At 70.7% G+C, this 57,105-nt stretch carries 49 protein-coding genes and 1 pseudogene (1 of these 50 only partly in view); 21 read left to right on the forward strand and 29 right to left on the reverse strand.

Going from position 1 to position 57,105, the window contains the following annotated elements; all coding sequences use genetic code 11:
• Nucleotides 1-512: 512 nt before the first annotated feature.
• Nucleotides 513-1,523: a tryptophan--tRNA ligase gene (trpS, locus tag AC5P1C_RS02765; protein ID WP_493864036.1), complete on the forward strand. Its 1,011-nt coding sequence runs from the start codon at nt 513-515 to the stop codon at nt 1,521-1,523.
• Nucleotides 1,524-1,661: 138 nt separating this feature from the next.
• On the opposite strand, the gene proC is transcribed toward trpS, so the two are convergent.
• From proC to AC5P1C_RS02790, 5 genes and pseudogenes are all read right to left on the reverse strand, one after another.
• A complete protein-coding gene (gene proC / locus AC5P1C_RS02770; protein WP_493864037.1) occupies nt 1,662-2,474 on the reverse strand; it encodes a pyrroline-5-carboxylate reductase in 813 nt (270 codons plus the stop codon).
• Between the two features lie 89 nt (nt 2,475-2,563).
• Nucleotides 2,564-3,301, reverse strand: a complete 738-nt coding sequence (locus AC5P1C_RS02775; protein WP_493864038.1) for an ABC transporter permease — start codon at nt 3,299-3,301, stop codon at nt 2,564-2,566.
• Nucleotides 3,298-4,146, reverse strand: a complete 849-nt coding sequence (locus tag AC5P1C_RS02780) for an ABC transporter ATP-binding protein (RefSeq protein ID WP_493864039.1) — start codon at nt 4,144-4,146, stop codon at nt 3,298-3,300. The genes AC5P1C_RS02775 and AC5P1C_RS02780 overlap by 4 nt, the downstream gene beginning before the upstream one ends.
• Before the next feature lie 114 nt (nt 4,147-4,260).
• Nucleotides 4,261-4,898 (reverse strand): annotated as a pseudogene (locus AC5P1C_RS02785) (class I SAM-dependent methyltransferase); the annotation flags it as partial.
• Nucleotides 4,899-4,999: 101 nt separating this feature from the next.
• The gene (locus AC5P1C_RS02790) at nt 5,000-5,530 is read right to left on the reverse strand and encodes an EamA/RhaT family transporter (protein WP_493864040.1); all 531 of its coding nucleotides are present in this window, start codon (nt 5,528-5,530) and stop codon (nt 5,000-5,002) included.
• A 199-nt stretch (nt 5,531-5,729) separates the two neighbouring features.
• Between AC5P1C_RS02790 and AC5P1C_RS02795 the strand changes: the two genes are divergently transcribed.
• Entirely contained in the window at nt 5,730-7,976 is a 2,247-nt protein-coding gene (locus tag AC5P1C_RS02795) for a protein kinase domain-containing protein (RefSeq protein ID WP_493864041.1), read from the forward strand.
• A gap of 106 nt (nt 7,977-8,082) precedes the next feature.
• Here AC5P1C_RS02795 and AC5P1C_RS02800 read toward each other — a convergent pair whose 3' ends face one another.
• The 5 genes from AC5P1C_RS02800 to AC5P1C_RS02820 form a co-directional block, all read right to left on the reverse strand.
• Complete coding sequence (locus AC5P1C_RS02800; protein ID WP_493864042.1) at nt 8,083-8,376, reverse strand: SH3 domain-containing protein; 294 nt, start codon at nt 8,374-8,376, stop codon at nt 8,083-8,085.
• Nucleotides 8,377-8,638: 262 nt separating this feature from the next.
• Entirely contained in the window at nt 8,639-10,492 is a 1,854-nt protein-coding gene (gene ilvD / locus AC5P1C_RS02805) for a dihydroxy-acid dehydratase (protein WP_493864043.1), read from the reverse strand.
• Between the two features lie 143 nt (nt 10,493-10,635).
• Complete coding sequence (locus AC5P1C_RS02810; RefSeq protein WP_493864044.1) at nt 10,636-11,265, reverse strand: TetR/AcrR family transcriptional regulator; 630 nt, start codon at nt 11,263-11,265, stop codon at nt 10,636-10,638.
• A complete protein-coding gene (locus AC5P1C_RS02815) occupies nt 11,262-12,086 on the reverse strand; it encodes a sugar phosphate isomerase/epimerase family protein (protein ID WP_493864045.1) in 825 nt (274 codons plus the stop codon). Before AC5P1C_RS02815 ends, AC5P1C_RS02810 begins: the two co-directional genes overlap by 4 nt.
• Before the next feature lie 85 nt (nt 12,087-12,171).
• Nucleotides 12,172-13,131, reverse strand: coding sequence for a Ppx/GppA family phosphatase (locus AC5P1C_RS02820; RefSeq protein ID WP_493864046.1), 960 nt, complete (start codon nt 13,129-13,131; stop codon nt 12,172-12,174).
• Between the two features lie 71 nt (nt 13,132-13,202).
• Between AC5P1C_RS02820 and AC5P1C_RS02825 the strand changes: the two genes are divergently transcribed.
• On the forward strand, nt 13,203-14,063 hold the full coding sequence (locus AC5P1C_RS02825) for a DUF3109 family protein (RefSeq protein ID WP_493864047.1): 861 nt from the start codon (nt 13,203-13,205) through the stop codon (nt 14,061-14,063).
• Nucleotides 14,064-14,204: 141 nt separating this feature from the next.
• On the opposite strand, the gene AC5P1C_RS02830 is transcribed toward AC5P1C_RS02825, so the two are convergent.
• Nucleotides 14,205-15,929, reverse strand: coding sequence for a BACON domain-containing protein (locus tag AC5P1C_RS02830; RefSeq protein ID WP_493864048.1), 1,725 nt, complete (start codon nt 15,927-15,929; stop codon nt 14,205-14,207).
• Nucleotides 15,930-16,128: 199 nt separating this feature from the next.
• Between AC5P1C_RS02830 and radA the strand changes: the two genes are divergently transcribed.
• Together radA and disA are read left to right on the forward strand one after the other, a co-directional pair.
• Complete coding sequence (gene radA, locus AC5P1C_RS02835) at nt 16,129-17,538, forward strand: DNA repair protein RadA (RefSeq protein ID WP_493864049.1); 1,410 nt, start codon at nt 16,129-16,131, stop codon at nt 17,536-17,538.
• Between the two features lie 79 nt (nt 17,539-17,617).
• Nucleotides 17,618-18,742 (forward strand): DNA integrity scanning diadenylate cyclase DisA, encoded by a 1,125-nt coding sequence (gene disA / locus AC5P1C_RS02840; protein ID WP_493864050.1) that lies wholly within the window; start codon nt 17,618-17,620, stop codon nt 18,740-18,742.
• A 67-nt stretch (nt 18,743-18,809) separates the two neighbouring features.
• On the opposite strand, the gene AC5P1C_RS02845 is transcribed toward disA, so the two are convergent.
• Entirely contained in the window at nt 18,810-19,622 is an 813-nt protein-coding gene (locus tag AC5P1C_RS02845) for a hypothetical protein (protein WP_493864051.1), read from the reverse strand.
• 195 nt (nt 19,623-19,817) lie between these two features.
• Here AC5P1C_RS02845 and AC5P1C_RS02850 point away from each other — a divergent pair, with 195 nt between their 5' ends.
• Nucleotides 19,818-20,471 carry a phosphatase PAP2 family protein gene (locus AC5P1C_RS02850; RefSeq protein WP_493864052.1) on the forward strand — a complete coding sequence of 218 codons (654 nt, stop codon included), beginning with the start codon at nt 19,818-19,820 and terminating at the stop codon, nt 20,469-20,471.
• A 64-nt stretch (nt 20,472-20,535) separates the two neighbouring features.
• Here the strand turns inward: AC5P1C_RS02850 and AC5P1C_RS02855 are convergent, their stop codons facing one another.
• The gene (locus AC5P1C_RS02855; RefSeq protein ID WP_493864053.1) at nt 20,536-21,189 is read right to left on the reverse strand and encodes a response regulator transcription factor; all 654 of its coding nucleotides are present in this window, start codon (nt 21,187-21,189) and stop codon (nt 20,536-20,538) included.
• Entirely contained in the window at nt 21,186-22,769 is a 1,584-nt protein-coding gene (locus AC5P1C_RS02860) for a sensor histidine kinase (RefSeq protein WP_493864054.1), read from the reverse strand. The genes AC5P1C_RS02855 and AC5P1C_RS02860 overlap by 4 nt, the downstream gene beginning before the upstream one ends.
• A gap of 315 nt (nt 22,770-23,084) precedes the next feature.
• On the opposite strand from AC5P1C_RS02860, the gene AC5P1C_RS02865 reads away from it, so the two are divergent.
• The 5 genes from AC5P1C_RS02865 (at nt 23,085) to cseC (ending at nt 27,564) form a co-directional block, all read left to right on the forward strand.
• Nucleotides 23,085-24,017 carry an HhH-GPD family protein gene (locus tag AC5P1C_RS02865; RefSeq protein ID WP_493864055.1) on the forward strand — a complete coding sequence of 311 codons (933 nt, stop codon included), beginning with the start codon at nt 23,085-23,087 and terminating at the stop codon, nt 24,015-24,017.
• Between the two features lie 204 nt (nt 24,018-24,221).
• The gene (locus tag AC5P1C_RS02870; RefSeq protein WP_190083940.1) at nt 24,222-24,770 is read left to right on the forward strand and encodes a SigE family RNA polymerase sigma factor; all 549 of its coding nucleotides are present in this window, start codon (nt 24,222-24,224) and stop codon (nt 24,768-24,770) included.
• Nucleotides 24,771-24,811: 41 nt separating this feature from the next.
• Nucleotides 24,812-25,411: a hypothetical protein gene (locus AC5P1C_RS02875; protein WP_493864056.1), complete on the forward strand. Its 600-nt coding sequence runs from the start codon at nt 24,812-24,814 to the stop codon at nt 25,409-25,411.
• A 9-nt stretch (nt 25,412-25,420) separates the two neighbouring features.
• On the forward strand, nt 25,421-26,134 hold the full coding sequence (gene cseB / locus AC5P1C_RS02880; protein ID WP_493864057.1) for a two-component system response regulator CseB: 714 nt from the start codon (nt 25,421-25,423) through the stop codon (nt 26,132-26,134).
• A 104-nt stretch (nt 26,135-26,238) separates the two neighbouring features.
• On the forward strand, nt 26,239-27,564 hold the full coding sequence (cseC, locus tag AC5P1C_RS02885; protein ID WP_493864509.1) for a two-component system sensor histidine kinase CseC: 1,326 nt from the start codon (nt 26,239-26,241) through the stop codon (nt 27,562-27,564).
• A gap of 93 nt (nt 27,565-27,657) precedes the next feature.
• On the opposite strand, the gene AC5P1C_RS02890 is transcribed toward cseC, so the two are convergent.
• Nucleotides 27,658-29,277: an MDR family MFS transporter gene (locus tag AC5P1C_RS02890; RefSeq protein WP_493864058.1), complete on the reverse strand. Its 1,620-nt coding sequence runs from the start codon at nt 29,275-29,277 to the stop codon at nt 27,658-27,660.
• A 206-nt stretch (nt 29,278-29,483) separates the two neighbouring features.
• On the opposite strand from AC5P1C_RS02890, the gene AC5P1C_RS02895 reads away from it, so the two are divergent.
• Entirely contained in the window at nt 29,484-30,101 is a 618-nt protein-coding gene (locus AC5P1C_RS02895) for a TetR/AcrR family transcriptional regulator (RefSeq protein ID WP_493864059.1), read from the forward strand.
• A gap of 19 nt (nt 30,102-30,120) precedes the next feature.
• On the opposite strand, the gene AC5P1C_RS02900 is transcribed toward AC5P1C_RS02895, so the two are convergent.
• Entirely contained in the window at nt 30,121-30,819 is a 699-nt protein-coding gene (locus AC5P1C_RS02900) for a M23 family metallopeptidase (RefSeq protein WP_493864060.1), read from the reverse strand.
• Nucleotides 30,820-31,352: 533 nt separating this feature from the next.
• Here AC5P1C_RS02900 and AC5P1C_RS02905 point away from each other — a divergent pair.
• The 6 genes from AC5P1C_RS02905 to AC5P1C_RS02930 all read left to right on the forward strand — a co-directional run bounded on the left by AC5P1C_RS02905 (nt 31,353) and on the right by AC5P1C_RS02930 (nt 42,204).
• Nucleotides 31,353-34,439, forward strand: coding sequence for an NACHT domain-containing protein (locus AC5P1C_RS02905; RefSeq protein ID WP_493864061.1), 3,087 nt, complete (start codon nt 31,353-31,355; stop codon nt 34,437-34,439).
• Nucleotides 34,440-34,578: 139 nt separating this feature from the next.
• Nucleotides 34,579-35,358: a VOC family protein gene (locus AC5P1C_RS02910; RefSeq protein ID WP_493864062.1), complete on the forward strand. Its 780-nt coding sequence runs from the start codon at nt 34,579-34,581 to the stop codon at nt 35,356-35,358.
• Nucleotides 35,359-35,515: 157 nt separating this feature from the next.
• The gene (locus AC5P1C_RS02915) at nt 35,516-35,953 is read left to right on the forward strand and encodes a PPOX class F420-dependent oxidoreductase (RefSeq protein WP_493864063.1); all 438 of its coding nucleotides are present in this window, start codon (nt 35,516-35,518) and stop codon (nt 35,951-35,953) included.
• Between the two features lie 395 nt (nt 35,954-36,348).
• Complete coding sequence (locus AC5P1C_RS02920; RefSeq protein WP_493864510.1) at nt 36,349-36,879, forward strand: NUDIX hydrolase; 531 nt, start codon at nt 36,349-36,351, stop codon at nt 36,877-36,879.
• 102 nt (nt 36,880-36,981) lie between these two features.
• Nucleotides 36,982-39,579 (forward strand): NACHT domain-containing protein, encoded by a 2,598-nt coding sequence (locus tag AC5P1C_RS02925; protein ID WP_493864064.1) that lies wholly within the window; start codon nt 36,982-36,984, stop codon nt 39,577-39,579.
• Between the two features lie 60 nt (nt 39,580-39,639).
• A complete protein-coding gene (locus tag AC5P1C_RS02930; protein ID WP_493864065.1) occupies nt 39,640-42,204 on the forward strand; it encodes an NACHT domain-containing protein in 2,565 nt (854 codons plus the stop codon).
• A 165-nt stretch (nt 42,205-42,369) separates the two neighbouring features.
• Here AC5P1C_RS02930 and AC5P1C_RS02935 read toward each other — a convergent pair whose 3' ends face one another.
• Entirely contained in the window at nt 42,370-44,895 is a 2,526-nt protein-coding gene (locus AC5P1C_RS02935) for an ATP-dependent Clp protease ATP-binding subunit (RefSeq protein WP_493864066.1), read from the reverse strand.
• Nucleotides 44,896-45,336: 441 nt separating this feature from the next.
• Here AC5P1C_RS02935 and AC5P1C_RS02940 point away from each other — a divergent pair, with 441 nt between their 5' ends.
• The gene (locus tag AC5P1C_RS02940) at nt 45,337-45,930 is read left to right on the forward strand and encodes an SCO3374 family protein (RefSeq protein WP_493864067.1); all 594 of its coding nucleotides are present in this window, start codon (nt 45,337-45,339) and stop codon (nt 45,928-45,930) included.
• Here the strand turns inward: AC5P1C_RS02940 and AC5P1C_RS02945 are convergent.
• From AC5P1C_RS02945 to AC5P1C_RS02995, 11 genes are all read right to left on the reverse strand, one after another.
• Complete coding sequence (locus tag AC5P1C_RS02945; RefSeq protein ID WP_493864068.1) at nt 45,909-46,247, reverse strand: histone-like nucleoid-structuring protein Lsr2; 339 nt, start codon at nt 46,245-46,247, stop codon at nt 45,909-45,911. The genes AC5P1C_RS02940 and AC5P1C_RS02945 overlap by 22 nt on opposite strands.
• Before the next feature lie 223 nt (nt 46,248-46,470).
• Complete coding sequence (locus tag AC5P1C_RS02950) at nt 46,471-47,004, reverse strand: amino-acid N-acetyltransferase (protein ID WP_493864069.1); 534 nt, start codon at nt 47,002-47,004, stop codon at nt 46,471-46,473.
• A 9-nt stretch (nt 47,005-47,013) separates the two neighbouring features.
• Nucleotides 47,014-47,430 (reverse strand): BlaI/MecI/CopY family transcriptional regulator, encoded by a 417-nt coding sequence (locus tag AC5P1C_RS02955; protein WP_344524731.1) that lies wholly within the window; start codon nt 47,428-47,430, stop codon nt 47,014-47,016.
• Nucleotides 47,431-47,596: 166 nt separating this feature from the next.
• Complete coding sequence (locus AC5P1C_RS02960; protein WP_367044051.1) at nt 47,597-47,767, reverse strand: hypothetical protein; 171 nt, start codon at nt 47,765-47,767, stop codon at nt 47,597-47,599.
• 14 nt (nt 47,768-47,781) lie between these two features.
• Nucleotides 47,782-48,393 carry a hypothetical protein gene (locus AC5P1C_RS02965; protein WP_493864511.1) on the reverse strand — a complete coding sequence of 204 codons (612 nt, stop codon included), beginning with the start codon at nt 48,391-48,393 and terminating at the stop codon, nt 47,782-47,784.
• A gap of 148 nt (nt 48,394-48,541) precedes the next feature.
• Complete coding sequence (locus tag AC5P1C_RS02970) at nt 48,542-48,964, reverse strand: hypothetical protein (protein WP_493864070.1); 423 nt, start codon at nt 48,962-48,964, stop codon at nt 48,542-48,544.
• Nucleotides 48,965-49,102: 138 nt separating this feature from the next.
• The gene (locus tag AC5P1C_RS02975) at nt 49,103-49,909 is read right to left on the reverse strand and encodes a type III pantothenate kinase (RefSeq protein WP_266863724.1); all 807 of its coding nucleotides are present in this window, start codon (nt 49,907-49,909) and stop codon (nt 49,103-49,105) included.
• Nucleotides 49,910-49,916: 7 nt separating this feature from the next.
• Entirely contained in the window at nt 49,917-50,954 is a 1,038-nt protein-coding gene (gene nadC, locus AC5P1C_RS02980; RefSeq protein WP_493864071.1) for a carboxylating nicotinate-nucleotide diphosphorylase, read from the reverse strand.
• Between the two features lie 2 nt (nt 50,955-50,956).
• Nucleotides 50,957-52,738: an L-aspartate oxidase gene (locus AC5P1C_RS02985; RefSeq protein WP_493864072.1), complete on the reverse strand. Its 1,782-nt coding sequence runs from the start codon at nt 52,736-52,738 to the stop codon at nt 50,957-50,959.
• Nucleotides 52,735-53,736 carry a pantoate--beta-alanine ligase gene (gene panC / locus AC5P1C_RS02990; protein WP_493864073.1) on the reverse strand — a complete coding sequence of 334 codons (1,002 nt, stop codon included), beginning with the start codon at nt 53,734-53,736 and terminating at the stop codon, nt 52,735-52,737. The genes AC5P1C_RS02985 and panC overlap by 4 nt, the downstream gene beginning before the upstream one ends.
• Complete coding sequence (locus AC5P1C_RS02995) at nt 53,733-54,671, reverse strand: Rossmann-like and DUF2520 domain-containing protein (RefSeq protein ID WP_493864074.1); 939 nt, start codon at nt 54,669-54,671, stop codon at nt 53,733-53,735. The genes panC and AC5P1C_RS02995 overlap by 4 nt, the downstream gene beginning before the upstream one ends.
• A gap of 147 nt (nt 54,672-54,818) precedes the next feature.
• Here AC5P1C_RS02995 and AC5P1C_RS03000 point away from each other — a divergent pair, with 147 nt between their 5' ends.
• Entirely contained in the window at nt 54,819-56,003 is a 1,185-nt protein-coding gene (locus AC5P1C_RS03000) for a threonine aldolase family protein (protein WP_493864075.1), read from the forward strand.
• Here AC5P1C_RS03000 and AC5P1C_RS03005 read toward each other — a convergent pair.
• The gene (locus AC5P1C_RS03005) at nt 55,960-56,241 is read right to left on the reverse strand and encodes a hypothetical protein (protein ID WP_493864076.1); all 282 of its coding nucleotides are present in this window, start codon (nt 56,239-56,241) and stop codon (nt 55,960-55,962) included. The genes AC5P1C_RS03000 and AC5P1C_RS03005 overlap by 44 nt on opposite strands.
• A gap of 243 nt (nt 56,242-56,484) precedes the next feature.
• Between AC5P1C_RS03005 and AC5P1C_RS03010 the strand changes: the two genes are divergently transcribed.
• Nucleotides 56,485-57,105, forward strand: partial view of a DUF5937 family protein gene (locus tag AC5P1C_RS03010; protein ID WP_493864077.1) — the 5' portion only. It continues 498 nt past the right edge of the window; 621 of the gene's 1,119 nt are visible here — the first part of the coding sequence; the start codon lies at nt 56,485-56,487; its stop codon lies beyond the right edge, outside the window.

The raw sequence follows: 57,105 nt of genomic DNA on the forward strand, positions 1-57,105 counted from the left end.
CCGACTCTACCAGATCCTTTCGGGCCTGATTCCCAGTCAGCGGGCTTTGTCTTCCCGGCTGTTGGGCCGTTCCGACGAGTGAGACATTAGCGGAATCCTGGCTCCCGACCTAATCGGGGGCGTCCTTTCGAACGCGGATTCCTCATTTCGCAAACACGCATGAAAACGAGCAGACGACGCGTCATCGAAGAGACACGACATCGATCGCTTGAATGGTCTTGCGGAATGGCTGCCCGGGGACCGACCAAGGGTCGACGCTCACGTCGGGCAACTCGGAGAACACTACGTACGCGGTCTGAGCGTGTCAACCCAGGTACACAGCGGCCTCTGAGGGCTACTGTAGGAGGCGTGACCAAGCATGCGCACACCCAGCTGTGGTGGGCCGCCTGACGGGCGGCCGTACACACGCATGTACTCAACGGCTGCCGACTCGGCGGCCGTTTCTCGTTTCTCCCCCTGGAGGATCCGGAGCCCGGTCGGCGGGCCGGCGGTCCTGATCAAGAGGCGGAGAGATGACGAGGATCTTCAGCGGGATCAAGCCGACGGGGCATCTGACCCTGGGGAACTACCTGGGCGCCGTGCGTCAGTGGGCAGAGGTTGATCAGCACCGCGCCGAGTCGTTGTTCAGCATCGTCGACCTGCACGCCCTGACCGTGGACCACGATCCAGGCCGGGTGCGCAGGCTCAGTCGGCAGGCGGCGACGCTGCTGCTCGCGTCGGGGATCGATCCCGAGCGGGCCACCGTGTTCGTACAGAGTCATGTGGACGAGCACGCCCGGCTCTCGTACCTGCTCGAGTGCGTCGCGACGGACGGCGAGATGCGGCGGATGATCCAGTACAAGGAGAAGTCCGCGCTGGAGCGGGCCCACGGCGGGAGCGTGCGGCTGTCGCTGCTCACCTATCCCGTGCTGATGGCCGCGGACATCCTGGCGTACGGGGCGGACGAGGTGCCGGTCGGTGACGACCAGGTGCAGCACGTCGAGCTCACCCGTGATCTGGCGGTGCGGTTCAACCAGCGGTACGGACATACGTTCGTGGTGCCACGGGCCACGTATCCCAAGGTGGCCGCCAGGGTCATGGATCTGCAGGACCCGACGTCGAAGATGGGGAAGTCCGGCGATGCCGGGGCCGGGATCGTCTATCTGCTCGACGAGCCGGACGTCGTGCGGAAGAAGATCCTGCGCGCCGTCACGGACAGCGGGAGCGAGGTCGAGTACGACCGTGAGGCCAAGCCGGGGATCGCCAACCTGCTGGAGATCCTGGCGTCCTGTACGGGTGGGAACCCCGAGGACTTGAGCGGTGTATATGAGTCGTACGGGTCTTTGAAGAAGGACACCGCCGACGCCGTGGTGGAGATGCTGAGGCCCGTGCAGGAGAAGCACAAGGAGCTGGTCGCTGATCCCGCGTATGTAGAGGAGGTGTTGCGGCGGGGGGCTGAGCGGGCCAGGGCGATGTCCAGGCCGACGGTGGACACCGCCTATCGCGCGATCGGCCTGCTGCCGCCGGTAAAGAACGAGGTGTAGTAGCGGCGTGCCGCTCTCCGGGGCGTGCGGGGGCCGCATTGGGGTGCGGCCCGTGCGCGCCCCGGCGCCCCTGCCCCGGTCCCCGGTCGGGCGGGCGGTCGGGCGGTCGGGCGGGCGGTCGGGCGGGCGGTCGGGCAGTCAGTTGTTGTTGCCGGAGGCCAGTTCGCGGCTGCGGTCGCGGGCGGCTTCGAGGGCGGCGATGAGGGCTGCTCGTACGCCGTGGTTCTCGAGCTCGCGGATGGCGTTGATGGTGGTGCCGGCAGGGGAGGTGACGTTCTCGCGGAGCTTGACCGGGTGTTCGCCGCTGTCGCGGAGCATCACGGCGGCGCCGATCGCGGCCTGGACGATGAGGTCGTGGGCCTTGTCCCGGGGCAGGCCCAGGAGGATGCCCGCGTCGGTCATGGCCTCGACCAGATAGTAGAAGTACGCCGGGCCCGAGCCGGAGAGGGCGGTGCAGGCGTCCTGCTGGGTCTCGGGGACGCGGAGGGTCTTGCCGACGGCGCCGAAGATCTCCTCGGTGTGGGCGAGGTGCGCGGCGGTGGCGTGGCTGCCGGCGGAGATGACGGACATGCCTTCGTCCACGAGGACGGGGGTGTTGGGCATGACACGGACGACGGGGGTGCTGTCGGCGAGGCGCTCTTCGATGAAGGAGGTGGTGATACCGGCGGCGGCGCTGATGACCAGGCGGTCGGGGGCGACGTGCGGGGCGAGTTCGTCGAGGAGGCGGCCCATGTCCTGCGGCTTGACGGCGAGGATGAGGGTGTCTGCCTGCTTGGCTGCCTCGGCGTTGCTGACGGGGTCGACGCCGTAGCGGGTGCGGAGCTCCGCGGCGCGCTCGGACCGTCGGGTGGTGACCAGGAGATCGGCGGGGGCCCAGCCGGCCCGGATCATTCCGCTGAGGAGGGCTTCGCCGATCTTGCCGGTGCCGAGGACTGCGACGGGCTGGGGCATGTGTGGGTCACCCTCCAGGTGCGGGTCAGCGCTTCGGCTCGGAGCGGGTCAGCGCTTCAGCTTGGTGGGGTCATCCTCGCATTGGTGGGTCAGGCCGTGCGGCGGCGGAGGGTGGCGGCGCCCAGGGCGAGGACGATTACGGCGCAGCCCGCGACGACGACGGCGTCGCGGACGAAGTCGCCGGTGACGGAGGGGTGGCGCAGGACTTCGTTCATGCCGTCCACGGCATACGACATAGGGAGGACGTTGGAGATCACTTCGAGGACGGGCTGCATCTTGTCGCGCGGGGTGAACAGGCCGCAGAGGAGGAGCTGGGGGAAGATCACGGCCGGCATGAACTGGACGGCCTGGAATTCGGAGGCGGCGAAGGCGGAGACGAAGAGGCCGAGGGCCGTGCCGAGCAGGGCGTCGAGGAGGGCGACCATGAGCAGCAGCCAGGCGGAGCCGGTGACGTCGAGGCCGAGGGCCCACAGGGCGAGGCCGGTGGCGAGGACCGACTGGATGACGGCGAGGAATCCGAAGGCGAGGGCGTAGCCCGCGATGAGGTCGCCCTTGGCCAGGGGCATCGAGAGGAGGCGTTCGAGGGTGCCCGAAGTGCGTTCACGGAGGGTGGCGATGGAGGTCACCAGGAACATCGTGATGAGGGGGAAGATGCCGAGGAGAGAGGCACCGATGGAGTCGAAGGTCGCCGGGCTGCCGTCGAACACGTAGCGCAGGAGCAACAGCATCACGCAGGGGACGAGCAGCATCAGCGCGATGGAGCGGGGGTCGTGGCGGAGCTGCCGCAGGACACGGGCCGCGGTGGCGAGGGTGCGGTAGGTGTTCATCGGGGGCTCCTGGTGGAGGCGTTGCTGCTGGTGGAAGTAGTGCTGCCGGTGGGGGTGGTGCTGCCGGTGGGGGTGGTGGGGTCGTGCTGGGCGGCGACTGCCTCGTCGACCAGGTGGAGGAAGGCCGCTTCGACGGTTTCGGAGGCTGTGCGGGTGCGGAGGGCCTCCGGGGTGTCGTCGGCGAGGAGCTCGCCTTCGCGCATGAGGAGGAGGCGGTGGCAGCGTTCGGCCTCGTCCATGACGTGCGAGGAGACGAGGATCGTGGTGGCGCGGTCGGCGGCGATGGAGTGGAAGAGGTTCCACAGGTCGCGGCGGAGTACGGGGTCGAGGCCGACGGTGGGTTCGTCGAGCACGAGGAGTTCCGGGGCGCCCAGGAGGGCCACGGCGAGGGAGACGCGGCTGCGCTGGCCTCCGGAGAGGTTGCCCGCGAGGGCGTCGGCGTGGGTCGTCAGGTCGACGTCGTCGATGGCACGGGTGACGTGGTCGCGGCGGCGCTGGGCGGCGGGGCCGCGGCCGGGGTCCAGGACTGCGGCGAAGTAGTCCAGGTTCTGGCGGACGGTCAGGTCGTCGTAGACGGATGGGTCCTGGGTGACGTAGCCGATGCGGGAGCGGAGGCTGGGCGCGCCGGCCGGCTGGTCGAGGACCTTCAGGGCGCCGGTGACCTTGGCCTGGGTGCCGACCACTGCGCGCATGAGGGTGGATTTGCCGCAGCCCGAAGGGCCCAGGAGGCCGGTGATCTGGCCCTTCGGGACGGTGAAGTCCAGGCCGCGGAGGACTGTGCGGGGGCCTCGGACGACGGTCAGGGACCTCGCCTCGATGGCGGGCCGTTCCTCGATATTCATCATGTGATGATTATGGCGCTCCGGACGCCGGGAGCGTCAAGTCATGGCCCAGTGACGGCCCAGTGATGGCCCCCGTTTTCGGTGCCGTGACTGGGCCATGACTGGGCCATGAATGAGCTATGACAGGGCCAGGAGGAGGTCGACGACGTAGCTCTCCTCGACTATTCCGTCCGGGAAGGTCTTCAGGAGTTCCTCGCGCTCCTCCGCTTGGAAGGCGGCCGTGCGGTCCTCGCCGAGGACCAGGAAGGCGGAGTGGCTGCCGACGTTGGCGAGCCGGTCGGAGTCGAGGGGGATCCGGCGGCTCCAGCGGACCCGGTCCCTGCGGAAGTCCAGGGCCTTGGTCAGCTCGCTCGCGCGGTCCGCGGTGTGCCGCGCCTTGTCGTCGTACCCCAGGCAGCGGGCGATGCGCGCGCCCTGCGCGGCGAGCCACGGGACGGCGTGGTCCGCGCTGTTCCACCACAGGGCCAGTGCGCCGCCGGGGCGCAGTATGCGGATGGCCTCCGGGACGGAGCGTTCCTGGTCGGTCCAGTGCCAGGTCTGGGCGTACGTGATGAAGTCGGCCGAGCCGTCCGCAAAGGGCAGGTGGTCGCCGTCGGCCCGCACGAGGGGCACGTCCGGCAGCCCGCGGCGGAACTCGCGCCCCACGCCGTCGCCCGGCTCCACCGCGACGACGTCGGCACCGCGGGCGGCGAGGAGCGCGGTCGCGAGCCCGTGCCCGCCCCGACGTCGAGCACGCGGGCCCCGGCGAGGGGCCGGGTGCCAGGGCACGTCCCCCCCGTCGGCCACCCCCGTCGGCCACCTTGTTCGGCCACCTCACCGGTCGCCTCACCGGTCGCCTCGTCGGTCGCCTCGTCTGTCAGGCCTTCCTCTTCTTCTTGCGGGACGGGTTGCCCGTGCGCCGTGACGTTCGCTTCGCGTACTGCTCGCGGGCCGCCTCGTACTCCTCGCGGTGGAGGTTCTCGCCGGGGGCCTCGGTGAGGGAGCGGAAGAAATGGGCGAGCAGGACGCCGACGAAGCCGATCGTCATGAGGCCGCGCATCGACGACTGGGACGCGGGGTCGTGGCGGCGGGTGAACCCCTCCCACGTACGGCGGAAGGCGATCGCGCTGCAGATCGAGAACATGATGAGGACAAGGAAGTTCACGAAAGTCCCCACCTCCGCGATCGCCATGCCCTCGTACGCGAACCGCAGTACGAAGCAGCCTGCCGCCGCCGCGAGCAGCGAGCCCGCGGCGACGCCCACGCGGCGCGCGCCGTAGCCGTTGTCGTGGGCGACCCAGGTCGTGCCGAAGAAGCGGATGGGCTCGGGCTGCGGACCGGGGGCTGTCACGGGGGCTGTCACGGGGGCCGTGTCCGTGCCGTCGGGGGTGCTGGAATCTGCGCTCACCTATCGAGTATCGCCCGCGGTCCCCGCCGTCCGGGCGCAGGGCGGACCGGGGCGGTGCGGGCGCGCCCTATTCGTCCCCCGCCTTGCCCTGCCCTACCACCCGGCGGCTAGTTTGTGCGGCAGGACAGATAAATGGGCCCATGCGAAAACTGGTGCACGCGGGACTGCTGGTGCACGCGCGACTGGAGGTCGGAGAAGAGTGTCGCTCCGCGGAGGTGACCCAGCTGAGATCGGCGGCTACCCGCTGGAGGCGCGGCTCGGCTCCGGCGGCATGGGCACGGTCTTTCTGGCGCGTACGGCCTCGGGGCGTCCCGTGGCGATCAAGCTGATCCACCAACAGTTCGCGGGGGACGAGGAGTTCCGCATCCGCTTCCGGCAGGAGGTGGTGGCGGCGCGGCGGGTGAGCGGCGCGTTCACCGCCGCCGTGGTCGACGCCGACCCGGAGGCCGAGCACCCGTGGATGGCGACGGCCTACATAGAGGGCCACACGCTCGCCCAGCGCATCGCCAAGCAGGGCCCGCTGGCCGGCGCGGAGCTGCGCACGCTCGCCATCGGTCTGACGGAGGCGCTGCGCGACATCCACCGCGCGGGCGTCGTGCACCGCGACCTGAAGCCCTCGAACGTCGTACTCTCGCCCGAGGGCCCGCGCGTCATCGACTTCGGCATCTCGCGCGCCGCGGACCAGCAGACGCTGACGATGACGGGGCGCGTCATCGGTACGCCGCCCTTCATGTCGCCGGAGCAGTTGCAGGCGCCGCGCGGGGTCGGGCCGCGGTCCGACGTCTTCTCGCTGGGTACGTTGCTGGTGTACGCGGCGACCGGGCAGGGGCCCTTCGACGCGGACAGCCCGTACATGACGGCGTATCAAGTGGTGCACGAGGCCCCGGAGTTGGCTGCCGTCCCGGCCGCCCTGCGCGCGGTGGTCGAGCCGTGCCTCGCCAAGGACCCGGACGCGCGGCCCTCGGCGGACCAGCTGCTGGAGCAGCTGCGGGACCTGCCGGGCGAGTTGGGGCAGGCCGCGGGAGTGCCGGGCAGTCGTACGCGGGACACGGATACGCAGCATCACCGGTCCTCGGAGGCAGCCACCAAGAGCAGCGTCAGTACCAGTACCAGTGCCGGTATCGCAGGGGGCGGGGAAGCGCCCACCGGCCGTCGCCCGCGTCGCCGTTGGCGCCCCGTGCTCGCCGCTGCCGTCGCAGTGGCCGCGCTCGGCGGCGGGATCGCGGCGCTCCAGCTCGGCTCGTCCGGCGGCTCGTCCCCCGACGGCGGGGACGGTGACGGCAAGGACCGCACGGTCGCGGCCGCCGAAGCACCCCTGCCCAGCGGCTACCGGCCGTGGCGCACCACCGTGCCGAACGACAAGGGCATCCCGGACGAGGTGCGCTGCGTGCCACGCGGGGACGCGTTGTTCTGCGGTGGCGGCGGGGTCCTCGCGACGCGGCTGCGGATCTCCGACGGCAAGGAGATCTGGAAGGTGAAGAGCCCCGGCGTGCCGATGCAGGGCATGCACATCGTGGGTGCCACGGACGACACCGTCCTCGGCTACCGCATCCCGCCGGAGGCCGCTTCGTCCGACGAGCCCGTCAAGCTGGTGGCGTTGGACGCCAGGACCAGCAAGGAGCTGTGGTCCCGGCCGATCAGCGGCCAGTCCCAGATCTTCACCGGGCGGTCGCAGGACGCGGTCATCTCCGGCTCGACCGTCCTGTCGGTCGACCCGGGCCGTACGCGGGTCGAGGCCAGGGACGTACACAGCGGACGCACGCTGTGGACGACGCCGTTCCCCGCGGGCTCGGAGTGCACGCCGGTCCCGGCGGGGCAGCGTATGTACGCGATGTGCGCGCCGACCGCCCAGGTCGCGAACATCGAGGTGCGGAATCCCGTCCTGCGCACGGTCGACCTCGCGTCGGGGACGTTCGGCAAGGGGATCGCGGTCGCGGGGCCCGTGCACCCGGTGGGTGGCGCAGACGGCAGGCTCGTACTCCTTCACCAGCGCATGAACGGGCCCGAGTTCCTCGGGTACGACAAGGTGCTGCGGGTCGAGCCGGGCAGCGGTCGCGTCTCGTCCCGACCGCTCGAGAAGGTGTACGGCGCGACGCCGGGCTTGGCGAACGGCACCGTCTACTTCGCCGAGCAGACCGGGCGGATCAGTGCCGTGGATCCCGGGAGCGGTCGGCAGAAGTGGTCCCGGCAGACGGGCGTGGAAGGGGCCTCCGGGCCGACGGCGAGCGGCGGCGGCACGCTGTACTTCAGCTCGGCCAGTGGGCGCGTGGTCGCGCTTTCGCCTCAGGGCAAGACGCTGTGGACCACCGATCCGCGGGCCGATGGTCTGGCCGGTGAGGTGAACGCGAGTCCGCGGGTCGCCGTTTCGGGGCGTGTGGTGGTCGTGGCGGCGGCCAAGAACACCGTGTTCTCGTTCGACGCGACGAAGCCGCCCAAGTCCGGGTGACCGGGCGATCCTGGGCGGCTTTCCCTGCCTTTGGCCTGCCTCTTGCCTGCCTCGTGCGTTCGGTGGATCAGCGGCGGATCAGCGGCAGCCGTGGTTCGGCAGCGATTCAGCAGCGGGGTGCCACGTACCCGTCGCTGCCCGTGCGGACGTACGTGTCCGACACATAGCGCCCGCTGCCGATGCGGTCCCAGAGCTTGGATGTGCCCGTCGGGCCCGTGATCTTCTCGCCCGGCTTCTGGCAGTGGATCGTCACTCGGGTTCCTGCCGAGAGGCGGCCCACCTTGCCGTACGACGTACCCGGGCCGGAGCGGACGTTGACGTCCGCGACGATCGGGTACGTCTTTGCCGCCGCGGCTTCGATCTCCTCCGCGGATTCTGGCGCTATGACGTTCTCGCTCATGCTTCTCTCCCCCGTGAAGCGGCGGCTCGTGGCCGTGGCCCGGTGGCCGCCGTCGGCATGTTCGTCACTGGGTGGACGCGTGGGCGGGGTGGTGTGGTTGCGAGGGATGGGGTTCTTTCCCGACTTCCCCCGACTTTCTCCGACCCCCTTGAGAACACGTCAGCCCGGCCTGGAGTCATCCAGGCCGGGCTGACGGTGGAAAGCAGGTCGTGGAAAGCAGGTCGTGGAAAGCAGGCCGCGGAAAGCAGGCCGCGGCAGGCGGCTAGCCCAGCTTCGACACATCCCGCACCGCGCCGCGGTCCGCGCTCGTGGCCATCGCCGCATAGGCCCGCAGTGCCGCCGAGACCTTGCGTTCCCGGGACTTGGGGGCGTAGACGCCGCCGAGTGCCTCGCGGCGGGCAGCCAGTTCCGCTTCCGGGACCAGAAGTTCGATGCCGCGGTTGGGGATGTCGATGCGGATGCGGTCGCCGTCCTCGACCAGGGCGATCGTGCCGCCGGACGCCGCCTCGGGCGACGCGTGGCCGATCGAGAGGCCCGACGTGCCGCCGGAGAAGCGGCCGTCCGTGACCAGGGCGCAGGTCTTGCCGAGGCCGCGGCCCTTGAGGAAGGAGGTCGGGTGGAGCATCTCCTGCATACCGGGGCCGCCCTTGGGGCCCTCGTAGCGGATGACGACCACATCACCCGGCCGCACCTGCTTGTTGAGGATCTTCTCGACGGCCTCTTCCTGCGATTCGCAGACCACGGCCGGACCCTCGAACGTCCAGATCGACTCGTCGACGCCCGCCGTCTTCACGACGCATCCGTCCACCGCCAGGTTGCCCTTCAGGACCGCGAGGCCGCCGTCCTTCGAGTACGCGTGGGCCACGTCCCTGATGCAGCCGCCCGCGGCGTCCGTGTCCAGGGTGTCCCAACGCTCCGACTGGGAGAAGGCCTTGGCGGAGGGCTTGCAGCCCGGAGCCGCGTGCCACATCTCCACGGCCTCGGCGGAGGGCGAACCGCCGCGCACGTCCCAGGTGTCCAGCCAGTCCTTGATGGACTTGGAGTGGACCGAGCCCACGTCCTCGTGGAGCAGGCCCCCGCGGTACAGCTCACCGAGGATCGCGGGGATGCCGCCCGCGCGGTGCACGTCCTCCATGTAGTACGTGCCGCCGGGCGCCACGTTCGGGGCGACCTTGGACAGGCAGGGGACGCGGCGCGAGACGGCGTCCATGTCGGCCAGGCCGTAGTCGAGCTCGGCCTCCTGCGCCGCGGCGAGCAGGTGCAGGATCGTGTTCGTGGAGCCGCCCATGGAGATGTCGAGCGCCATGGCGTTGTCGAAGGCGGCGCGGGTGGCGATGGAGCGCGGCAGGACCGACGCGTCGTCGTCCCCGTAGTAGCGCTTGGTGATCTCGACGACCGTCTCGCCCGCCTTCTCGTACAGGGCCTTGCGGCCCGTGTGCGTGGCGAGCATCGAGCCGTTGCCGGGGAGCGAGAGGCCGAGGGCTTCGGTCAGGCAGTTCATGGAGTTGGCCGTGAACATGCCGGAGCAGGAGCCGCAGGTCGGACAGGCGTTCTCCTCGATACGGAGCATGTCCGCGTCCGAGATGTTCTCGTCGACCGCGTCGCTGATCGCGTTGACCAGGTCGAGTTTCCGGACCGTGCCGTCGACCAGCGTGGTCTTGCCGGCCTCCATCGGGCCGCCGGAGACGAAGACCGTCGGGATGTTGAGGCGCAGGGCCGCGTTCAGCATGCCGGGGGTGATCTTGTCGCAGTTGGAGATGCAGATCAGGGCGTCGGCGCAGTGCGCCTCCACCATGTACTCCACCGAGTCCGCGATCAGGTCGCGGGACGGCAGCGAGTACAGCATGCCGCCGTGGCCCATCGCGATGCCGTCGTCCACCGCGATCGTGTTGAACTCGCGCGGGATGCCGCCCGCCGCCGTGACCGCCTCGGAGACGATCCGGCCGACCGGCTGCAGGTGGGTGTGGCCCGGCACGAACTCGGTGAACGAGTTGGCGACGGCGATGATCGGCTTACGCCCGATGTCCGCGCCGGGTACACCGGAGGCACGCATAAGGGCGCGTGCGCCGGCCATGTTTCGGCCGTGGGTGACTGTGCGGGACCTGAGCTCGGGCATCGTCGCTCGCTCCTTCAGGGATCTCAGAGGACGTAGAGACATAAGACTCGACTGTTCTCGAGCGTACGCCGCCGCTCCACGATCTGGACAGGGTGTCCGAATGGCGGACCAGCCGTCTCGGTGAGCGACCGCCCGCCCCACCGTCACGGCCCCGTCAGATGCCCCTGCACCACCGGCGCGATCCGCGCGATGATCGCCTCCGGATCCGCGGAAGCCAGCGGCTCCACCTGGATCACGTACCGCAGCATCGCCGTCCCCACCAGCTGCGCGGCCGCGAGCTCCGCCCGCAGCTCCGCGTCCGGCTGGTCGATCCGGCTCGCCATCCTGCCGAGCAGCTGCGTCGCGATGAGGCGGCGGAAGACGGCCGCCGCCGTTTCGTTGTTCACCGCCGAGCGCACGATGGCGAGCAGCGGTACGCGCGTCGCGGGGTTCTCCCAGACGCCGAAGATGAAGCGGGTCAGCCGCTCGCCGACCCCGTCGAGCGGGCCGTCCTCGATGGCCGCCGGCGCGTCGAGGGCGGGCGCGAAGGCCACCTCGATCGCCGAGGCGAAGACCTGGTCCTTCGTGCCGAAGTAGTGGTGCACGAGCGCCGAGTCCACCCCGGCGGCCTTGGCGATCCCGCGCACGGACGTCTTCTCGTACCCACGGGCGGAGAACTCGGCGCGGGCCGCCTCCAGGATGCGGTCCCGCAGCGCCGGGCCCTCGGCCGACTGCGTACGAGACGGGCGCCCCCTGCGGCGCGGAGCCGCGCCGCCCGCTGCCGGAGCCGTCACGAGCGGGGCACCTTCACCGCGGACGCCAGATGCAGTCGCGTATAGGCGAGGGCCTCGGCGAGGTCGGCCTCGCGTTCGGCGCTGGACATCGCGCGGCGCGTATTGACCTCGATGACGACGTGCCCGTCGAAGCCGTTCGTCGCGAGGCGCTCAAGGAGCTCGGCGCACGGCTGTGTGCCGCGGCCCGGCACCAGGTGCTCGTCCTTGGCGGAGCCGTTGCCGTCGGCGAGGTGGACGTGGCCGAGGCGGTCGCCCATGCGGTCGATCATCTGCATCGCGTCCGTGCGGGCGGTCGCGGTGTGGCTGAGGTCGACCGTGAAGTGGCGGTAGTCGTCCTTGGTGACGTCCCAGTCGGGGGCGTAGGCGAGCATCTCGCGGTCGCGGTAGCGCCACGGGTACATGTTCTCGACGGCGAATCGGACGTCCGTCTCGTCCGCCATCCGCCAGATGCCCTCCACGAAGGCGTTCGCGTATCCCCGCTGCCAGCGGAAGGGCGGATGCACGACGACGGTCGACGCGCCCAGCTTCTCGGCGGCGGCCTGCGCGCGCTGGAGCTTCACCCAGGGGTCCGTGGACCACACGCGCTGCGTGATCAGGAGACACGGCGCGTGGACGGCGAGTACGGGGATCTGGTGGTAGTCGCTGAGCCTGCGCAGGGCCTCGATGTCCTGGCTGACGGGGTCGGTCCACACCATGACCTCGACGCCGTCGTAGCCCAGGCGCGCGGCGATCTCGAAGGCCGTCGCCGTCGACTCCGGATAGACCGAGGCCGTCGACAGGGCGACCTTCGCATCCGGGATGCGCACCACTGGTTCTGCCACGAGGGACAGCGTACGGGCCCCGGCTGGGCGCGGGGGAGGTGGTCCAGGTGGTCTCCCGCACACCCGAGTCGTAGGTGACGTACGTCTACGCACCGTCGTCGGTGGTGGTGACCTGGGTCGCCGGAAGGTGGTCGAGCCTGCGCAGGATCACGCCCTCGCGCAGCGCCCATGGACAGATCTCAAGCGTCTCGACCCCGAAGAGATCCATCGCACCCTCGGCGACGAGAGCCCCCGCGAGCAGCTGCCCGGCCCGCCCCTCGGAGACCCCCGGCAGCTCCGCGCGCTCCATGGCCGTCATCGCGGCCAGCTGCGGGACCCAGTCCTCCAGGGACTTCCGCTTCAGCTCACGCTGTACGTAGAGGCCCTCGGCGGAGCGCGCGGCGCCCGCGAGCCTGGCCAGCTGCTTGAACGTCTTCGACGTTGCCACGACGTGGTCCGGGGCGCCGAAGCGGCTGAACTCACCCACCGTGCGGGCGATCTGGGCGCGCGCGTGCCGCCGCAGCGCCTTCACGTCGGCGGGGTCCGGCGGGTCGCCGGTCAGCCAGGCCGAGGTGAGACGTCCTGCGCCGAGGGGCAGGCTGACCGCGGCGTCCGGTTCCTCGTCGATGCCGTACGCGATCTCGAGCGAGCCCCCGCCGATGTCGATGACCAGGAGCTTTCCCGCCGACCAGCCGAACCAGCGGCGGGCCGCGAGGAAGGTGAGGCGGGCCTCCTCGGCGCCGGTGAGGACCTGGAGGTCGACGCCGGTCTCCTCCTTGACCCGGGCGAGGACCTGATCGGCGTTGCTCGCCTCGCGGACCGCGGAGGTCGCGAACGGCAGCAGATCCTCCACGCCCTTGTCCTCGGCGGCCTCCATCGCGTCGCGGACCGTGCCGACCAGGCGGTCGACGCCTTCGGGGCCGATCGCCCCGGCCTCGTCGAGGAGTTGAGCAAGGCGCAGGTCGGCCTTGTGCGAATACGCGGGCAGCGGGCGCGCGCCGGGGTGGGCGTCCACCACCAGCAGATGCACCGTGTTCGAACCTACGTCGAGGACACCGAGTCTCATATACGGAACGCTACTGCGCGTATGACGGTCACTGGTCCTCGGACCGGGCACAGCGCGCATACCCTGGAGACGTGCCAAAGACGAAAAAGGCGAAGACCGACAAAACGAACTCAAAGAAGAAGTCGGGGAAGCCGGAGAAGCCGGAGAAGGTGCGCCCGGGGAAGGTCCCGGGGAAGGCGCAGCCGGACGAGAAGGGCCTCGACTTCGCCCGTGCCTGGGTGGAGTTCCCGGACCCCGCGGACGACGAGCAGGTCTTCCGCTGCGATCTGACATGGCTGACCTCTCGGTGGAGCTGCATCTTCGGCAGTGGCTGCCAGGGCATCGCGGCGGGCCGGGCGGACGACGGCTGTTGCACGCTCGGCGCGCACTTCTCCGACGAGGACGACGAGAAGCGGGTCGCCGAGTCCGTGGCGCGGCTCACGCCGGACATCTGGCAGCACCACGACATCGGCACGGAGACGGGCTGGGTCTCGACGGACGACGACGGCGAACGCCAGACGCGTCCGTACAACGGCTCCTGCATCTTCCAGAACCGCCCCGGTTTCGCCGGGGGCGCCGGGTGCTCGCTGCACATCCTGGCGCTGAAGGAGGGGCGTGAGCCGCTGGAGACGAAGCCGGACGTGTGCTGGCAGCTGCCGGTCCGGCGGACGTACGAGTGGATCGAGCGGCCCGACGACACGCGGATCCTCCAGGTGTCCATCGGCGAGTACGACCGGCGGGGCTGGGGCCCCGGGGGTCACGATCTGCACTGGTGGTGCACGTCGGCGACGTCGGCGCACGGTGCGGGTGACCCTGTCTACGTCTCCTACCGTCCCGAGCTGACGGAGCTGATGGGCAAGGAGGGGTACGACCGGCTTGCGGAGCTGTGCGAGGAGCGACTGGCGTCGCAGCTGCCCTTGCTTGCACCGCATCCGGCGGATCCTTCTCGGTAGACAGGTTCTGTCCCCGACCCCGCCCCTTCCCGGCTGCATCTATTGGCGGCTCCGCCGCGCAGGGGGCTCGGCCCCCAGGCCGAGCGGCCCGCGGCGGAGCCGCACATGTCACAGCCGGGAAGGGGCGGGGTCGGGGAAGAACTAGCCCTCGCTCGGGCTCGGGTTGCCGGTGTCGCTCGGCGGGGGCGTCGAGTTCCCCGGGTCCGACGGAGTGGGCGTCGGGTCCGGTGAGGTCGGCGTCGGGTCCGGTTCCGATGGCGTCGGCGTCGGCGTCGGCGTCGGATCCGGAGTCGTAGGCGTCGGCCTCGGCTTCGGGGGTGTCGGCGTGGGCCTCGGGCCAGGATGCGTCGGGCGCCCCGCCCCGCTCCCGTACCCGTCGATCGAGACGATCGCCCCCGCGGGTGCGATGGAGACCCGTGCGCTCCAGTGGCCCGCCGGCTCCCGCTCACGGTCGACGTACACCCGGATCGTGGACGTCTCCCCCGGCGCGAGCGTCCCGGAGGATCGGCTCAGGTAGAGCCAGGACGCCCCCGTGCTCGCCGACCAGTGGACCGGCTCGCCCCCCGACGCGGCGAGCGTGATCAGCGTCGTCCCCCCGCTCGGCCGCGCCTCGACGGTGAGGCGACCGGCGCCGGTCCCCGAGCGTGACGGCGGCGATCCGGCGCTGATGACCTCCACGGAGACGTCCGGCGAGCGGCTGCCCGCCGTGAAGCGGGGATCGGGCGGTGTGTGGGCGTTGCCCGCGTTCTCGTAGTCCTCGCGCCTGCGGTCGCCGTTGGCCCCGTCGGGCTCGGCCTCGCTCGCGCTGACCGAGCGGCCGTCCTGGCCCTCACCGGTCAGCGGGGCCCCTCGATACGCCGCCCAGAGGGCGAGGACCGGCGCGGCCACCACGGTGGCGACGACCGTCGTCGTCACGGCACGCGCGCGCATGCGGTCGCGGCGGGCCGCGTGGTCCTTGGGGTCCATCGGGAATCCGCGCCGGTCGAAGCGCGGGCCGCCGCCCCGCGCGCGCGGGACGTGCGCCATCGCCACGTGCACGGCGGCCCGCGGGGCCTCGATGACGGGCAGCGCGGCCGAGGAGGCCGCAGTGCCGGGCCAGGCGCCGGATCCGGCGCGCTCGGCGGTGCGGCGGCAGCGCGGGCAGTCGTCCACGTGCCGGACGAGCTCGCGGCGCAGGGCCGTGCCCAGGAGGAGCTGGTTGTCGCCGGTGAGGCGGGCGACGATCGGGCAGGTGCCGGTCTCCACGACGGCGAGCGCGGCCCGCGTGCGCTCCACCTCGCACGCGGCGGACGCCAGGAGGTCGCGGGTCTTCACGATGTCCATGCCGATGACCGCGGCGACTTCCTTGGGGGCGAGCTGGTGGCGTACGGCGAGCTCCAGGGCCTCACGCTGCTCGGGCGTGGTTCCCGCGGCCTCCGGCCAGGCCAGCTGGGCGAGTTCACGGCGCCGCTGCCGGTCGGCCGCGTCCGGCACAGGGGCGGGCCCGGTGGACTCCGCCTCCTTCGGGACGCGGGAGGCCGATCCGGAGGCGTGCGCGCCCTGCCGCTTGCGCTTGGCGTCTGCGAGGGCGCGCAGGCAGACCCAGCGGGCGAGGGCGTATAGCCAGGGCTTCAGTTCGGCGTCGCCTGCTGCCGGGCCGCGGGAACCTCGGCGCTCGGCGATGGCGAGCACGTCGCCCAGGGCGGCGGTCGCGGCGTCGTGATCGCAGAGCACGGACAGGCAGTACGTGAACAGGCCGTCCAGACAAGGCTCATAGCGTGCGGGCGGCGCCTGCGGCACCGAGCGGGGCACAACGCGCTGGCGCGCGTCACGATGCGCCCGGTGTGCGCCGGTTGCTTGCGTGGGGGATTCCGGCCTGCTGCTCATCACCCGTGCGAAGTTAGGCGGATGATGCCGGGTCTCTCCTCCCCCTTGAGCACATTTAATCCTTACGGGTGAACAGATCCCTCAAAAGGGGACAGGAACCCATGATTCCGTGACCCGCGCCCGCGCCCGAAACGGTTCGCCTCGCGCTCGCCTCATGCGCCGTCGGTCGTTGTCAGTGCCGCCCGCTACGGTTCGGTCCATGGCCACCCGTACGAAGTCCGGTAAAGACCGGCCGTCCTACCGCTGCACCGAGTGCGGCTGGCAGACGGCCAAGTGGCTCGGCCGCTGCCCCGAGTGCCAGGCCTGGGGGACGGTCGAGGAGTACGGCGCACCCGCTGTCCGCACCACCGCCCCCGGCCGTGTCACCTCCTCCGCCCTGCCCATCGGCGAGGTCGACGGCCGCCAGGCCACCGCACGCTCCACGGGAGTGCCCGAGTTCGACCGCGTCCTGGGCGGCGGTCTGGTCCCCGGCGCCGTGGCGCTGCTCGCGGGCGAGCCGGGCGTCGGCAAGTCGACGCTGCTCCTGGACGTCGCGGCGAAGTCGGCGAGCGACGAGCACCGCACCCTCTATGTCACCGGCGAGGAGTCGGCGAGCCAGGTCCGCCTGCGCGCCGACCGCATCAAGGCGATCGACGACCACCTCTATCTCGCGGCGGAGACCGATCTCGCCGCCGTGCTGGGCCACTTGGACGCGGTGAAGCCGTCCCTCCTGATCCTCGACTCGGTCCAGACGATCGCGTCCCCGGAGATCGACGGGGCGCCGGGCGGCATGGCCCAGGTCCGCGAGGTGGCGGGCGCCCTGATCCGCGCCTCCAAGGAGCGCGCCATGTCCACGCTCCTGGTCGGCCACGTCACCAAGGACGGCGCGATCGCGGGCCCCCGCCTCCTGGAGCACCTCGTGGACGTCGTCCTGTCCTTCGAGGGCGACCGCCACGCCCGCCTCCGTCTCGTCCGGGGCGTCAAGAACCGTTACGGGACGACGGACGAGGTCGGCTGCTTCGAGCTGCACGACGAGGGCATCACCGGCCTCGCCGACCCCAGCGGCCTCTTCCTCACCCGCCGCACGGAGGCCGTCCCCGGCACCTGCCTGACGGTCACGCTCGAGGGCCGCCGCCCCCTGGTGGCCGAGGTCCAGGCGCTCACCGTCGACTCCCAGATCCCCTCCCCCCGGCGCACCACGTCCGGCCTGGAGACCTCCCGCGTCTCGATGATGCTGGCCGTCCTGGAGCAGCGGGGCCGCATCACGGCGCTCGGCAAGCGCGACATCTACAGCGCGACGGTCGGCGGCGTGAAGCTCTCCGAGCCGGCCGCCGACCTCGCGATCGCCCTCGCCCTGGCCAGCGCGGCGAGCGACACCCCGCTGCCGAAAAATCTCGTCGCGATCGGCGAAGTCGGCCTTGCGGGCGAGGTCAGACGGGTCACGGGAGTCCAGCGCAGGCTGGCCGAAGCGCACCGTCTGGGCTTCACTCACGCCCTCGTCCCGTCCGACCCGGGCAAGGTCCCTCCCGGTATGAAGGTCACCGAAGTCGCCGACATGGGCGACGCGCTGCGAGTCCTTCCGAGGTCGCGTCGCAGAGAGGCCCCACGGGAGGACGAAGAGCGCCGGTAGACTTTGCCCTGGTCTCGCCCATCCGTACGAAGCAGTCGTACGGACCGGGGCTTGGACAACCCGCGACCCGAGGAGTGCAGTGGCAGCCAACGACCGGGCGTCAGCTCCCGGCAAGCCCGGCGGAAGCTCCGGTGCCGAAGGGCTGATGCGCGCCTCCCTGAGCGCGGTCGCGCCCGGCACGGGCCTGCGCGACGGACTCGAGCGCATCCTCCGCGGCAACACCGGAGGGCTCATCGTCCTCGGCTGGGACAAGACCGTCGAATCGATGTGTACGGGCGGATTCATCCTGGACGTCGAGTTCACGGCGACCCGGCTGCGCGAGCTCTGCAAGCTCGACGGCGGCATCGTCGTCGACAAGGACATCACCAAGATCCTGCGGGCGGGCGTGCAGCTCGTCCCCGACCCGACGATCCCCACCGAGGAGACGGGCACCCGGCACCGCACCGCGGACCGCGTGTCCAAGCAGGTGGCCTTCCCCATCGTCTCCGTCTCCCAGTCCATGCGCCTCATCGCGCTCTACGTGGACGGGCAGCGCAAGGTCCTCGAGGACTCGGCGGCGATCCTGTCCCGCGCGAACCAGGCCCTGGCCACCCTTGAGCGGTACAAGCTGCGCCTCGACGAGGTGGCGGGCACCCTGTCCGCCCTGGAGATCGAGGACCTGGTGACGGTCCGGGACGTGACGGCGGTCGCCCAGCGCCTCGAGATGGTGCGCCGCATCGCCACGGAGATCGCCGAGTACGTGGTGGAACTGGGCACGGACGGCCGCCTTCTCGCCCTCCAGCTGGACGAGTTGATCGCGGGCGTCGAGCCCGAGCGCGAGCTGGTCGTCCGGGACTACGTGCCCGAGCCGACCGCCAAGCGCTCCCGCACGGTCGAAGAGGCGCTCTTCGAGCTGGACGCCCTGAGCCATGCGGAGCTGCTCGAACTGCCCATTGTGGCACGGGCGTTGGGTTACACCGGCTCCCCCGAGGCGCTGGACTCCGCGGTCTCCCCGCGGGGCTTCCGCCTCCTGGCGAAGGTGCCGCGACTGCCCGGCGCGATCATCGACCGGCTCGTCGAGCACTTCGGGGGGCTGCAGAAGCTTCTCGCCGCGAGCGTCGATGATTTGCAGACTGTGGATGGAGTGGGTGAAGCGCGCGCCCGCAGCGTCCGCGAGGGACTCTCTCGGCTCGCCGAGTCGTCGATTCTGGAGCGGTACGTCTAGAGGGTGCGGGTGAGTGGGTGGTTGGTCTCCCGCCCACCCAGCGGCACTCGCTGCCCCGAAGCCCCGATCAGCCCTCTTCGAGCACGAACGACGTCTTCACCGAACCCAGCCCGGACGACTTGGCCTCGACGAGATACGTACCGGGCTCCGCACTCCCCGCCGAAGGCGACGCGCACTTCGGCTCGCTCTCCCTGCGGTCCCACTCGACGGTGTGCGTGACCCGTCCCTCGCCCGGCACCCGGAGCAACAGGCTCCCGCTGCCCGCGGGGCAGTCCGCCGAGGACCAGATCTCCTTGTCGCCGTCGGCCCGAGTGATCGTCAGGACCGTTTTCTTGCCGCCGAGATCCACCTTGCAGGCCTTGCCCGCGCTGTTCTGGGCGACGAGTTCGAATTTCGGCTTCTCGTCGATGTCGTACCGGTTGTGGATGCTCCGCAGCTTCAACTTCACGTCGCCGCTCACGCAGTTGGGCAGGCTCGACCCCGCGGGCAGCTGCCCGCCCGCACCGCCGCCGCCCTTGGCGCCGTCGTCCGAACCGCTGCCGTCACCGCCGCCGGAGTCACCCGAGCCGTCGGACCCCCCGGAGTCACCGGAGCCGCCGCCCGAGCCGCCGGAGCCGGAGTCGCCCTCGTCGCCCGACTCGTCGCGCCCGCCCGGCTTTTCACTGATGGCGGGCCCGGACCCGGAGGGTCCTGGCGTGATGGACGTGGCGGGGCCGGAGCCCGAAGGCCCGTCGGCACCGTTCTTCTGGCCTCCACCCCCGAGGGTGAGCACCCACACGACAAGGAGCGCCATCAGTCCGATCAAGGACAGCAGAATGGCCCTCCGACGCCAGTAGATGGTGGAGGGAAGCGGCCCGACCGGATTGCGCAGAGATCCCACGGCCCAAACCTTACGAGAGATCCGCGCCTTGTCCTGCCCCACCCGCCGCCCTGAGCAACAAAGTTTGCGGATCATCATCTCGGAACGACAGGCTCCGCTTCCAGCATCCGTCCTTACCCCTGTCTTTCGTCAGGGGTTGTGACGGGTCGATCGCCGGATGTGACGATTCGGCCCCACTCCGTACCGTCCGTAATCATGGACACCATGGACGACGATCTCTATCGCGATGTCACCGACTTCGCCCACGACACCCCTACCTGGTTCCAGCACCTCGCCGAGGTGTGGACGGAGCTCGGCCTGCTGCTCTTCGGCGTGCTCTTCGTAGTCGCCTGGTGGAAGGCGCGGCACGGCGACCCCCGCGCCCTCGCGATAGCCGTTCTCGCGCCCCTCGTCACGGCGGTGGCGTATGTGTGCAGCGAGGCGCTCAAGTCCGCGGTCGACGAGGAGCGTCCGTGCCGGGCGGTCGCCGGTGCGGTCACCTCCATCGTCGAGTGCCCGGCGTACGGCGACTGGTCCTTCCCCAGCAACCACTCGACGATCGCGGGCGCCGCGGCCGTCGGCCTCGCGCTCGCCTGGCCCCGGATCGCCGCGCTGACGCTGCCGATGGCCGTGCTCATGGCGTTCTCGCGGGTCTTCGTGGGCGTGCACTATCCGCATGACGTGCTGGTGGGCCTGCTCCTCGGCGCCGCGCTCGCCTTCCTCCTCGTACGTCTGGCAACTCGCCCCGTGGCGCGGGTCGGCGAGGCGATGCGGGGTTCGTCGACGGGGGTCGTCAGGTGGTTCGCGGGTCCGGGCGCCCCGACCGGGCACGAGACATCGCACCGACGGCCCGCGACGCACCGCCGCTGATACGCACCGCCGCTGATACGCAGTGCCGCTGACTCATTGCCGCTGACGAGTCGCCCCTGAGGCGTCAGAGCCGCACGAGTCCCGCCTCATGGGCGACGATCGCCGCCTGAACGCGGTTCTTGACCCCGAGCCGGTCGAGGACCGCGCTCACGTACGCCTTGACCGTGCCTTCGACCAGATGGAGCCGGGCCGCGATCTCCGGGTTGGAGAGCCCCTCCCCGACGAGCCCGAGCACTTCGCGCTCGCGCGGGGTGAGGGCCGCGGTCCTGGCGCTGGCCTCTGCGCCGCGGACCGTGCGCTGTGCGCCGTATCCCTCGATGACGTGGCGGGCCACCTTGGGCGAGAGGAAGGCGGCGCCCGCGGCCACCGCGCGTACGCCCGCGATGAGTTCGTGCGGGTCGCCGGACTTCAGGAGGAAGCCGGTGGCCCCGCCGCCCAGCGCCCGCGCGACGTACGCGTCCTCCGAGAAGGTCGTCAGCATCGCGACCGCGGTGCCGGGCATCGTCCGTACGATCTCCTCGCCCGCGGCCAGGCCGTCGAGCCCCGGCATGCGGATGTCGAGGAGCGCGACGTCGGGCCGGTGCGCCTGGGCGAGCGCGACGGCCTCCCGGCCGTCACCCGCCTCCGCGACGACCTCGATGTCCTCGCCCGCGCCGAGGATCGCGCGGACGCCCGCGCGGATCATCGCCTCGTCGTCCGCCAGCAGTACCCGGATCACCGCACACCCTCCTCATCGCGCTCCCGCACTTCGTCACCGCTCCCCGCCTTGGGGATCACACTCTTCTCCACGACGATCCCGCCCTTGAAACAGACCCTGAAGTGCTCGACGGTGACGAAGAGTTCACCGCTGGCGCGGTAGTAGCGGCAGTCCGCGCCTTCGGGGGCCGGGGTCGGGGCGCGCTCCTCGGGTGGGTCGGAAGCGGTCAGGCCGGGCAGTGACCGCTCGGCGTCCGCCTGGGCCTGACCGACCGCCAGCCGGTCGAAGTCGGCGGGCTTCAGGACGGCGTGCGACCTGGAGTACGCGTACCAGGCGAAGGCGCCGCCCACCAGGAGCACCCCGGTGGCCACGGCGGCTCCGAAGGCCAGGGCCGTCCGCCGTCGCGCGTACGCGATGCCGGGTACGGGGGGCTCCGGGCGTGGCTCCGGGGCGCCGTCCGCGGGGAGCCGCGCGACGACCCGGAAGCCGTCGCCGTGCGGCCCGGCTTCGAAGGTGCCGCCGAGGTCCTCGACCCTGGCCCGCAGTGCGAGGAGGCCGGATCCCGCGCCGGAACCCGCGCCGGATCCCGAACCGGAACCCGAACCGGGCTCCGCGGGGGCCCCGTTGGTGACGACGACAGCCGCCGCGCTCCGTTCGACGGTGACGGGGGCGCCGGGGGCGTGCTTGGCGGCGTTGGTCAGGGCTTCCTGGACGACCCGGTACAGGACGCTCGCGTCCGCCTCCCTCGTCCCGATCAATTCCGTACGCTCCCCCTCACCCCCCACGACGTACCGGACCGCGAGCCCGGACCGGGCGGCCCGCTCGACCAGGGCGCGCACGCCTTCGCCCGCGGGAGCAAGGGGCGCGACCTCATCCCCGTCTTCCCTCAGCAGCCCGATGATCTCGTGCAGCCGATCCGTGGCATCCGATGCGGCGATGCGCAGGTCGGCGACGGCGCCGCGGTGCCGTGCCGGCAGATCGGCGGCGACCTGGAGGGCGCCGGCGCGCACCGCGATGAGGCTCAGTTCATGCCCGAGCGAGTCGTGCATGTCCTGGGCGATGCGGGCCCGCTCCCGCAGCCGGGCCCGGTCGGCGACGATGCGCTGCTCGCGCTCCAGTTGGGCCACGCGGGTCCAGCCGGCGGCGGTGAGTTCGCGGCCCTGGCGGAGGTAGCGGCCGGCGAGCCACGGGAAGACGGCGCCGAAGAGCAGCGTGCCCATGAGCACGAGCCACTCCACGACGGGGTCGACGCCGCGTACGAGGATCTTGGCGGTGCCTGCCAGGGCGACACCGGCGAAGACGATCAGCGCGGGCCGGGTACGAGGGGCCCTGCGCCCCATGAGCAGCGCGAAGACGGCGAGGGCGGGCCCGTAGGAGAGCGTGAACAGGGAGGGCGCGGTGGCGAGCCCCAGCGCGGCCGCCACGGCGAAGCCCGCCGGGGGCCACCGCCGCCAGATCACGGCGGCGCCGCCCAACACCCCGACCCCGGCCGCCTGCAGCCACACCGGGCGCGACTCCCCCACCCCGACCTGGCCCACGGCCAACGCGGCCAGACCCAACGCACCCCAGAGGAGGGCATCGCCCCAACATCCGCTTCTCACCCCCCGAAGCTACTTCCTGGCCCCTGGGCCCCACCCCTGCCGATCGTCAGGTCCTCGCCCCCACCCGACCACCCCGCATCCCCGTGCCGAACAAGCCTTTCCCACCCTCCCCCAAGCTCTTAAGGAGCAGGGGGGACCCCCATCCCGATTGCCCCGCGGTGACAGGGGGCGGATGAGCGGGCGGACGGGTGGCCTCACGGCCCCGCCCCCAAGACGCACCAGCACCGGGCCCGCACCCCCCGGAGCGAAAACGCGCCCCTCGTGAAGCCCCGCCTGGCCCGCCCCCCGGCGCCCCCATGGCAGGATCGTCCTGCCATGACTGCGCCCACGAAGCCCATGCCAATGTCAGACACCCCCGACAGCCCCTCCCCCGCCGGTGAGACCCTGCACGGTCCCGTCATCGCCTGGTTCGACGCGAACGCGCGTGACCTGCCGTGGCGGCGGGCCGACGCCGGGCCCTGGGGCGTGATGGTCAGCGAGTTCATGCTGCAGCAGACGCCGGTCAACCGCGTCCTGCCCGTGTACGAGCAGTGGATCGCCCGCTGGCCCCGCCCCGCCGACCTCGCCAAGGAAGCCCCGGGTGAGGCCGTCCGCGCCTGGGGACGCCTCGGCTACCCCCGCCGCGCGCTCCGGCTGCACGGCGCCGCCGTCGCCATAACGGAACGGCACGGTGGCGACGTACCCACCAAGCACGCGCAGCTGCTCGCGCTGCCCGGCATCGGCGAGTACACCGCCGCGGCCGTCGCCTCCTTCGCGTACGGCCAGCGTCACGCCGTCCTCGACACGAACGTGCGCCGCGTCTTCGCCCGCGCCGTCACCGGCGTCCAGTACCCCCCGAACGCCACCACCGCCGCCGAGCGCAAGCTCGCCCGCGCCCTCCTCCCCGAGGACGACCGCACGGCGTCCCGCTGGGCCGCCGCCTCGATGGAGCTCGGCGCCCTCGTCTGCACCGCCAAGAACGAGAACTGCTCCCGCTGCCCCATCGCGCAGCAGTGCGCGTGGCAGACGGCAGGCAAGCCCGCGCACCAGGGCCCGGCCCGCCGCGGCCAGACCTACGCGGGAACGGACCGCCAGGTCCGCGGCAAGCTGCTCGCGGTCCTCCGCGAAGCCGTGGCCCCCGTACCGCAGGCTGCCCTCGACCGCGTGTGGGACGAACCCGTGCAGCGGGCCCGCGCACTGGACGGTCTCGTCTCCGACGGCCTCGTCGAGCCCCTCCCCGACGCCTTCTACCGTCTGCCTCTCACCTGAGCAGCAGCAACAGCAACAACAAGAAGCACCTGCCAAATCGGCCTGAAACGCCCCCGCTTTACGCCCCGCCTACTTCTGTTACACAACCGACGGAAGCCCGTGCGCCCCCCGCTGGCTGCTCCGCACAGCCTCGTGACAACGCCTCCGTAACTTCATAGCCGTACCGCACAGGCAGCGGTGGTCGGTGAACGGAGGCGGTCAGGTATGGCGCACGGTGAGGTGCTCGAGTTCGAAGAGTACGTCCGCACTCGGCAGGACGCCCTGCTGCGCAGTGCCCGGCGCCTGGTCCCCGACCCCGTGGACGCCCAGGACCTCCTGCAGACCGCGCTCGTGCGGACGTACGGCCGCTGGGACGGCATAGCCGACAAGCGGCTCGCGGACGCCTACCTGCGCCGCGTCATGATCAACACGCGTACGGAGTGGTGGCGGGCCCGCAAGCTCGAAGAGGTCCCCACCGAGCAGCTGCCCGACGCGAGCGTGGAAGACTCCACCGAACAGCATGCGGACCGCGCCCTCCTGATGGACATCATGAAGGTGCTGGCACCCAAGCAGCGCAGCGTCGTCGTGCTGCGACACTGGGAGCAGATGTCCACAGAGGAGACGGCCGCGGCACTCGGCATGTCGGCGGGAACGGTCAAGAGCACGCTGCACAGGGCGCTCGCACGGCTCCGCCAGGAGCTGGAGAGCCGGGACCGCGAGGAGCCCGCCACCGGCGCGCTCGAACGTGAGGAGCGGGAGCGTTGCGCGGCCTAAGCACCCGGGCTTGCAGGACGACGAGGGCGGGGAGCACGGCCGTGGCCGCGCTCGCCGCCATCGGCCTTTTGCTCACCGCCTGCTCGACCGGCGGCTCCGGTGCCCGGGACGAGGGTCCGGGCAGCGGCGGCGAGACGGTGATGTCCCCGACACCGTCCGCGTCCCCCTCCCGGACGTCCGCGGCCTCGCCGCCCACCACCCGCGAGGCGGTGAAGCTCGTCAAGGACGACCCGAAGGTCAGCCGGACGGTCAAGCGCGACCTGAAGCCCTGCGTCGCCGACGAGTACCCGGTGGACGTCAGCTACGGCAACCTGACCGGAGGATCCGCCTCCGATGTCGTCGTGAACATCATGACCTGCGGCGATGCGGTCGGTACCAGCACTTACGTGTATCGCACCGAGGGCAAGAAGTACGAGAATGTCTTCCAGGACGAGGAGCCACCCGTCTACGCGGAGATCGACCGGGGCGACCTGGTGGTCACCAAGCAGCTGTACGAGAAGGGTGACCCCGTGTCGTACCCGTCCGGCGAGGACGTCATCACGTACGAGTGGGCGGCGAACCACTTCAGGGAGACGGACCGCATCCGCAATCACTACAGCAGCGCGGCGGGCGGCGATGCTCCCGCTCCGACGGAGAACTGAGAGCACCCGATGGCAGAGCACACCCATGTCCTGTTCGTCGAGGACGACGACGTCATCCGTGAGGCGACGCAGCTCGCCCTCGAACGGGACGGCTTCGTCGTCACCGCGATGCCCGACGGCCTGCAGGGCCTGGAGGCGTTCCGCGCCGACCGGCCGGACATCGCGCTCCTCGACGTGATGGTGCCGGGCCTCGACGGCGTCTCGCTGTGCCGCCGCATCCGCGACGAGTCCACGGTCCCGGTGATCATGCTGTCGGCGCGCGCCGACTCCATCGACGTCGTGCTCGGCCTGGAGGCGGGCGCCGACGACTACGTGACGAAGCCCTTCGACGGCGCCGTCCTGGTGGCCAGGATCCGCGCCGTCCTGCGCCGCTTCGGCCACGCGAGCGGACCCGACTCGGCGGCGCCCACCGCCGGTGAGGGCGGCTCCGTGGACGGCGGCGTGCTGCACTTCGGTGATCTGGAGATCGACACGGAGGGCATGGAGGTCCGCAAGGGCGGCGCTCCGGTGGCCCTGACGCCGACCGAGATGCGCCTGCTGCTCGAATTCTCGTCCGCGCCCGGCACGGTCCTCTCCCGCGACAAGCTCCTGGAGCGCGTGTGGGACTACGGCTGGGGCGGTGACACCCGCGTCGTCGACGTCCATGTGCAGCGGCTGCGCACGAAGGTGGGCCAGGACCGGATCGAGACGGTCCGCGGCTTCGGCTACAAGCTCAAGGCGTGAGCCGGATCCATGCTTGATCTCTATGGCTCGGCGCATCTCGGGGGACATATATGAGCAGGGGGAGCGGCGGAACCGTGGCCGCGCTGCGCGCCCGCCTGCGCGCGATGCTGGGCTCCCGCCTGCGCACCGGCGTGCGCTGGAAGATCAGCGCGGCGATCGCCCTTGTCGGCGCCCTTGTCGCGGTGGCCCTGAGCCTGGTCGTGCACAACGCGGCGCGCGTCTCGATGCTCGACAACGCGCGCGATGTGCAGGACGAGCGGATCCAGTACGCCCAGCGGATCTACGAGACGTCCGGGCGGACGGGCCAGTTCGGCATGAAGGTCGACGACCCGGAGATGCCCAAGGAGCTCCTCGCGAAGGTGCTCGCCGGGCGCCGCGCCACGTACGTGGAGGACCACGAGAGCGGCGTCCCCGACATCTGGGCCGCGGTCCCGCTGAGCGACGGCCACATCCTCTCCCTGCACACCCGCTTCACCGACCGCAGCGCCACCGTCATGAAGGACCTCGACCAGGCCCTGGTCATCGGCTCCATCTCGGTCGTCTTCGGCGGCTGCGCGCTCGGCGTGCTCATCGGCGGCCAGCTCTCTCGACGCCTGCGCAAGGCGGCGACCGCGGCGCAGGAGGTCGCCCAGGGGCAGACGGACGTGAGCGTACGAGATGCCATCGGCGGCGTCGTACGCGATGAGACCGATGACCTCGCGCGCTCGGTGGACGCGATGGCGGACGCGCTCAAGCAGCGCCTCGAAGCCGAGCGGCGGGTGACGGCGGACATCGCTCATGAGCTGCGTACGCCGGTGACGGGCCTGCTCACGGCGGCCGAACTCCTGCCGCCAGGACGCCCGACCGAGCTGGTCAGGGACCGGGCGCAGGCGATGCGCACGCTGGTGGAGGACGTACTCGAAGTGGCCCGCCTGGACAGCGCGGCCGAGCGGGCCGAGCTGCAGGACCTGATGCTCGGCGAGTTCGTGACGCGGCGGATCGCGGTGCTCAACTCGGACGTGAGCGTGACGGTGGTGCACGAGTCGGAGGTCACCACCGACCCGCGCCGTCTGGAGCGCATCCTGGGGAACCTCCTCGCCAACGCCGCCAAGCACGGGAAGCCGCCGGTCGAGGTCAGCGTCGAGGGCCGCGTGGTGCGGGTCCGCGACCACGGCCCCGGTTTCCCCGCGGGTCTCCTGGAGGAGGGCCCGAGCCGCTTCCGCACCGGCAGCACGGACCGCGCGGGCGTCGGCCACGGCCTGGGCCTGACGATCGCGGCGGGCCAGGCGAGGGTGCTCGGCGCGAGGCTGACGTTCCGCAACGTGACGCCCGCGGGCGCGGCCCCCGAGGATCCGGCGGAGGGCGCGGTCGCAGTCCTCTGGCTCCCGGAACACGCCCCGACGAACACGGGCAGCTTCCCGATCCTGCAACTGCCGGACAAGTACAAGTAACGGCTGCGGCGGCAAGCACGGAACACGGCAACGGGCCCCCGGCACCAGAAGGTGCCGGGGGCCCGCTTCAGCCGAGGGAACAGGGACCGCGGGTCAGACGGCCTCTGCAACCGCGTCCCGCGGACCAGGCGCGGCGTCCCCAGCCGCACCCTCGGCCGGCTTGTCGCCCCCGGGAGGGGAGTCCTTGGGCCCGGCCCCCCGCAGGGGAACCTCCTTGACGAACAGCGCGGCGATCAGCGCGACGATCCCGATCCCCGCCCCCAGCAGGAACGCCGAGTGCGTACCGGCAGACACAGCGTGCTGATATGCGCCCGCCACCGCATCCGGCAGCTTCGCCAGGCTCGCCGCGTCCAGCTGAGCCGACTGGTCGGTGACCTTGCCGCCCAGCTCACCGGCCCGCTCGGACATCGTGTGCTCGACCCGGCTGTTGAAGAGCGCCCCCATGATCGCGACGCCGAACGAGGAGCCGAGCGTACGGAAGAGGGTGGCCGAGGACGACGCGACGCCCATGTCCTTCATCTCGACGCTGTTCTGCGCGACCAGCATGGTGATCTGCATCAGGCAGCCCATGCCCGCGCCGAGCACCGCCATGTAGAGGCCCGCCGTGAAGCGCGTGGTGTCGGTGTCCATCTGCGACAGCAGGAAAAGGCCGAGGACCATCAGTACGGTGCCGGCGATCGGGAAGATCTTGTACTTGCCGGTGGAGGTGGTGAACCGGCCCGAGAAGAACGAGACGACCATCATCGCGAGCAGCATCGGCAGGAGCAGCAGACCGGAGTTGGTGGCCGAAGCGCCCTGCACGGCCTGCTGGTAGAGCGGCAGGAACAGCATCGCGCCGAACATCACGAACCCGGTGATGAAGCCGATCACCGACATCAGCGTGAAGTTGAGGCTGCGGAAGATGTGCAGCGGCAGGATCGGCTCGGCGGCCTTCTTCTGCACGACGACGAAGCTGATGAGCGAGACGACACCGATCGCGATGAGCTCCATGATCACGGTCGAGGTCCACGCGTACTCCGTACCGCCCCAGGTGGTGACGAGCACGAGCGAGCTGATGCCCACGGTGAGCAGCGCCGCACCGAGGTAGTCGATCCGTCCCTCTGCCTTCTTCTTCGGCAGGTGCAGCACGGCGGTGACCATGGCGAGCGCGACGGCGCCGAGCGGCAGGTTGATGTAGAAGGCCCAGCGCCAGCCGAGGTGGTCGGTGATGGTGCCGCCGACGAGCGGACCGCCGATCATGGCCACGGCCATGACGCCGGTCATCATGCCCATGTACTTGCCGCGCTCCCGCGGCGTGACGAGCTCACCGATGATCGCCATGACGCCGACCATCAGACCGCCCGCGCCGAGCCCCTGGACGGCACGGAAGCCGATCAGCTGGCCCATGTCCTGCGCCATTCCGCTGAGCACGGAACCGAGCAGGAAGATGACTATGGAGGTGAGGAAGACGCCCTTGCGCCCGTACATGTCGCCGAGCTTTCCCCAGATGGGGGTCGATGCCGCGGTCGCCAGCATGTACGCGGTGACGACCCACGACAGGTGCTCCATGCCGCCGAGGTCACCGACGATCGTCGGCATCGCGGGGCTCACGATCATGTTGTCGAGCATGGCGAGCAGAATCGTCACCATCAGCGCCAGCATCACGACGCGCACGCTGCGCGGCTGAGGCGCCTCCTTCGCCTGTTCCCCCGGCTTTTCCTTCTTCTGCGCCATGTTCCCCACTCCCCGGTTCCCCGACCACGTACTGCTTCGAACTTCTTCGAACTGCTTCGTGCTGCTTCGTGCTGCTTCGAGCTGCCACTTACTTGCCGACCGGCAAGCTGACTACACTGAGGGAAACTAGACCCCCAACTAGCCGGGCGTCAAGTAAGTAAAATCGGGTCCAAGGATTCGAGTCGAGGGAGCCGAGGAGCACCAAGATGGTCACGGGCACAGGCGCGGGCGGCGCGGGCACGAGCGGCGCAGGCACGGGCAAGCAGCAGCGCCGCGGGGACACCCGCCAGCGCATCCAGGACGTGGCCCTCGAACTCTTCGCCGAGCAGGGCTACGAGAAGACGTCACTGCGCGAGATCGCGGAACGTCTGGAGGTCACGAAGGCGGCGCTGTACTACCACTTCAAGACCAAGGAAGACATCCTCACCAGCATCTTCGAGGACCTGACCCGGCCCATCGACGAGCTGGTGGAGTGGGGCAAGGAGCAGCCGCACACGCTGGAGGTCAAGCGGACGATCCTGACCCGCTACAGCGAGATCCTCAAGGACGCCTCCCCGCTCTTCCGCTTCATGCAGGAGAACCAGGCGACCATGCGCGACCTGAAGACGGGCGAGACCTTCAAGGACCGCATGCTCAGCCTGCTCGACATCCTCAGGGAGCCGGGCTCCCCGATGACGACCCAGGTGCGCTGCTTCTCGGCGCTGTTCACGATGCACGGTGGGATGTTCGTGCTCAAGGACGCAGAAGGCGACCCCGAGGAGAAGCGCAAGGCCATCCTCGAGGTCGCCATCGATCTGGTGACACAGGCACACGAAGGCACCTGATCGGCTACTGCCGCAGGGGTCAGACAGAGACGCCGTTGGAGCGCAGGAACGCGACCGGGTCGATCGCGGTGCCGTAGTTCGGGCTCGTACGGATCTCGAAGTGCAGGTGCGGGCCGCTGGAGTTGCCGGTGTTGCCGGACGCGGCGATGTGCTGGCCGGTCTTGACGGCCTGGCCGACGCGGACGTCGACCTTCGACAGGTGCGCGTACTGCGAGAACGTGCCGTTGCCGTGCTTGATCACAATGGCGTTGCCGTACGCGGGACCGTCACCGGCGCCGTTGCCGCCGGCCTTGACGACGGTGCCGTTGTGCACGGCCTCGACGGACGTGCCGATGGACACCGCGAAGTCCTGGCCGGAGTGCTTGCTGGACCACATGCTGCCGCCGGTTCCGAAGGAAGCGGACAGCGTGTACTTGTCGACCGGGTCCTGCCAGCCGGCGGCCTTCTTGGCGGCGGCGAGCTTCGCCTTCTTGGCCTGCTCGGCCTTCTTGGCGGCGGCCTGCTTGGCCTTGCCCGCGGCCTTGGCCTGCGCGTCGGCCTGGGCCGAGACCGAGTTCGCGGAGACGCCGGGGAGGGCACTGCTGGTGTCCGCAGCGGCCGCGACCCCGGAACCGAGAACTGCCGATGCTCCGAGCCCGAGGCCCGCGACGGTGACGACGGCCGTCCGCGTACGGAGCAGGGACAGGCCGGGATGGTGGGACGTGGCGCGCTTCGACATGGCGGATGACCTCCGGGATGGGGAGCGTGTGGGTCTGGCATGCGGTGCATGCCGGGCTGTGTGACGTGCGGTGCACGCCGGGCTTCGTGTGACGTGCGGTGCACGCCGGGCACAAAGGGACCCGGCATACGCAGCGCTGCGTCCCGCCGGGTTGGCCATCCCTTGGTAACCCGCCCCCCGCCACCCACTCAAACCCCCCATCTACTACCGAAAGCCGTAGCCACCCACCCAACTTTCTGCCCCTTGACACCCCCAAATCCCGACAATTCCCCCTTCAACTACTTGCCGAGTTTGACCGCCGAAGTCGGGTTTAACCGCACTTCGGGAAGCCCCCCGAGGCCCGCACTGGCCCCGACGGACCCCCGGCCCCCGGGACGAGCCGAAGGTCCCGAAGGTTGCGGACCGAAGGTCCTCTCCCCTACGCGGAACGCAACCACTATTCCGCCTAGTACCGGACATAACGCCTGTGCGTCATGTCACCGACGCCCGAGATCCACAACCTCCGGAATGTGACCGGCGCTACGCTGCGGCGCATGGATCCCGCGGTCATAGGCGCCCGGCTCGCCTCGGGCGTCGCAGCCCCTCTGATCAAGAAATTGTTCGTACGAGAGGGGCCGGGGGCGGGCCTGGTGGACCGGCCTGTGCGGCTTTCGGGCCTGGTGTCCTTCAAGGGCGAGAAGCGGACCCTGACGGAGAAGGACCTGACCAAGCTGGCCGGGGAACTGGTCCACCAGGCGCTGCGGACGGGAGAGCGGGAAATCGCCGCCGACGAGCGCCAGGCTGTGACGGACGCGCTGTCCCGCACCCTGCACGCGCTGGGCGATCTGTCCCTGAACGACGTGGAGGCGGTCGAGCTGGGACACGGGGCACTGGCCCGGCGGCTGCGGGTGACGGCCGACTCCCCGGACCGTGACCTGTCGTCGGACGCGGCGTACTTCTACGACCGCCTGCTCGACACGACGTGCCTGCACATCCTGCACTTCTTCACGCAACGGTCGACGTTCGTGGCCGCGACGCTGGTGGCGCAGAGCCGCCGGCAGGCAGAGCTGATCGCGAAGGTGGACGAACTGATCGCGCGGAACCCGCTGCCGGGGGCGGAGGACGTGGCCTTCGAGCAGCGGTATCTCGCGTACGTGGCGAAGAGGCACGGGAAGCTGACGATCTTCGGGATCGATCTGTCCAACTCGCCGGGGCGGTGGCCGTTGGATGCGGCTTATATGTCGCTGGAGGCGACGGAGCGGCTGGCGGAGCCGCCGCTCCGGCCCGAGGAGGTCACCGCGGAGCAGTGGCCGGACCACATGAACCCGTCGGCCCCGAAACCTCGCCCGGCCGATCAGGCGCTGGCCGACCACGAACGCGTACTCCTGAGGGGCGAGGCGGGGTCGGGCAAGACGACGCTGGTGCAGTGGCTGGCGGTGAGCGCCGCGGGCGGCTCCGTCGGCGACGCGCGCATGGCATACCTCTACGACCGCGTCCCCTACATACTCCCGCTGCGCGCCCTCACCCGCCACGGCGAGCGCCTGCCCGCCCCGGCCGACTTCCTGACGGCGTCCGGTTCACCCTTGGCAGGTACGCAGCCCAACGGCTGGGAGTCTCGCGTGCTGACGGCGGGACGGGCGCTGGTCCTGGTGGACGGGATCGACGAAATCCCGTCCACGGAGCGCTCGCGCACGCGGGACTGGCTGAGCGACCTGATCGACGCGTACCCCGGCAACCGGTGGCTGGTGACGTCGCGCCCGTCGGCAGTACGTGAGGACTGGCTTGCCGAGCAGGGGTTCACGGAGCTGACCCTGTCGCCGATGAACCGGTCGGAGGTGGGCGCATTCATACACCGCTGGCACGCGGCGGCACGCTCGGGTGCACCCGAGGAGGACGAGACCCTCCATCTGTACGAGGGCCAACTCCTGGAAGCGGTCGGGGCAAAACCGGATCTCGCCCGCCTCGCGACCAATCCGCTCATGTGTGCTCTGATCTGCGCCCTGCACAGGGACCGGCGGGGCTTCCTCCCCTTGGGCCGCAAGGACCTGTACTCGGCAGCCCTGTCGCTGCTGCTGATCCGCCGGGACCGCGAGCGCGACATGCACGTGCCGGAGCTCAGGGAGGAGCCCCAGCTGCAGCTCCTCCAGCGCCTCGCCTACTGGCTGATCCGCAACGGCCGTACGGTGATGGACCGTTCACGGGCAGAGTCGATCATCGCGGACGCATTGCCCGCCGTGCCGGAAGTGGCGGCGCTTGGCGACGCGAAGGCGGTGTACGCCCATTTCCTCCACCGAAGCGGGCTCCTCCGCGAGCCGGCGCCCGACACGGTCGACTTCGTCCACCGCACATTCCAGGACTTTCTGGGGGCGCGGGCGGCGGTGGACGAGGGTGACTTCGGAGTACTGGCTCGGCACGCGGCGGACGACCAGTGGGAGGACGTCATCAGGATGGCCGTGGCGCAGGCACGGCCGCGTGAACGAGCCGAGATTTTCCGGGACTTGACGGCACGAGGGGACACGAACCCGGACGTCCGGACCCGGAACCGGGCCCGTCTGCTGGCGGCGGCGTGCCTGGAGCATGCGGCGGAGCTGGCTCCGGAGGTGCGGGGGGAGGTGGAGCGGCGAATGGCGGAGCTCGTTCCGCCGCGCAGCGTGCGGGACGCCCGCGAGTTGGGGGCTGTCGGGGCCATGGTGCTTGATCTACTGCCTGGTCCTGCCGGTCTCAGCGATGAGGACGCCAAGCATGTGGCGATCACCGCGACTCATGTCCCGTCGGACGCCGCGATCCCCTTTCTCGCGCGATTCGCCCGGAACCCGACCTTCGACGTACGCCGCCAGCTCATGTGGGCGTGGAGCCGCTACGACTGCCGCGCCTACGCGGAGCAGGTCATCGCCCATCTGGACGACGGTGAGATCCACTTCACCGTTCGCAACGATGAGCAGGTCGCCGAACTCCTGCGTCTGGGGATACGACCGCAGCAACTGGAAATCCGTGGGACCGTCTCGCCTGTCGCAGCATCCCGTCTGCTGGTTGCCACCACTCCCACCTACCTTCTGCTGGGGGTCTCCCCTGCCCGCCTCACGGACGAGGCACTCGGCGCGCTGTCCCGCGTGACGCACCTGCGCCTCTGGGAGATCAGCGAGCCGTACCGCCTATCGTCGCTTCCCGTGGAGATGCCGCTGCGCAGCCTCGGGATCTTCGAGGCTGAACTGGTGGAAGACCTGCCCCGCATCGACAGGTGGCCTGAGTTGGACTGGGTGCTCTTCGGCGATCACACTGCTCCGAGCTCTGCCGCGCACTGGGAGGCACTCACTCGGCTTCCCCGCCTCACTCAACTGACGCTGTCGAGCGGCGCGCTCGCCTCCGCACCTGGTGGGTTGACCCTGCCTGACGTCACTCTCCTGGTCCTGAACGTCGACGACGACTGGCACGCCGCTTCATCTCATCTGGGGAGGCTGCTGCCAGGCCTCACCCGCCTCTATCTCCATCCCCATCTCGGGCAGGAACCGATGGACGTCACCTCGCTGCCCGCGCTCCTCCCCGCCCTCACCTACGTGCGAGCACCTGCGCTTCAGACATTGGGGATCGCCACTCTCCCCTCGCATATTGAGGTGGACGCCTACGAGCCCCTCACCGATTGAGCTGAAACCACACGCCTTCCCACTCCCGGTAGGCGTCGCCCCCGCCCAAATAGGCCGGGGGCTGACCTACTCGCCCCCTAGCGTCAGAAGCTCCCCGTCCCGCAAGGCGGCAAAGCCGCAAGGACACAAGGAGCGGACAGTGAGCAACGTAACGACCCCCCAGCCCGACGGCACCCCCACCTGGATCGACCTCCACACGCCCGAGTACGACAGTGCTCTGGAGTTCTACGGCGCACTCTTCGGCTGGGAGTACTCCGAGGAGCCCACGCCCAGCAGCCGCCGCAGCGCAACATGTCTCCTGCGAGGGAAGCCCGTAGCGGCGATCACCCAAACGCACCCCCAGACCCGCCCCCAGGCCACCACAGGCTCCGGCTGGACCATGTACTTCGCCACCGCGGACTGCGATGCCACCGTCAAGCGCATCACCGAGGCAGGCGGCATCCTGCTCGAGGGCCCGGCGGACACCACGCCCCAAGGCGCCCGCACGGCCATCGCGCAAGATCCCGTGGGCGCCCGCTTCGGCCTCTGGCAGGCAGGCACCCGCATCGGCTGCGAGACCGTGAACGAGCCGGACTCACTCGTCCGCAACGACCTGCTCACCTCCACCCCGGAGCCGGCTCGAGAGTTCTACAGGGCGGTGTTCGACTACACCCTGGACCTCAACGAGGACCTGCCGGGAATGGACTTCACCTTCCTGCGCCGCCCCGACGGCCACGAGATCGGCGGAATCTTCGGCGCCGCGACCACCCCTACGTCCACCTGGGCCACCACCTTCGAGGTAGCAGACACCGAAGCAGTCGTACACCGAGCCACCACCTCCGGCGGCACGTCCACCACCCCGGAGGACATCCCGTACGGCCGAATCGCCACCATCACCGACCCTGGCGGCAACGAGTTCTCCGTCATCACGAGGCTCTGACCTGCCCTGCAAGCAGCCTCGGCACGGGCCCAGTCACACATCCGACCAGCCCGAGCCAGTACCTTCTCAGCCGCCTGAAGAGCTGAGCAGCGTCACACCGCCCGCCCGCCCGGCGCAAGCCGGAATACCCCACCCCCAACACCGAGTTGGCTCCGACATGACGACCCCAGACACACCCTTCGACCCGCACGCCCTGCTCGCACAGAGCAACCTGGGCGTATTGGCGACGATCAAGTCCGACGGCCGCCCGCAGCTCTCGCCCGTCCAGCCGTCGTACGACCCCTCCGACGGTGTGATCCGCGTGTCAACGACCGCGAAGACGGCAAAGATCGCGAACCTGCGCCGCGACCCCCGCGCCACGCTGGAGGTGACCGGCCCCGACGGCCGGGCCTGGGCCACCGCCGAGGGCACGGCCACGCTCATCGGCCCGGGAACGGACCCGCAGGGCCCCGAGGTCCAGGCCCTGGTGGACTACTACCGTGCCGCAGCCGGCGAGCACCCGAACTGGGACGAGTACCGCGAGGTCATGGTGTCGGACCGCCGGGTGCTGATCACCATGACGGTGGACAACGTGTACGGCACCAGGCTCGGCTGACGACAGCCATCGACAACTGACTGGCGAGGGCGGGGCGAACTAGTTGCAGGATATTCCCAGCTCCACGCCCACCTGGGCGGCCCCAAGTGGAAATATCCTGCAACTCGCCCACACCCGCCGGGCTCGTGCCACCGGCACGCGCTGGGACGGCCCGCAGCCGCTTGACGAAACCGGCACCCTCCCCCGGGCCGATGGCGGACCGTGGCGCCGCCTCCTGCGTGACGGTCCGGGAGGTCCTGGAGGTCCTGGAGGTCCTGGAGGTCCTGGAGGCCCTGGAGGCCCTGGAGGCCCTGGAGGTCCGGCGAGTGTCAGTGGGCTCTGCCATCGTGTGCCTCGTGGATGAATACGTCGATGAAGTCGATGGAGCCGATGAACTCGATGAAGCCGATGAACTCGTGGAACACGTTGACGCCCAGGACCGCGTGCTGGGCGTAGTCAGTCGGCGGGAGGCCGTCCGGCAAGGCTGGCTGCACCGGGTCGCCACGGTGGTGTGCCGTGATGAGCAAGGCCGCTATCTCGTCCACCGGCGTGCCGACCAGCTGTCCCGTTTCCCAGGGCACTACGAACTCGGGGTCGGGGGCGCCGCAGCAGTCGGCGAGTCCTATGAGCAGGCGGCTGCCCGCGAACTCAGTGAGGAGCTGGGAATATCGCCGCCCGTGGGCCAGGCGAGCCCGGTGCGCCTTCGGTTCACGTTCCTCAACCGGGTCGGGCTCAGCCCTTACTGGCTCGGCGTATGCGATGCCGTCCTTCCGGAGATCGGCGCCCCCGACCCGGCAGAAGTGGCCTGGCACGGGTGGCTGACCGAGTCCGAGTTGCAGCGGAACCTGCGGCAGTGGACCTTCACTCCTGATAGCCAGGAGATCTTCGATCAGTATCGCGTCTGTCGTGCCGCCCCCCTCCCCCCGGCGCCTTCGCAGAGGCAGTGACCGAACCGCACCCCGGGTGGGGGCTCCCCCGGGGTAGGGACGCCCCCACCAGATAAGCCCCAACTACAGCCGCCCCGCACCCCCTTCACCTACCCTCGACACATGGTCGAAGCCACCGCGCTAGGCGCCCGCATCGCCTCCAGCGTCGTCGTGCCGCTCATCAAGAAACTCTTCGTGGCTGACCAGCCGGGCGCCGCCCTGGTGGAGAACCCCGTACGCATCACCTCACTCGTCTCGTTCAGCGGAGAGAAACGCAGCGTCGCACCGAAGGACGTCGAGAAGGTCGCCGGCGAGCTCGTGCGCAGGGCGCTGAAGGCCGCCGGGCCCCACGAACCGCCCGTCGACCCGGCAGAAGCCCTCGCCGTCAAGAACGCCCTCGCCCACTCCCTCGCCGCCCTCGGCACCATCACCATCGAGGACTACGAAGCCGTCGCCCTGGGACCCGAAGGCTTCGCTCGCCTCCTGCGCTCCAACGCGGGCGCCGTCGTCATCTCCTTCGGACTCGGCACGAGCGCCGAACTCCTCTACGACCAGCTTCTCCTCACCGCCTCCCTCCACATCCTGAACTTCTTCACCCAGCGGTCCACGTACATCGCCCGCCAACAGACCCGCCAGGCCCAGCAGTTGGGCCGTCTGATCCGGACGATCGACGTCCTTCTCGATCGCCTCCCCTCCCAGACCTCCGAAGACGCCGCCTTCGAAGCCCTCTACGCCACCCACATCGCCCAACGCCACGGCACCCTCACCATCTACGGCCTCGACGCCGGCACCAGCGAGTGGCCCCTCGACACCGCCTACCTCAGCCTCGAAGCGACCCATGAGCGCACCGGGCACGGCCTCAGCGGCGCCAGCGGACCCGGCAGATTCGGCGGCCTCGGCGGACTCCATGTACCCGCCGAGCAGGTCCTCGCCCAGCACGACCAGGTCCTGCTGCGCGGCGTCGCCGGATCCGGCAAGACCACCCTCGTCCAGTGGCTCGCGGTGACGGCCGCGAGCCGGACGTACGAGCACGGGCTGACGCATCTCATCGGGCGTGTGCCGTTCGTCCTGCCGATGCGGCGGATCCTGCGGCCGGGGGCCGAGCTACCCATCCCGGGGGACTTCCTCAAGGCCGTCGCCTGCCCGGTCGCGGGCGAGCAGCCGCCCGGCTGGGTCGAACGCGTCCTGCGGGCCCGACGCGGCGTGCTTCTCGTGGACGGGATAGACGAGATCGCCGGGGAGCGGAGAGAGAGCGCACGACGGTGGCTGCGCGAGCTGGCGCGGACCTTCCCCGGGAACCTGTGGCTCGTCACCTCACGCCCCTCCGCCGTCCCAGAACAGTGGCTGACCGCCGCTGGCTTCAACGAACTCACGCTCTCTCAGATGTCCCGTCACGACGTCACCACCTTCGTGCGCCGCTGGCATCGCGCCGCCGGCGCCGACGAGTCCACCGGCGACTCCCTGCTGCAGGCCGTACGGACCAAGACCGAGCTGAACCGCCTCGCCACCAACCCCCTGATGTGCGGCATGCTCTGCGCCCTCCACCGCGACCGGAACGGCTTCCTGCCCGAGGACAGGAAGTCCCTGTACGAGGCCGCCCTCTCCATGCTGCTCGAACGGCGGGACCGGGAGCGGGGGTTGGACGACCCGGGTGTCGTCCGCATTCCGTACGCCACCCAGATCCAGCTCCTCCAGCGGCTCGCGTGGTGGCTCATCCGCAACAGCCGTTCGGAGATGGACCGTTCGGAGGCGCTGCACATCATCACGCAGGCGCTGCCGTCACTGAACCTGACCAGCGGCGCCGAGGACGTCTACATTTCGCTCCTCCTGCGGTCCGGGCTCCTGCGCGAACCCGCCGACGGGCGCGTCGACTTCCTCCACCGCACGTTCCAGGACTATCTCGGCTCCCGTCTCGCCGTGCAGGAACTGGACTTCGACCTGCTCCTGAACAACGCGGACAAGGACCAGTGGGAGGACGTCGTCCTCCTCGCGATCGCCCACGCACGGCCGAAGGAAGCCGAGCAGATGCTGCGGCGGCTCGTGGAGCAGGGCACCGCGCGCGGCAAACTCCTTGCCGCCGCCGGGCTGCCGTACGCGGCGGAGGTGGCGCCATCTGTCCGTTCGTTCGTGCAGGTCGGGGTGTTGAGGCTGGTGCCGCCCGGCTCCAGCGCCCAGGCCGAAGCGCTGGCGCAGGCAGGGGGTCCACTGGTGCTCTCGCTGTTGCCGGACGTGCAGGGGCTCGACGACTTGACGGCACGTCATGTGGTGCGTACCGCCTGTGAATTGGGAAGTGAGTCCGCAGTGCATTTCCTGACCCAGTTCCGCGAGCACCCCAGCCCGGACGTCCAGCGGACCCTCGCCGCGTCCTGGCCGCACTTCGAGCGCGATCTCTACGCCCGGGAGATCCTCGCGCACCTGCCCCGCCAGGGCCGCGTCACCGTACGCGCCCCCGAGGACCTCCGCGCCCTGCGCTCCATAGGCGGCTGGGCCGACATCCAGATCGTCGGCGCCTACCGCGTCGAGGACCTGACCGAACTCGTCGTGCGCGAGCGGCTCATCCGCCTCAGCCTGGAGGCGTCCCACCCCGTCGAAGGACTGGCCTGGCTCTCGGTCTTCCCGAACCTCAAGAGAGTCCATGTGACCTCTGAGGTGAGCGAGGCCGTGGCACAGCAGGTGCCGGGCCACATCGAGCTCACCACCCCACCGCCTTGGCGGAGTTGACCTACCCTTGACTCTCCACGACACATACACGCAATCCCACCCACAGGGACCCCCATGTCCATGGAGCCCGTTGTCCGCATCCCCTCTACGCTCGCCGCACCCCTCGTACAACGGCTCATCCGCACGCCCCCACCGCAGCCGCCGACCACGCCGGACCTGATCGCCGCCCTCACCACCTGGCGCGGCGCCGACGCCCCGGCGACCCCGGACGACGTGCACCGCGTGGCCGCCGACTTCGTCCACGTCGCCGCCGAGGCACACACCGCGCCGACCACCGAACTCACCTCTGTGGTAGAGGTGTTGACGCGCACGCTGCTCGCGGTGGGGGAGCTCGACCTCACGGACGTGGACGCCGTGCGCCTGGGTCCGCAGGACTACGCGCGGCGCCTGAGGGGCGCCGTGCAGGGAGCTGACCGCGCCCTCTCCCCCGGCGCCGCGTGGTTCCACGACGAACTGCTCGTGGCCGTGTGCCTGCACGTCCTGTACCACTTCGTCCGGCGCTCCCCGCACATCCAGCGACATATGGCCGAGAGGGCGAGCCGTATCCGACAGCTCATCGACCTGAACGACGCGGAAGCCGCGGCCCGCCAGCCCGAACGGTCCCAGGAGGACCGGGACTTCGAATCCGCGTACGCCGAAGAGGTCATCCGGCAGCACGGCTGGCTCACCATCGTCGGCGTGGACCTCTCGAACGCGCCGGACCGCTGGCCCCTGGAGGACACCTACCTCAGCCTGGAGGCCGAGGAGAGCAGCGGCAGCGGCGTACCGGGCGAACCGCAGACGGTGCTGCTCGCCGACCGGGCCCTGGAGGGACACGAGCGGGTGCTGCTGCGCGGCGTCGCAGGCTCGGGCAAGACGACCCTCGTCCAGTGGCTCGCCGTGGCCGCGGCCCGCGAGGGCGCCCGCGTGCCCTTCGTCCTGCCCGTACGCCGCTTCGCCCGCGAGGGCTTCCCGGCCCCGGACGAGTTCCTGCACGCGATCCGCCACCCGCTGGCCGACCAGGCCCCCGAGGGCTGGGTCGTCCGCACGCTCCTCGCGGGGCGCGCCATGCTCCTGGTCGACGGCATCGACGAGGCCCCGGAGGCCACCCGCGGCGAGCTGCGCAATCAACTGCGCCGCCTCCTGCGCATCTTCTCCGGCAACGGCTGTCTGGTGACGTCCCGCCCCTCCGCCGTCGAGGACGGCTGGCTCGCCCAGGAGCGCCTCGCCGAAGAGGGCTTCAAGGAACTCTCCCTCGCGCCGATGTCACGCGACCAGGTCACCCGCTTCATCCACGACTGGCACGCGGCGGCGATGAGCGACGAACACTGCAAGGAGCAGCGGGACCGCGACGAGCTGAGGGAGTACGAACAGCGCCTCCTGCACTCCGTACGCATCTACCGCGAGCTGCGCCAGCTCGCCACCAACCCCCTGATGTGCGGCCTGATCTGCGCCCTGAACCGCGACCGCTCCGGCTCGCTGCCCAACGGCCGCAAGGAGCTGTACGACGCGGCCCTGGAGATGCTGCTCCAGCGCCGCGACCCCGAACGCGACGTCCTGTACGCCGACGACGTCCACCTCCAGCAGGGTCCGCGCGAGCTGCTCCTGCGCAAGCTGGCCCACGCGATGGTCGAGGAGGGCGTCTCGGAGCTGCCGCGCGAGCGCGTGGTCGCCATCCTGGACGGCGCCCTGCCCGCCATTCCCTCCGCCCGCGCGGAGGGCGACGGCGAGAAGATCTTCCGTCATCTGCTGCACCGCACGGGGCTGCTGCGCGAACAGGCGGGCCTCTCGGTGGACTTCATCCACCGCACCTTCCAGGACTATCTGGCCGCCAAGGAAATAGTGGCCCGCGGCCAGTTCCGCACCCTCGTCGAGCACGCCCACCGCGCCGAGTGGGAGGAGGTCATCCGCATGGCCGCCGCGCACGCGCGGCCCGAGGAGTGCGCCGACTTCCTGGAGCGGCTCCTGGCCGCCGCCCCGAACCTGCGCCGCCCGCATGTGAACCACCGGCGCCTGATGGCCGCGGCCTGCCTGGAGCACGTCACCGAGCTCGACCCCGCGGTGCAGCAACTGGTCCACGACCGCACCAAGAACCTCGTACGCCCCACGACCGAACTGGCCGCCCGCAGCCTCGGCTGGGTCGGCCCCATCGTCCTGGAACAGCTGCCGGACCCCGAGCAGGTGCCCAGCGACCAGCAGGCGCTGCTCCTGGCGATCACGGCGACCCGCGTCCAGGACGACGCCGCCATCGATTACCTCGCCCGCATGCGCCACCGCTCGGCGCTGTCACTGCGGGCCGAACTGGTCCGCCCCTGGCGGCACTTCGACACCGAGCGGTACGCACGCGAGATCATCGCCCACCTCGACCCGGTCGGCCTGTACTTTCCCGTCTCCGACACCGCTGAGCTCGCGGCGCTGCGGCAGCTCGGCGGGCGGCCGTGGATCCAGGTCGTCGGCGTCATGCGCACCGAGGAGCTCCTCGCCGGCCTGGAACACGAGCAGCTCACCCACCTGTGGGTCACCGCCGAGCTGGCGGACACGGACATGTCCTGGCTCTCCCGCTTCCCGAACCTGAGCGTGCTGCGGGTCAATCCCCGACTGCCGCGAGTACGGAACGTACCGGAGGGAATCACGATCACGTCGTAGCGCCTCGTCAGGGGGCTCGGCGGAGTGCCCCGTCAGGGGCGCGGGGAACTGCGCGACCAGCCACGAAGCGCCCGCAGCCGAAATTCAAAGCCAAAAGGGGCTGCCCCGGACCGTAAGAAACGGTCCGGGGCAGCCCCTGGAGCCTGTGTGCGTAAGCCCGGCGGGCTACGCCTCCTTGCTCAGGTTAGGCCCGGCGCCACCAGCCGCCTGCTCGATCGGCGGCACATCCGGAAGCGCCGCCTTCTCCTCGCCGCGGAAGGTGAACTTGGCTTCGTCGCCCTCACCCTCCGTGCCGACGACCACGATGTGGCCGGGGCGGAGCTCGCCGAAGAGGATCTTCTCCGACAGGATGTCCTCGACCTCGCGCTGGATCGTCCGGCGCAGCGGCCGGGCGCCCATGACGGGGTCGTAGCCCTTCTTCGCGAGGAGCTTCTTCGCCTCACCGCTGAGCTCGATGCCCATGTCGCGGTCCTTGAGGCGCTCGTCCACCTTGGCGATCATGAGGTCGACGATCTGGATGATGTCTTCCTCGGTGAGCTGGTGGAAGACCACCGTGTCGTCGACACGGTTCAGGAACTCCGGGCGGAAGTGCTGCTTCAGCTCGTCGTTGACCTTGGTCTTCATGCGCTCGTAGTTCGTCTTGACGTCACCGGCGGCAGCGAATCCGAGGTTGAAGCCCTTGGAGATGTCACGCGTGCCGAGGTTGGTCGTCATGATGATGACCGTGTTCTTGAAGTCCACGACCCGGCCCTGGGAGTCGGTCAGACGACCGTCTTCCAGGATCTGCAGCAGCGAGTTGAAGATATCCGGGTGGGCCTTCTCGACCTCGTCGAAGAGGACGACCGAGAACGGCTTGCGGCGGACCTTCTCCGTCAGCTGCCCGCCCTCTTCGTAGCCGACATATCCGGGCGGCGAACCGAAGAGACGCGAGACCGTGTGCTTCTCGCTGAACTCCGACATGTCGAGGGAGATCAGCGCGTCCTCGTCACCGAAGAGGAATTCGGCGAGCGTCTTGGAAAGCTCCGTCTTACCGACACCGGACGGGCCGGCGAAGATGAACGAGCCACCGGGACGCTTCGGGTCCTTGAGACCCGCACGCGTACGACGAATCGCCTGGGAAAGCGCCTTGATGGCGTCCTTCTGGCCGATGACGCGCTTGTGGAGCTCGTCCTCCATGCGCAGCAGACGCGAGGACTCCTCCTCGGTCAGCTTGAAGACCGGAATGCCCGTCGCCGTGGCGAGGACCTCGGCGATGAGCTCGCCGTCGACCTCGGCGACGACGTCCATGTCGCCGGCCTTCCATTCCTTCTCGCGCTTGGCCTTCGCCGCGAGCAGCTGCTTCTCCTTGTCGCGGAGAGAGGCCGCCTTCTCGAAGTCCTGGGAGTCGATGGCCGACTCCTTGTCGCGACGCACGCCCGCGATCTTCTCGTCGAACTCGCGGAGGTCCGGCGGTGCGGTCATCCGGCGGATACGCATCCGGGAACCGGCCTCGTCGATCAGGTCGATCGCCTTGTCCGGCAGGAAGCGGTCCGAGATGTACCGGTCGGCCAGGGTGGCGGCCTGCACCAGCGCCTCGTCCGTGATGGAGACCCTGTGGTGGGCCTCGTAACGGTCGCGCAGACCCTTGAGGATCTCGATGGTGTGCGGCAGGGACGGCTCCGCGACCTGGATGGGCTGGAAGCGGCGCTCGAGGGCCGCGTCCTTCTCCAGGTGCTTGCGGTACTCGTCCAGCGTCGTGGCACCGATGGTCTGCAGCTCGCCTCGCGCCAGCATGGGCTTGAGGATGCTCGCGGCGTCGATCGCGCCCTCGGCGGCGCCCGCACCCACCAGGGTGTGGAGCTCGTCGATGAACAGGATGATGTCGCCGCGGGTGCGGATCTCCTTGAGGACCTTCTTCAGGCGCTCCTCGAAGTCACCGCGGTAGCGGGAGCCGGCGACCAGCGCGCCGAGGTCAAGCGTGTACAGGTGCTTGTCCTTCAGCGTCTCGGGCACCTCGCCCTTGACGATGGCCTGCGCGAGGCCCTCGACGACGGCGGTCTTGCCGACGCCGGGCTCGCCGATGAGCACGGGGTTGTTCTTCGTACGGCGGGACAGCACCTGCATGACCCGCTCGATCTCCTTCTCGCGCCCGATGACCGGGTCGAGCTTGGACTCACGAGCGGCCTGGGTGAGGTTCCGGCCGAACTGGTCGAGCACCAGGGACGTGGAAGGCGTGCCCTCCGCAGGACCGCCTGCGGTGGCGGTCTCCTTGCCCTGGTAACCGGAGAGCAGCTGGATGACCTGCTGCCGCACCCGGTTGAGATCGGCGCCCAGCTTCACGAGGACCTGGGCTGCGACGCCCTCGCCCTCGCGGATCAGGCCGAGCAGGATGTGCTCCGTGCCGATGTAGTTGTGGCCCAGCTGAAGGGCCTCGCGGAGCGAGAGCTCCAGGACCTTCTTGGCACGGGGGGTGAAGGGGATGTGGCCGGACGGGGCCTGCTGGCCCTGACCGATGATCTCCTCCACCTGCTGGCGGACCGCCTCGAGCGAAATCCCGAGGCTCTCCAGGGCCTTAGCGGCGACACCCTCGCCCTCGTGGATCAAGCCCAGGAGGATGTGCTCGGTGCCGATGTAGTTGTGGTTGAGCATCCGGGCTTCTTCCTGAGCCAGGACGACAACCCGCCGCGCGCGGTCGGTGAACCTCTCGAACATCGTTAATCGCTCCTCAGAGCGGTCAGGCAGTAAGGGGGCTGTCCCCTCCCTGTCCTTCCGCAGCTTAGTCCCGCAAGCGGGGACCGCTCATTCCAACTGCCGACACCCGGCCGAGAACAAGAGGTGCCTCCTGACCCCGAACGCCGACAACTGCTCCAACCCGATGGTGCGAGACGATGTTCCCGCAGGCCAAGCACTTACCCTCACCTCAGCTACGCCGATGGCGAACGTGAGACGGCCTGGCGCGTGTGTCGCCCCTCCCCACTAGGGATGTCTTACCCGCAACGACTGACACTCCATGCGGCGCGCGCCGGTTCCCTCCGCTACGGGCGAACACCCTTGCGCCACCGAACGCGCCCTTACGCCCTCTTTCCGGACACCGTACGCATTCATGACGCCACGCTGCGTAACCCGAAGAGCCCGCAGCCGGTTGCTCCTGGCATGGCCATCACCGTTCCCAAGACCCGTGTACCGGTCGAGCAGAGCGACCCGGTGCGTCAGTGGTACGGACACGAACTCGGCTGGGCGACCGCCGAGCGCCGTCCAGGACTGCCGGTGCAGCTCCTGACGGGGCTCCGCTTCGATGTACTGCAGCTGCCCGCCGAGGCGGGCTTCGCCGCCCTGCGGCATCTCGGGCCGAAGGCTCCGGTGGCTCTGCGGGGGGAGTCGATGCGGCTCTTCGTGGCCGCGGGGAGCGCCGACGAGCTGCCGGGGCTCCTGGAGTGGCTGGAGTGGGGCGGCATCCCGCTGGACCTCACGGCCATCGGTGCGGGCGGACACATCGACGCGCCCACGCCTCCGGGGTGGTCCGGCTCGCAGGGGGCCGCCGTCTGGCTGCGACCCCCAGAGCCCGGGTGCGAGGTGGAGCCGACGCTGCCGGCACTGCCGTCCCTGTCGTGCGTGGGGGGTGGCACCGTGCCCCACAGCGACCCCACCGTGGGCTCCGGTCTCGTACGACTTGTGGACACGGCGGCAACGCAATGCCACCGGGTCCGGTTGCGCCGAACCCGTCGTCAGCCGTTGGCCTTCTCGTAGGCCTCGCGAATGGACGCGGGAACGCGGCCGCGGTCGTTGACCTCGAAACCGTTGTCCTTCGCCCAGGCGCGGATCGCCGCGGTGTCCTGACCACCGCTCGTGGCGGCGGCACGGGCTTTGGCGCGCCCGGCCGACCCGCGGCCACCGGTGCGACGACCACCCTTGAGGTACGGCTCAAGAAGACCGCGGAGCTTGTCCGCGTTCGACGTGGTGAGGTCGATCTCGTACGACTTGCCGTCCAGCGCAAACGTCACGGTCTCGTCTGCCTCGCCACCGTCGAGGTCATCGACAAGAAGGACCTGAACCTTCTGTGCCACCGGATTTCCTTTCATCGATAACTTAGGGCCGGATCGCACGGCATGAGCCGCAGAATCGCCGCCCCCTGTTATATGCAGTACTGCAGTACGTCGGAAAGCAAACCGCTTTTGCTGGAAAAACACAAACCCCCGGGAGAGACCGAGGACCTCGAGAACCCTGGAAACGTGCGCGTTTCGGACATAGGGAACCGGGGCAGCAGGCAGCTCGGAATACCGGCGACGATCACAGATGCAGAAGCATCCGGCTGTTGCCCAAGGTGTTCGGTTTCACTCGTTCGAGGCCGAGGAACTCCGCGACGCCCTCGTCCATGGAACGCAGCAACTCGCTGTAGACATCTCCGTCGACAGGCGTCTCACCGATCTCCACGAAGCCGTGCTTCGCGAAGAAGTCGACTTCGAAGGTGAGACAGAAAACCCGGCGGACACCGAGCCAGCGAGCGGTCTGCAGCAACTTCCCCAACACCTGATGCCCCACTCCGGTGCCCTTGACATGGGGGTTCACCGCGAGAGTTCGCACTTCCGCGAGGTCTTCCCACATCACGTGCAGGGCCCCGCAGCCGACGACCTCGGCGTTGTCGTCGCGTTCCGCCACCCAGAACTCCTGGATGGACTCGTAAAGGGCGACCGTCGCTTTGTCGAGCAGGATCCCCTGACGGGCGTAGGAGTCGAGGAGGTGGCGTACGACCGGCACATCAGCGGTGCGCGCCCGGCGTACGGAGACCGCTTTAGCGCTGAGTTCAGGGGGTTCTGCTGGCATGAGCGGACGCTATCGCTCTGCTTCGGGCTCCGCCGCGCCGGGGTTCTCCGGGGCCGGGGCTTGAACGGCAGGGCCGACGATGCGCATGGCGTCGCTGAGTGCTTCGCGCTGTTCCGCCGACATCATCCCGAAGAAGGCGACGAGAGCGGCGGCCGGGTTGTCGCTCTGCGACCATGCTTCGTTCATCAGTGCGGCGGCGTAGGCGGCCCGAGTGGAGACCGCCTCATATCGATAGGCGCGGCCTTCCGCTTCACGGCGCACCCAGCCCTTCTGATGAAGATTGTCCAAAACGGTCATGACGGTGGTGTACGCGATGGACCGTTCCTGCTGAAGGTCTTCCAGGACTTCTCGAACGGTCACGGGGCGGTTCCACTTCCACACCCGTGTCATGACTGAGTCTTCGAGTTCTCCCAAGGGGCGAGGCACACCAGAACAATAGTGGGAGATGTCACTAATGACGTGACGGACGTGGCGGGGCCGCCATTTCCACAACAAAAAGGGCGTACGACTCGGAATGTGAGCGAGTCGTACGCCGGGACCAGGTCAGGTCAGGCCCAGATCCGGCCCGGATCAAGCCTTGATCAGGCCCTGATCAGGCCTTTGGGGTCTGCCGGGCGCCTTCGGCGCGGGTGATCACGGCGTCGACGGCCGCGTCCTCCTTGGCCTTGTTGGCGCCGCCCTGGGTCTTCACGATCGTCACGATGAGACCGCCGAAGAACACGGCCATCACTACGGGGGGCAGGAGCGCGGAGACGTATTCCATGCCCCCCAGAGTAGCTAGCCCGCGGCGAGCTGGTGCGGCGGGTCCGCCGGACGGCGCTTGGGGGGAAAGACCTCGGCCGGGGTCGGCACGGGCCGGTGCGGCTCGGGGGCGGCCGGTTTCGCGGGCGGGGCGCTCGGCGTCTTGGGCCTGGGCGCCGCCTTGTCGTCGGCATCGCCCCGGCCGCCGGGGAGGGCGAGCAGGCGCGTGCGCGAGGCGGGGACGAGGGGGCGGGGCGCGGGCGCGGACGTAGGGGACCGGCCCGCGAGGCGGGCGCGTACGGCCTGTTCGGCGACGGTCCGGCAGCGGTCGAGGAGGGCGGCGGCCACCGGGTTGCCGCGCAGGGCGCGCAGCGCGGCGAGGTCGTCGGCGCCCGGCTGGTAGCCGGAGCCGAGGACTTCCTCCAGGAGTGCGAGGTAGCCGGTTGCGGTGCCGGGCAGGGCCGCCCGGTAGCGGGCGAGGTCGGCCAGCAGGAAGGCGCGAAGCCGGGCGCCCTCGCTCACCGCCTCGTCGACGGCGTCGGCGAGGCGTAGGCAGTCCTGGACGTCCTCGTCGGAGACGGGGCTTGGGTGCAGGGCGAGGGCCAGAGCGCGGCGGAGCACACGCAGTTCCTCCGCACCGAAGGCCATGCCGCCGCGAGATCCGTATGGCGTGGGCATGGGCCGACAATACGCGCCTAACGGACAAAATCGGCTTAACGCCAATCCGTGGCGTGGCTTGTGCGGGCGCGGGCGCGCGGGCGGTGGCGCCCGCCCTCACTCCGGCCGCACTCCGCCCTCACTCCGAGCGGCGGCGGATCGTCGCGAAGACGACGGCGCCGACCCCGAGGGCGCCGGCCCCTGCGGCGGCGATCCAGGGGAGCACGCCCGCTCCGGTCTCGGCGAGGGAGTCGTCGGGGGCGGGGTCCTTCCCGTTCCTGTCGGACGTGGTGGCGGACGTGGTGGCGGCCGTAGTGGCGGCAGTGGACGGCGAGGCGCCTGGCCCCTCGGAGACACCGCCCTTGCGCAAGTCCACGGCGTACGTCCCCTCGCGGAAGTCCTCGGCGTACGTCCCCTCGTGGAAGTCCACGGCGTACGTCACCGCATGCGTCGCGCGACCGTCGTCGAATCCGGTGGCCGCGCTCGCCGCCGTCGCCGGTCCCGCGAGGCCGGCCAGCACCCCGGCCGCCACTGTCGCGACCAGTCTTCCCCTACGCCTCATTTGCTCCACGCCCGCTCGAACCAGCCCATGTCCCGTCCCTGCGCAGACTCTTGTATGGGGCGCAGGGTTGTGTGCGCAAGCCCCGCTCATGAGCCGTCAGTTATCAGCCGACCGCCGCGGGGCCCTCCGCCGGAACGTTCAACTCCGGGACACGTTCCGCTCATAGACCAGGCGCAGGCCGATGAGGGTCAGCCACGGCTCGTGCTCGTCGATGACCGAGGCCTCGCCGAGCACCATGGGCGCGAGACCGCCGGTCGCGATGACCGTCACGTCGTCGGGATCGCCGCCTGGGCCCGCCAGTTCGCGGGCCATGCGCTGCACGACGCCGTCGACCTGGCCCGCGAAGCCGTACAGGATGCCCGACTGCATGGCCTCCACGGTGTTCTTGCCGATGACGCTGCGCGGCCTGGCCAGCTCGATCTTGCGGAGCTGGGCGCCCCGCACCCCGAGGGCCTCGACGGAGATCTCGATGCCGGGGGCGATGACGCCTCCGGTGTACTCCCCGCGCGCGGAGACCGCGTCGAACGTCGTCGCCGTACCGAAGTCGACGACGATGGCCGGGCCTCCGTAGAGCTCGACCGCCGCGACCGCGTTGATGATGCGGTCGGCGCCGACCTCCTTGGGGTTGTCCATGAGGATCGGTACGCCGGTCTTGATGCCGGGCTCCACGAGGACGGCGGGCACGTCTCCGTAGTAGCGACGGGTGACCTCGCGCAGTTCGTGCAGGACGGAGGGGACCGTCGAGCAGATGGCGATGCCGTCGATCCCGTCGCCCAGTTCGTCGCCGAGCAGGGGGTGCATGCCCATCAAACCGTTGAGGAGCACGGCCAGTTCGTCGGCCGTGCGGCGGGCCTCGGTGGAGATGCGCCAGTGCTCGACGATCTCTTCACCGTCGAAGAGGCCGAGGACGGTGTGGGTGTTTCCGACGTCGATGGTCAGCAGCATGTCGTCGTCACTCCGCCCCATCAGAAACGGCGCGAAGCGCTTCCTTGGAAGGGTGGTGGTGGGAGACGGGCGGGCGCAGGTCGAGGCCGATGTCCAGGATCGGCGAGGAGTGGGTGAGGGCGCCCACCGCGAGGAAGTCCACGCCCGTCTGCGCGTACGCGCGCGCATTCTCCAGGGTGAGGCGGCCGGAGGACTCCAGGATCGCGCGGCCGTTCACGATGGCCACGGCCTCCTCGGTCTCGCCCGGCGTGAAGTTGTCCAGGAGGATCAGGTCGGCGCCCGCGTCCACCACCTCGCGCAGCTGGTGGAGGGTGTCGACCTCCACCTCGACGGCCAGGTCGGGGAAGGCCTCGCGGACGGCCTTGAAGGCCTGCTCCACGCCTCCGGCGGCCACCACGTGGTTGTCCTTCACCAGTGCCGCGTCGGAGAGCGACATGCGGTGGTTCACGCCGCCGCCCATGCGCACCGCGTACTTCTCCAGGGCGCGAAGACCCGCCGTCGTCTTGCGGGTGTCGCGGACCTTGGCGCTCGTGCCCTCCAGTGCGTCGGCCCACGCGCGCGTGGCCGTCGCCACGCCGGAGAGACGGCACAGGAGGTTGAGCGCGCTGCGCTCGGCGGTGAGCAGGTCGCGGGTGCGGGTGGTGACGCTGAGCAGCGTGTCGCCCGCCTCCACCTGCTCGCCGTCCTCGACGTGCCGCTCGACCTCGAAGGTGTCCGTGCACACCAGGGAGATGACGGCTTCGGCGATGCGCAGGCCGGCGACGGTGCCCGCCTCACGCGCGGTGAAGTCGCCGGTGGCGACGGCCTCTTCGGGGATCGTGGCGACCGACGTGACGTCCACGCCGCCGGCCAGGTCTTCCTCGATCGCCATGTGCGCGATGTCCTCGACCTGCACGGGGTCGAGCCCCGCGTCGGTCAGGAGCTGCGCGAGAGCGGGGTCGAGACCGCACTCCAGAGGGTCGTACGCGTCGTCTCCGCCGCAGCCGCAGGCGTCGCCGCAGCCACCGCCCGTGGGGGCGAGAGGGAGGTCGTCGGGGGTGCTCACGGTCACTTCTCCTGAGGGCTGGCGGTCGGGTCCTGAAGGCGGGAGGTCCGGTCCTGAAGGCGGGAGGTCGGGGGGAAGTCTGCGGTCTCGGTCGTGTGCGCGGCCAGGGTCCGGTCCGCGTTCAGGCGTACGACGATGTGGCGCCGCCAGGCCTCGTCGTCGCGGTCCGGGCGGTCCTCGCGCCAGTGGCAGCCGCGGGTCTCCTCGCGGCGCTGCGCGGCGGCGACCAGGACGCGGGCGACGCACAGGAGGTTGGTGGTCTCCCAGGTGTCGACGCCCGGCTCGGCGGTCTTGCCGTCCTCGGCGAGCGCGCCCGCCGCCTCGGCGTGGATGCGGGCGAGGCGGGCCGCGGCCTCGGAGAGGGAGTCGGCGGACCTGAGCACTCCCGCGCCCTCGGTCATCACACGCTGGATGGCGCAGCGGGCCTCGGGGGGCAGCAGGGGGTGCGCCGGGGTATCGGGGTGGGCGACCGGTGCGGGCGCGGGCACCGGGACGGGCACGGCCGCGTACAGGGCGGGCAGGGCCTTCTCCGCGTGCAGGGCGGCGATGTCCGCGGCGATGCGCTCGGCGTAGACCAGACCCTCCAGAAGGGAGTTCGAGGCGAGGCGGTTGGCGCCGTGCACGCCGGTGCAGGCGACCTCGCCGCAGGCGTAGAGGCCCGGGACCGTGGTGCGGCCGTGCGCATCGGTGCGGACGCCGCCGGAGGCGTAGTGCGCGGCCGGGGCGACGGGGATGGGCTCGGTCACCGGGTCGATGCCGTGGGCGCGGCAGGCGGCGAGGATCGTCGGGAAGCGGTTCTCCCACATCTGGGCGCCGAAGTGCCGGGCGTCCAAGTACATGTGCTCGGCGCCCTTTTCCTGCATGCGCCGCGTGATGCCCTTGGCGACGATGTCCCGGGGCGCGAGCTCCGCGAGCTCGTGCTGGCCGACCATGAAGCGCACGCCGTCCGCGTCCACGAGGTGGGCGCCCTCGCCGCGCACCGCCTCGGAGACCAGCGGCTGCTGGCCCTCCGCGTCGGCGCCCAGGAAGAGCACGGTGGGGTGGAACTGCACGAACTCCAGGTCGCTCACCTCGGCGCCCGCGCGCAGGGCGAGCGCGACGCCGTCGCCCGTCGACACGGACGGGTTCGTCGTCGCCGAGAAGACCTGGCCCATGCCGCCGGTGGCGAGGACGACCGCGGGGGCGTGGACCGCGCCCACGCCGTCGTGCTGGCCCTCTCCCATGACGTGCAGGGAGACACCGGCGGTGCGGCCGTCCGCGTCGGTCAGGAGGTCCAGTACGAGGGCGTTCTCCACGGTCGGTATGGACTGCGCGCGCACCGCTTCGACCAGGGCGCGGGAGATCTCCGCGCCGGTCGCGTCGCCGCCCGCGTGCGCGATGCGGCGGCGGTGGTGGCCGCCCTCGCGGGTCAGCTCGATGGCGCCTTCGGGGCTCGTGTCGAAGTGGGCGCCGGTCCCGATGAGGCGGCGCACGGCGTCGGGGCCCTCGGTGACCAGGGTGCGCACGGCCTCCTCGTCGCACAGGCCCGCGCCCGCCACGAGGGTGTCGTCCAGGTGCTGCCCGGGGGTGTCGCCCTCGCCCAGTGCCGCGGCGATGCCGCCCTGGGCCCAGCGCGTGGAGCCGTCGTCCAGGCGGGCCTTGGTGACCACGACGGTCTTCAGGCCGGCCGCCGAGCAGCGCAGTGCCGTGGTCAGTCCGGCCACTCCGGAGCCGACGACGACGATGTCGGCATCCAGGGACCAGCCGGGCGCGGGGGCGTGCAGCCGTATTCCGGTGGCACTCATGCGGTGGCTCCGAACGTGAGCGGGAGGTTGTCGATCAGCCGGGTCGCGCCGACCTTGGCCGCCACGGCGAGGACCGCCTCGCCCGTGTGGCCCGGCTGTACGTCCGTGAAGTCGGCCGGGTCGACCAGCGCCAGGTAGTCCAGCTTCAGCGGGGGCTGCAGGCGGGCCGCCTCGTCCAGGATCTGGCGGGCGGCGGCGCGGACGGCCGCGGGGCCGCCGGGCACGGACGGCGTGACGGACTGGGCCAGGGCGTGGGTGTCGGCCGCGGCACGGGACTCCCCCAGGGCGTTCAGGGCGTCGGCGCGCGCGTGCGTGACGGGGGCGAGCGCCGCCCGCGCGCGCAGGGCCTCCTGCGCGGCATGCCGGTCGCGGCCGGCGAAGAGGGCCTGGGAGAGCGCGAGCGCGGTGCGCCGCTCGGCCGGGGACAGGTAGCGGTTGCGGCTGGAGAGGGCCAGGCCGTCGTCCTCGCGCACGGTCGGTACGCCGACTATCTCGACGCCGAAGTTCAGGTCGCGCACCATGCGGCGGATGAGGGCGAGCTGCTGGGCGTCCTTCTGCCCGTACAGCGCGGCATCGGGGCGCGTGAGGTGCAGCAGCTTGGCGACGACCGTGAGCATGCCGTCGAAGTGCCCGGGGCGCGTGGCCCCTTCGAGGAGTGCGCCCATGGGGCCCGCGCTGATCCGGACCTGCGGTTCGCCGCCCGGATAGACCTCGTCGCCGGACGGGGCGAAGACGAAGTCCGCGCCTTCCTGTTCGGCGATCTTGACGTCGGCGTCCAGCGTGCGGGGATAGCGGTCGAGGTCCTCGCCCGCGCCGAACTGGAGGGGGTTCACGAAGACCGTGACCACGACTTCGCCCTCGTCGCCCGCGATGCGGCGTGCGGTGCGGATCAGCGTGGCGTGGCCCTCGTGCAGGGCGCCCATGGTCATGACGACGACACGGCGGCCCGCACGCGTGCGCGTGCGCAGCGGTTCGGCGGTGTGCACCAGGGTCGTCATCGGGTGCCTCCCTCGGCTTCGCCCGCCACGCCACCGCCGTTGGCCAGGACCCCGAGGAGGTCCTCGGCGAGCTCGGGCTTGAGCAGTCCGTGGGCGAGCGCGCGGTCGGCGGTCGCGCGGGCCATCGCCAGATACCCGGCGACGGTCTGCGGCGCGTGCTTGCGCAGCTCGGAGACGTGCGCCGCGACCGTGCCCGCGTCTCCGCGCGCCACGGGTCCGGTGAGTGCGGCGTCCCCGGACCGCAGTGCGTTGTCCAGGGCGGCGCCGAGCAGCGGGCCGAGCATCCGGTCGGGGGCGGCGACGCCCGCTTCCCGGAGCAGATCCATGGACTCGGCGACCAGCGTGACCAGGTGGTTCGCGCCGAGTGCGAGCGCCGCGTGGTAGAGCGGGCGGGCCTCTTCGGCGATCCACTCGGGCTCGCCGCCCATCTCGATGACCAGCGCCTCGGCGGCGAGCCGCAGCTCATCAGGAGCGGTCACACCGAAGGAGCAACCCGCCAACCGCTGGACGTCTACGGGGGTGCCGGTGAACGTCATGGCGGGGTGCAGCGCGAGGGGCAGGGCTCCGGCTCGCAGTGCCGGTTCGAGCACCTTGGTGCCGTACCGACCCGACGTGTGCACCAGGAGCTGGCCGGGGCGGATCGCCTCGGTCTCGACGAGGCCCTCGACCAGGCCCGGCAGGGCGTCGTCCGGCACGGTCAGCAGGACGAGGTCGGCGCGCTCGAGGACCTGGGCGGGCGGGACGAGGGGGACGTCGGGCAGCAGGACCGCCGCGCGGCGTACGGAGGCGTCGGAGACCCCCGACGCGGCGACCGGGCGGTGCCCGGCGAGCTGGAGTGCCGCGGCGAGCGCGGGGCCGACACGGCCCGCTCCCACGACGCCCACCGTGAGCCTCGCGGGGCGGTCCCGCGGGTCCGGCTGATGAGGTGCGTTCACGCGATGACGCCTTCCCGTTCCAGTCCGCTCGGGGTACCGGACGATTTCTCGTCATGCTAACGCGATTGGTCCGCGCCGCGTCCTCGGCTGTCCACAGGCTGTGGGTATTCGTGTGACCGGCGGCCGATCGCGCGCCATGCTCGGGGGATGACTTCACACGACGGAGCCGAAGCCCCCGCCGAGGCGAGCGAGACCGAGGAGAGCGGGCAGGACCCGGCCGCCCGCCGCAGGGCAGCGGCGCTCGGCGCCACCCGGACCCTGCACCGCTGGTCGGCGCACCTCCCGCTCGCCGAGCGGCTCTCGGCGCTCGCGGACGCGGCCCCCGAGGTAGTGGACCCGGACGAGCCCGCCGACATCTACGGCAACGGAGTCGTCGCCCGCCTGGAGGACGAGGTCGCGCGGCTCCTCGGCAAGGAAGCCGCCGCCTTCTTCCCGAGCGGCACGATGGCCCAGCAGGTGGCCCTGCGCTGCTGGGCGGGCCGCACGGGCAACGCGACCGTCGCCCTGCACCCGAAGGCCCACCCCGAGGTCCACGAAGGGGGTGCCCTCTCCGCGGTGAGCGGGTTGCGCACGGTGCATCCGACGAGGGAGCCGCGGCTGCCGACGGCCGAGGAAGTGCGGGACTTCGAAGAGCCCTTCGGGACGCTGATGCTCGAACTGCCGCTCCGGGACGCCGGTTTCGTCCTGCCGTCCTGGGAGGAGCTCGAAGAGGTGGTGGAGGCGGCGCGCGAACGCGATGCCGTCGTGCACTTCGACGGCGCGCGCCTGTGGGAGTGCACGCCGCACTTCGGCCGCTCCCTCGCGGACATCGCCGGGCTCGCGGACACCGTGTACGTGTCGTTCTACAAGTCCCTGGACGGCCTGAGCGGCGCGGTGCTCGCGGGCCCGCGCACGCTGGTCGACGAGGCGAGGACGTGGCGGCACCGCTACGGCGGCCAGGTCTTCCAGCAGTTCCCCGCCGCCGTCGCCGCGCTGCTCGGCCTGAGGAACACGCTTCCCCGGCTGCCGGATTACGTCGCCCACGCGCGCGTGGTCGCCGACGCGCTGCGGGAAGGGTTCGCGGCCGCCGGGGTGCCCTGGTCGCGCGTTCACCCCGAGCAGCCGCACACCCATCAGTTCCAGGTCTGGCTGCCGTACGACTCCGAGGTCCTGACCGAGGCGGCGCTCGGGCAGGCGGAGGAGACCAAGACCCAGTTGTTCGGCCGCTGGTTCGCCGACGGGCCGCCCGGCCTCTCGGTCACGGAGGTCACCGTGACCGGGGCGGGCCTGGAGTGGACGCCCGGCGACGTCAATGATGCGGTCGCGGAATTCGTGCGACGGATCCCCGGCTGACGGAGCCGGACCTCCGGCCGAAGGCGCCCCGGCTGACGGAGCCGGCGCGGGCGATCCTGGCCAGGAGGGCACGGACCCGTCCGTGGGCGGGGCGTTCCTCGACGACGGCACGGAAGCGGCCGTAGTCGCGCACCTCGCGGATGACCTGCCAGTCCTGCTGACCGGGGGCGGGCGGGGTGCGCTCGTCGCGCTGGGCGGCGCGGTAGCTGTCGAGAAGGTACTGCTGCGTGATGCTCATGACGGATTCGCCTCTCTGAACAAAGGGTACTTATCGGGCACCGATGGGTCGACGGGAACCAGGGTCGACTCAACGGAGCAGGGGTTTCCGGCCCCGGCGGCGACGCGCCGTCCGGCCCGGAGATCACGGGCCGTGCGGCCCGCTCACCACAGACTGCGCCCGCCGCCCCGCCGCCGTCGCGCCGATTGACACCCGCCGTCAATCGGCCGCCGCGATGTCGGTGGCGCGGTGCACGATGGGTCCATGAGCGTGCACATCGAGATCGCGGGCCTGCCGCAGGAGCGGATCTTCTTCGACCCCTCGCCCCTCGCGGAGCTGGGCGTCGCCCTGCACGCGCTGGCCGAGCCCGGCCACCATCCGGGCATGCACGGCTGGGCCACGGCGACCAGCGCCGGCCTCAAGCCGGACCTCGCCGACCGCCTGTGCGAGGCCGACTTCCTGTGGCGGAACACGTTCTCGGACGTCTTCATGCCGTTCGCGGGCCTCGTCGACGGCGACGGCAGACCGGGAGCGACACTCGCCGAGGAGCTCGACCTCCTCGACCGCTTGGACGACGAGCGATTCGTCATGGCGGCCCTGGAGTTCACCTGCGGCACGACGTACAACGAAGGCGGCCCCTCGCCGCTCACCGACCCCGTCCGCGGCGCCCGCGCCCTGGAGCTCGCCGCCACGCGCGGCACGCGGCAACTGGACTTCGCCGAGCGCCTCTTGGCCGACCCGCACACCGTCCGGGCCTGGCTGCGCCGCCTCCTGGAGGACTGCGACGAGGCGTTCTTCGCCGACACCTGGCGGCGGGTGCGCGTCCAACTGGCCGCCGACGCCCGGCACAAGACCGAGATACTGCGCCGCAAGGGCCTCGCCGAG

This window comes from Streptomyces sp. A18 (assembly GCF_059026065.1).

Excerpts from the sequence above, each read along its gene's own strand:
- trpS (WP_493864036.1), top strand. The coding sequence starts at position 513 with ATGACGAGGATCTTCAGCGGGATCAAGCCGACGGGGCATCTGACCCTG.
- proC (WP_493864037.1), bottom strand. The coding sequence starts at position 2,474 with ATGCCCCAGCCCGTCGCAGTCCTCGGCACCGGCAAGATCGGCGAAGCC.
- AC5P1C_RS02775 (WP_493864038.1), bottom strand. The coding sequence starts at position 3,301 with ATGAACACCTACCGCACCCTCGCCACCGCGGCCCGTGTCCTGCGGCAG.
- AC5P1C_RS02780 (WP_493864039.1), bottom strand. The coding sequence starts at position 4,146 with ATGATGAATATCGAGGAACGGCCCGCCATCGAGGCGAGGTCCCTGACC.
- AC5P1C_RS02800 (WP_493864042.1), bottom strand. The coding sequence starts at position 8,376 with ATGAGCGAGAACGTCATAGCGCCAGAATCCGCGGAGGAGATCGAAGCC.
- ilvD (WP_493864043.1), bottom strand. The coding sequence starts at position 10,492 with ATGCCCGAGCTCAGGTCCCGCACAGTCACCCACGGCCGAAACATGGCC.
- AC5P1C_RS02820 (WP_493864046.1), bottom strand. The coding sequence starts at position 13,131 with ATGAGACTCGGTGTCCTCGACGTAGGTTCGAACACGGTGCATCTGCTG.
- AC5P1C_RS02830 (WP_493864048.1), bottom strand. The coding sequence starts at position 15,929 with ATGAGCAGCAGGCCGGAATCCCCCACGCAAGCAACCGGCGCACACCGG.
- radA (WP_493864049.1), top strand. The coding sequence starts at position 16,129 with ATGGCCACCCGTACGAAGTCCGGTAAAGACCGGCCGTCCTACCGCTGC.
- AC5P1C_RS02850 (WP_493864052.1), top strand. The coding sequence starts at position 19,818 with ATGGACACCATGGACGACGATCTCTATCGCGATGTCACCGACTTCGCC.
- AC5P1C_RS02865 (WP_493864055.1), top strand. The coding sequence starts at position 23,085 with ATGACTGCGCCCACGAAGCCCATGCCAATGTCAGACACCCCCGACAGC.
- AC5P1C_RS02870 (WP_190083940.1), top strand. The coding sequence starts at position 24,222 with ATGGCGCACGGTGAGGTGCTCGAGTTCGAAGAGTACGTCCGCACTCGG.
- cseB (WP_493864057.1), top strand. The coding sequence starts at position 25,421 with ATGGCAGAGCACACCCATGTCCTGTTCGTCGAGGACGACGACGTCATC.
- cseC (WP_493864509.1), top strand. The coding sequence starts at position 26,239 with ATGCTGGGCTCCCGCCTGCGCACCGGCGTGCGCTGGAAGATCAGCGCG.
- AC5P1C_RS02890 (WP_493864058.1), bottom strand. The coding sequence starts at position 29,277 with ATGGCGCAGAAGAAGGAAAAGCCGGGGGAACAGGCGAAGGAGGCGCCT.
- AC5P1C_RS02895 (WP_493864059.1), top strand. The coding sequence starts at position 29,484 with ATGGTCACGGGCACAGGCGCGGGCGGCGCGGGCACGAGCGGCGCAGGC.
- AC5P1C_RS02900 (WP_493864060.1), bottom strand. The coding sequence starts at position 30,819 with ATGTCGAAGCGCGCCACGTCCCACCATCCCGGCCTGTCCCTGCTCCGT.
- AC5P1C_RS02905 (WP_493864061.1), top strand. The coding sequence starts at position 31,353 with ATGGATCCCGCGGTCATAGGCGCCCGGCTCGCCTCGGGCGTCGCAGCC.
- AC5P1C_RS02915 (WP_493864063.1), top strand. The coding sequence starts at position 35,516 with ATGACGACCCCAGACACACCCTTCGACCCGCACGCCCTGCTCGCACAG.
- AC5P1C_RS02925 (WP_493864064.1), top strand. The coding sequence starts at position 36,982 with ATGGTCGAAGCCACCGCGCTAGGCGCCCGCATCGCCTCCAGCGTCGTC.
- AC5P1C_RS02930 (WP_493864065.1), top strand. The coding sequence starts at position 39,640 with ATGGAGCCCGTTGTCCGCATCCCCTCTACGCTCGCCGCACCCCTCGTA.
- AC5P1C_RS02935 (WP_493864066.1), bottom strand. The coding sequence starts at position 44,895 with ATGTTCGAGAGGTTCACCGACCGCGCGCGGCGGGTTGTCGTCCTGGCT.
- AC5P1C_RS02940 (WP_493864067.1), top strand. The coding sequence starts at position 45,337 with ATGGCCATCACCGTTCCCAAGACCCGTGTACCGGTCGAGCAGAGCGAC.
- AC5P1C_RS02950 (WP_493864069.1), bottom strand. The coding sequence starts at position 47,004 with ATGCCAGCAGAACCCCCTGAACTCAGCGCTAAAGCGGTCTCCGTACGC.
- AC5P1C_RS02960 (WP_367044051.1), bottom strand. The coding sequence starts at position 47,767 with ATGGAATACGTCTCCGCGCTCCTGCCCCCCGTAGTGATGGCCGTGTTC.
- AC5P1C_RS02965 (WP_493864511.1), bottom strand. The coding sequence starts at position 48,393 with ATGGCCTTCGGTGCGGAGGAACTGCGTGTGCTCCGCCGCGCTCTGGCC.
- AC5P1C_RS02970 (WP_493864070.1), bottom strand. The coding sequence starts at position 48,964 with ATGAGGCGTAGGGGAAGACTGGTCGCGACAGTGGCGGCCGGGGTGCTG.
- AC5P1C_RS02975 (WP_266863724.1), bottom strand. The coding sequence starts at position 49,909 with ATGCTGCTGACCATCGACGTCGGAAACACCCACACCGTCCTCGGCCTC.
- AC5P1C_RS02985 (WP_493864072.1), bottom strand. The coding sequence starts at position 52,738 with ATGAGTGCCACCGGAATACGGCTGCACGCCCCCGCGCCCGGCTGGTCC.
- panC (WP_493864073.1), bottom strand. The coding sequence starts at position 53,736 with ATGACGACCCTGGTGCACACCGCCGAACCGCTGCGCACGCGCACGCGT.
- AC5P1C_RS03000 (WP_493864075.1), top strand. The coding sequence starts at position 54,819 with ATGACTTCACACGACGGAGCCGAAGCCCCCGCCGAGGCGAGCGAGACC.
- AC5P1C_RS03005 (WP_493864076.1), bottom strand. The coding sequence starts at position 56,241 with ATGAGCATCACGCAGCAGTACCTTCTCGACAGCTACCGCGCCGCCCAG.